At 41.0% G+C, this 57,671-nt stretch carries 60 protein-coding genes, 7 tRNA genes, 1 pseudogene, 1 riboswitch and 1 other annotated feature (1 of these 70 running past the window's edge); of the genes and pseudogenes, 47 read left to right on the forward strand and 21 right to left on the reverse strand.

All coding sequences use genetic code 11. The features are described from left to right. Positions 1-60 precede the first annotated feature (60 nt). From AMR95_RS00005 to AMR95_RS00020, 4 genes are all read left to right on the forward strand, one after another. Positions 61-135 (forward strand) — tRNA-Asn (locus tag AMR95_RS00005). A gap of 1 nt (position 136) precedes the next feature. Next, positions 137-209: transfer RNA gene (locus tag AMR95_RS00010), tRNA-Thr, on the forward strand. Between the two features lie 346 nt (positions 210-555). Next, complete coding sequence (locus tag AMR95_RS00015) at positions 556-1,995, forward strand: SulP family inorganic anion transporter (RefSeq protein WP_058837191.1); 1,440 nt, start codon at positions 556-558, stop codon at positions 1,993-1,995. Between the two features lie 61 nt (positions 1,996-2,056). Then, positions 2,057-3,022, forward strand: a complete 966-nt coding sequence (locus tag AMR95_RS00020) for a bile acid:sodium symporter family protein (RefSeq protein WP_058837192.1) — start codon at positions 2,057-2,059, stop codon at positions 3,020-3,022. A 41-nt stretch (positions 3,023-3,063) separates the two neighbouring features. Here the strand turns inward: AMR95_RS00020 and AMR95_RS00025 are convergent, their stop codons facing one another. The 6 genes from AMR95_RS00025 to murQ are packed head-to-tail and all read right to left on the reverse strand — an operon-like array spanning position 3,064 to position 10,796. Then, entirely contained in the window at positions 3,064-4,272 is a 1,209-nt protein-coding gene (locus tag AMR95_RS00025; protein WP_410170437.1) for an exo-beta-N-acetylmuramidase NamZ family protein, read from the reverse strand. 50 nt (positions 4,273-4,322) lie between these two features. Continuing rightward, complete coding sequence (locus AMR95_RS00030) at positions 4,323-6,242, reverse strand: glycoside hydrolase family 3 protein (RefSeq protein ID WP_058837194.1); 1,920 nt, start codon at positions 6,240-6,242, stop codon at positions 4,323-4,325. A 13-nt stretch (positions 6,243-6,255) separates the two neighbouring features. Further along, positions 6,256-7,611 (reverse strand): penicillin binding protein PBP4B, encoded by a 1,356-nt coding sequence (gene pbp4b, locus AMR95_RS00035; RefSeq protein ID WP_058837195.1) that lies wholly within the window; start codon positions 7,609-7,611, stop codon positions 6,256-6,258. A gap of 13 nt (positions 7,612-7,624) precedes the next feature. Beyond that, on the reverse strand, positions 7,625-9,004 hold the full coding sequence (locus AMR95_RS00040) for a PTS transporter subunit EIIC (protein WP_039176036.1): 1,380 nt from the start codon (positions 9,002-9,004) through the stop codon (positions 7,625-7,627). Next, positions 9,001-9,870 carry a MurR/RpiR family transcriptional regulator gene (locus AMR95_RS00045; RefSeq protein ID WP_058837196.1) on the reverse strand — a complete coding sequence of 290 codons (870 nt, stop codon included), beginning with the start codon at positions 9,868-9,870 and terminating at the stop codon, positions 9,001-9,003. Before AMR95_RS00045 ends, AMR95_RS00040 begins: the two co-directional genes overlap by 4 nt. Positions 9,871-9,884: 14 nt before the next feature. After that, positions 9,885-10,796 (reverse strand): N-acetylmuramic acid 6-phosphate etherase, encoded by a 912-nt coding sequence (murQ, locus tag AMR95_RS00050; RefSeq protein WP_058837197.1) that lies wholly within the window; start codon positions 10,794-10,796, stop codon positions 9,885-9,887. A gap of 220 nt (positions 10,797-11,016) precedes the next feature. Between murQ and AMR95_RS00055 the strand changes: the two genes are divergently transcribed. The 33 genes from AMR95_RS00055 to AMR95_RS00215 all read left to right on the forward strand — a co-directional run bounded on the left by AMR95_RS00055 (position 11,017) and on the right by AMR95_RS00215 (position 36,001). Further along, positions 11,017-11,091: transfer RNA gene (locus tag AMR95_RS00055), tRNA-Glu, on the forward strand. A gap of 6 nt (positions 11,092-11,097) precedes the next feature. Next, positions 11,098-11,173 (forward strand) — tRNA-Val (locus tag AMR95_RS00060). A 3-nt stretch (positions 11,174-11,176) separates the two neighbouring features. Next, a tRNA-Thr gene (locus tag AMR95_RS00065) sits at positions 11,177-11,249 on the forward strand. A gap of 28 nt (positions 11,250-11,277) precedes the next feature. Beyond that, positions 11,278-11,362, forward strand: a tRNA-Tyr gene (locus AMR95_RS00070). Between the two features lie 4 nt (positions 11,363-11,366). Next, positions 11,367-11,438: transfer RNA gene (locus AMR95_RS00075), tRNA-Gln, on the forward strand. 136 nt (positions 11,439-11,574) lie between these two features. Beyond that, positions 11,575-12,486, forward strand: a complete 912-nt coding sequence (gene rocF / locus AMR95_RS00080; RefSeq protein WP_058837425.1) for an arginase — start codon at positions 11,575-11,577, stop codon at positions 12,484-12,486. A 185-nt stretch (positions 12,487-12,671) separates the two neighbouring features. Next, the gene (gene sigW, locus AMR95_RS00085; RefSeq protein WP_024424449.1) at positions 12,672-13,235 is read left to right on the forward strand and encodes an RNA polymerase sigma factor SigW; all 564 of its coding nucleotides are present in this window, start codon (positions 12,672-12,674) and stop codon (positions 13,233-13,235) included. A 14-nt stretch (positions 13,236-13,249) separates the two neighbouring features. Next, a complete protein-coding gene (gene rsiW / locus AMR95_RS00090) occupies positions 13,250-13,876 on the forward strand; it encodes an anti-sigma-W factor RsiW (RefSeq protein ID WP_058837198.1) in 627 nt (208 codons plus the stop codon). A gap of 217 nt (positions 13,877-14,093) precedes the next feature. Then, a complete protein-coding gene (gene cdaA, locus AMR95_RS00095; protein ID WP_008344027.1) occupies positions 14,094-14,915 on the forward strand; it encodes a diadenylate cyclase CdaA in 822 nt (273 codons plus the stop codon). Continuing rightward, positions 14,908-16,344, forward strand: a complete 1,437-nt coding sequence (locus AMR95_RS00100; protein WP_058837199.1) for a CdaR family protein — start codon at positions 14,908-14,910, stop codon at positions 16,342-16,344. Before cdaA ends, AMR95_RS00100 begins: the two co-directional genes overlap by 8 nt. Positions 16,345-16,367: 23 nt before the next feature. Continuing rightward, on the forward strand, positions 16,368-17,714 hold the full coding sequence (gene glmM / locus AMR95_RS00105) for a phosphoglucosamine mutase (RefSeq protein WP_058837200.1): 1,347 nt from the start codon (positions 16,368-16,370) through the stop codon (positions 17,712-17,714). Between the two features lie 577 nt (positions 17,715-18,291). Then, the gene (gene glmS / locus AMR95_RS00110) at positions 18,292-20,094 is read left to right on the forward strand and encodes a glutamine--fructose-6-phosphate transaminase (isomerizing) (RefSeq protein WP_003216893.1); all 1,803 of its coding nucleotides are present in this window, start codon (positions 18,292-18,294) and stop codon (positions 20,092-20,094) included. 545 nt (positions 20,095-20,639) lie between these two features. Continuing rightward, complete coding sequence (locus AMR95_RS00115; protein ID WP_058837201.1) at positions 20,640-20,996, forward strand: DUF2200 domain-containing protein; 357 nt, start codon at positions 20,640-20,642, stop codon at positions 20,994-20,996. Between the two features lie 162 nt (positions 20,997-21,158). Then, positions 21,159-21,350, forward strand: a complete 192-nt coding sequence (locus AMR95_RS00120) for a PLD nuclease N-terminal domain-containing protein (protein WP_039176060.1) — start codon at positions 21,159-21,161, stop codon at positions 21,348-21,350. A 20-nt stretch (positions 21,351-21,370) separates the two neighbouring features. After that, positions 21,371-22,282, forward strand: coding sequence for an ABC transporter ATP-binding protein (locus AMR95_RS00125; RefSeq protein WP_058837202.1), 912 nt, complete (start codon positions 21,371-21,373; stop codon positions 22,280-22,282). Next, positions 22,279-23,043 carry an ABC transporter permease gene (locus AMR95_RS00130; protein ID WP_058837203.1) on the forward strand — a complete coding sequence of 255 codons (765 nt, stop codon included), beginning with the start codon at positions 22,279-22,281 and terminating at the stop codon, positions 23,041-23,043. The genes AMR95_RS00125 and AMR95_RS00130 overlap by 4 nt, the downstream gene beginning before the upstream one ends. A gap of 114 nt (positions 23,044-23,157) precedes the next feature. Continuing rightward, complete coding sequence (locus AMR95_RS00135; protein ID WP_058837204.1) at positions 23,158-23,559, forward strand: RidA family protein; 402 nt, start codon at positions 23,158-23,160, stop codon at positions 23,557-23,559. Positions 23,560-23,757: 198 nt separating this feature from the next. After that, positions 23,758-24,480, forward strand: a complete 723-nt coding sequence (locus AMR95_RS00140; RefSeq protein WP_058837205.1) for an ABC transporter ATP-binding protein — start codon at positions 23,758-23,760, stop codon at positions 24,478-24,480. Then, on the forward strand, positions 24,473-25,894 hold the full coding sequence (gene skfF / locus AMR95_RS00145; RefSeq protein WP_058837206.1) for a sporulation killing factor system integral membrane protein: 1,422 nt from the start codon (positions 24,473-24,475) through the stop codon (positions 25,892-25,894). Before AMR95_RS00140 ends, skfF begins: the two co-directional genes overlap by 8 nt. A 19-nt stretch (positions 25,895-25,913) precedes the next feature. Further along, complete coding sequence (locus AMR95_RS00150; protein ID WP_058837207.1) at positions 25,914-26,429, forward strand: HEAT repeat domain-containing protein; 516 nt, start codon at positions 25,914-25,916, stop codon at positions 26,427-26,429. Continuing rightward, a complete protein-coding gene (locus AMR95_RS00155) occupies positions 26,429-26,854 on the forward strand; it encodes a TlpA family protein disulfide reductase (RefSeq protein ID WP_058837208.1) in 426 nt (141 codons plus the stop codon). Before AMR95_RS00150 ends, AMR95_RS00155 begins: the two co-directional genes overlap by 1 nt. A 15-nt stretch (positions 26,855-26,869) precedes the next feature. After that, positions 26,870-27,070, forward strand: coding sequence for a hypothetical protein (locus AMR95_RS00160; protein ID WP_058837209.1), 201 nt, complete (start codon positions 26,870-26,872; stop codon positions 27,068-27,070). Positions 27,071-27,210: 140 nt separating this feature from the next. Further along, entirely contained in the window at positions 27,211-28,338 is a 1,128-nt protein-coding gene (locus tag AMR95_RS00165) for a DUF418 domain-containing protein (protein ID WP_058837210.1), read from the forward strand. A 167-nt stretch (positions 28,339-28,505) separates the two neighbouring features. Next, entirely contained in the window at positions 28,506-28,877 is a 372-nt protein-coding gene (locus AMR95_RS00170) for a GntR family transcriptional regulator (protein WP_039176077.1), read from the forward strand. Positions 28,878-28,882: 5 nt separating this feature from the next. Next, entirely contained in the window at positions 28,883-29,758 is an 876-nt protein-coding gene (locus AMR95_RS00175) for an ABC transporter ATP-binding protein (protein WP_039176080.1), read from the forward strand. Next, positions 29,742-30,347 (forward strand): ABC-2 transporter permease, encoded by a 606-nt coding sequence (locus AMR95_RS00180; RefSeq protein ID WP_058837211.1) that lies wholly within the window; start codon positions 29,742-29,744, stop codon positions 30,345-30,347. The genes AMR95_RS00175 and AMR95_RS00180 overlap by 17 nt, the downstream gene beginning before the upstream one ends. Before the next feature lie 188 nt (positions 30,348-30,535). Continuing rightward, a complete protein-coding gene (locus tag AMR95_RS00185; RefSeq protein WP_039176085.1) occupies positions 30,536-30,751 on the forward strand; it encodes a helix-turn-helix transcriptional regulator in 216 nt (71 codons plus the stop codon). Further along, positions 30,748-31,047, forward strand: coding sequence for a hypothetical protein (locus AMR95_RS00190; RefSeq protein ID WP_039176087.1), 300 nt, complete (start codon positions 30,748-30,750; stop codon positions 31,045-31,047). The genes AMR95_RS00185 and AMR95_RS00190 overlap by 4 nt, the downstream gene beginning before the upstream one ends. A gap of 54 nt (positions 31,048-31,101) precedes the next feature. Next, positions 31,102-32,046, forward strand: coding sequence for an alpha/beta fold hydrolase (locus AMR95_RS00195; RefSeq protein WP_058837426.1), 945 nt, complete (start codon positions 31,102-31,104; stop codon positions 32,044-32,046). Between the two features lie 196 nt (positions 32,047-32,242). Continuing rightward, a complete protein-coding gene (locus tag AMR95_RS00200; RefSeq protein ID WP_082672188.1) occupies positions 32,243-32,875 on the forward strand; it encodes a TetR/AcrR family transcriptional regulator in 633 nt (210 codons plus the stop codon). Positions 32,876-32,925: 50 nt separating this feature from the next. Further along, complete coding sequence (locus AMR95_RS00205; RefSeq protein WP_058837213.1) at positions 32,926-33,609, forward strand: hypothetical protein; 684 nt, start codon at positions 32,926-32,928, stop codon at positions 33,607-33,609. Between the two features lie 26 nt (positions 33,610-33,635). After that, complete coding sequence (locus tag AMR95_RS00210) at positions 33,636-34,394, forward strand: DUF4097 family beta strand repeat-containing protein (RefSeq protein ID WP_058837214.1); 759 nt, start codon at positions 33,636-33,638, stop codon at positions 34,392-34,394. A 218-nt stretch (positions 34,395-34,612) separates the two neighbouring features. Then, positions 34,613-36,001: an amino acid permease gene (locus AMR95_RS00215; protein ID WP_058837215.1), complete on the forward strand. Its 1,389-nt coding sequence runs from the start codon at positions 34,613-34,615 to the stop codon at positions 35,999-36,001. A gap of 39 nt (positions 36,002-36,040) precedes the next feature. Here AMR95_RS00215 and AMR95_RS00220 read toward each other — a convergent pair whose 3' ends face one another. From AMR95_RS00220 to fabF, 5 genes are all read right to left on the reverse strand, one after another. Beyond that, positions 36,041-36,922 carry a glycerophosphodiester phosphodiesterase gene (locus tag AMR95_RS00220; RefSeq protein WP_058837216.1) on the reverse strand — a complete coding sequence of 294 codons (882 nt, stop codon included), beginning with the start codon at positions 36,920-36,922 and terminating at the stop codon, positions 36,041-36,043. A 92-nt stretch (positions 36,923-37,014) separates the two neighbouring features. Beyond that, positions 37,015-38,349, reverse strand: a complete 1,335-nt coding sequence (gene glpT / locus AMR95_RS00225) for a glycerol-3-phosphate transporter (protein WP_041088787.1) — start codon at positions 38,347-38,349, stop codon at positions 37,015-37,017. Between the two features lie 224 nt (positions 38,350-38,573). Then, a complete protein-coding gene (locus tag AMR95_RS00230; RefSeq protein ID WP_058837217.1) occupies positions 38,574-39,344 on the reverse strand; it encodes a SurA N-terminal domain-containing protein in 771 nt (256 codons plus the stop codon). Between the two features lie 152 nt (positions 39,345-39,496). Next, positions 39,497-41,560 (reverse strand): thioredoxin domain-containing protein, encoded by a 2,064-nt coding sequence (locus AMR95_RS19550; protein ID WP_058837218.1) that lies wholly within the window; start codon positions 41,558-41,560, stop codon positions 39,497-39,499. Between the two features lie 140 nt (positions 41,561-41,700). Continuing rightward, positions 41,701-42,933 (reverse strand): beta-ketoacyl-ACP synthase II, encoded by a 1,233-nt coding sequence (fabF, locus tag AMR95_RS00240; RefSeq protein ID WP_058837219.1) that lies wholly within the window; start codon positions 42,931-42,933, stop codon positions 41,701-41,703. 103 nt (positions 42,934-43,036) lie between these two features. Between fabF and AMR95_RS00245 the strand changes: the two genes are divergently transcribed. Continuing rightward, positions 43,037-43,873, forward strand: a complete 837-nt coding sequence (locus AMR95_RS00245) for a helix-turn-helix transcriptional regulator (protein WP_047204154.1) — start codon at positions 43,037-43,039, stop codon at positions 43,871-43,873. A 171-nt stretch (positions 43,874-44,044) separates the two neighbouring features. Here AMR95_RS00245 and AMR95_RS19355 read toward each other — a convergent pair. The 7 genes and pseudogenes from AMR95_RS19355 to AMR95_RS00275 all read right to left on the reverse strand — a co-directional run. Then, a pseudogene (locus AMR95_RS19355) lies at positions 44,045-44,161 on the reverse strand (DUF255 domain-containing protein); the annotation flags it as partial. A gap of 171 nt (positions 44,162-44,332) precedes the next feature. Then, a complete protein-coding gene (locus AMR95_RS00250; RefSeq protein WP_058837220.1) occupies positions 44,333-44,842 on the reverse strand; it encodes a hypothetical protein in 510 nt (169 codons plus the stop codon). Further along, positions 44,839-45,507 (reverse strand): ATP-binding cassette domain-containing protein, encoded by a 669-nt coding sequence (locus tag AMR95_RS00255; RefSeq protein ID WP_058837427.1) that lies wholly within the window; start codon positions 45,505-45,507, stop codon positions 44,839-44,841. Before AMR95_RS00255 ends, AMR95_RS00250 begins: the two co-directional genes overlap by 4 nt. 13 nt (positions 45,508-45,520) lie before the next feature. After that, on the reverse strand, positions 45,521-46,333 hold the full coding sequence (locus tag AMR95_RS00260; RefSeq protein WP_058837221.1) for a hypothetical protein: 813 nt from the start codon (positions 46,331-46,333) through the stop codon (positions 45,521-45,523). Then, positions 46,320-47,126 carry a hypothetical protein gene (locus tag AMR95_RS00265; RefSeq protein ID WP_058837222.1) on the reverse strand — a complete coding sequence of 269 codons (807 nt, stop codon included), beginning with the start codon at positions 47,124-47,126 and terminating at the stop codon, positions 46,320-46,322. The genes AMR95_RS00260 and AMR95_RS00265 overlap by 14 nt, the downstream gene beginning before the upstream one ends. Positions 47,127-47,232: 106 nt before the next feature. Continuing rightward, positions 47,233-47,670 (reverse strand): hypothetical protein, encoded by a 438-nt coding sequence (locus AMR95_RS00270; protein WP_058837223.1) that lies wholly within the window; start codon positions 47,668-47,670, stop codon positions 47,233-47,235. Between the two features lie 11 nt (positions 47,671-47,681). Next, positions 47,682-48,257, reverse strand: a complete 576-nt coding sequence (locus AMR95_RS00275) for a hypothetical protein (protein ID WP_082672189.1) — start codon at positions 48,255-48,257, stop codon at positions 47,682-47,684. 146 nt (positions 48,258-48,403) lie between these two features. On the opposite strand from AMR95_RS00275, the gene AMR95_RS00280 reads away from it, so the two are divergent. The 8 genes from AMR95_RS00280 to AMR95_RS00315 all read left to right on the forward strand — a co-directional run bounded on the left by AMR95_RS00280 (position 48,404) and on the right by AMR95_RS00315 (position 53,525). Continuing rightward, entirely contained in the window at positions 48,404-49,237 is an 834-nt protein-coding gene (locus AMR95_RS00280; protein WP_058837225.1) for a hypothetical protein, read from the forward strand. A gap of 203 nt (positions 49,238-49,440) precedes the next feature. After that, the gene (locus AMR95_RS00285) at positions 49,441-49,701 is read left to right on the forward strand and encodes a metal-sensitive transcriptional regulator (RefSeq protein ID WP_003217059.1); all 261 of its coding nucleotides are present in this window, start codon (positions 49,441-49,443) and stop codon (positions 49,699-49,701) included. Positions 49,702-49,825: 124 nt separating this feature from the next. Then, a complete protein-coding gene (locus AMR95_RS00290; protein ID WP_058837226.1) occupies positions 49,826-50,308 on the forward strand; it encodes a DsrE/DsrF/DrsH-like family protein in 483 nt (160 codons plus the stop codon). Positions 50,309-50,322: 14 nt separating this feature from the next. After that, complete coding sequence (locus tag AMR95_RS00295; RefSeq protein ID WP_058837227.1) at positions 50,323-50,676, forward strand: rhodanese-like domain-containing protein; 354 nt, start codon at positions 50,323-50,325, stop codon at positions 50,674-50,676. A gap of 46 nt (positions 50,677-50,722) precedes the next feature. After that, entirely contained in the window at positions 50,723-51,283 is a 561-nt protein-coding gene (locus tag AMR95_RS00300) for a sulfurtransferase TusA family protein (protein WP_058837228.1), read from the forward strand. A gap of 15 nt (positions 51,284-51,298) precedes the next feature. Continuing rightward, positions 51,299-52,426 carry an MBL fold metallo-hydrolase gene (locus tag AMR95_RS00305; protein ID WP_058837229.1) on the forward strand — a complete coding sequence of 376 codons (1,128 nt, stop codon included), beginning with the start codon at positions 51,299-51,301 and terminating at the stop codon, positions 52,424-52,426. A 33-nt stretch (positions 52,427-52,459) separates the two neighbouring features. Then, positions 52,460-52,690 (forward strand): sulfurtransferase TusA family protein, encoded by a 231-nt coding sequence (locus AMR95_RS00310; protein WP_024427452.1) that lies wholly within the window; start codon positions 52,460-52,462, stop codon positions 52,688-52,690. Positions 52,691-52,748: 58 nt separating this feature from the next. Continuing rightward, a complete protein-coding gene (locus tag AMR95_RS00315) occupies positions 52,749-53,525 on the forward strand; it encodes a sulfite exporter TauE/SafE family protein (RefSeq protein ID WP_058837230.1) in 777 nt (258 codons plus the stop codon). 35 nt (positions 53,526-53,560) lie between these two features. On the opposite strand, the gene AMR95_RS19170 is transcribed toward AMR95_RS00315, so the two are convergent. Both AMR95_RS19170 and proS read right to left on the reverse strand, forming a co-directional pair. Then, the gene (locus tag AMR95_RS19170) at positions 53,561-53,737 is read right to left on the reverse strand and encodes a hypothetical protein (RefSeq protein WP_164512187.1); all 177 of its coding nucleotides are present in this window, start codon (positions 53,735-53,737) and stop codon (positions 53,561-53,563) included. Between the two features lie 133 nt (positions 53,738-53,870). Then, a complete protein-coding gene (gene proS, locus AMR95_RS00320; protein WP_058837231.1) occupies positions 53,871-55,304 on the reverse strand; it encodes a proline--tRNA ligase in 1,434 nt (477 codons plus the stop codon). 43 nt (positions 55,305-55,347) lie between these two features. Next, positions 55,348-55,544 (reverse strand) — a binding site (T-box leader). Between the two features lie 149 nt (positions 55,545-55,693). After that, a riboswitch (purine riboswitch) is annotated at positions 55,694-55,793 on the forward strand. A gap of 77 nt (positions 55,794-55,870) precedes the next feature. Between proS and AMR95_RS00325 the strand changes: the two genes are divergently transcribed. Then, on the forward strand, positions 55,871-57,043 hold the full coding sequence (locus AMR95_RS00325; protein WP_058837232.1) for an MFS transporter: 1,173 nt from the start codon (positions 55,871-55,873) through the stop codon (positions 57,041-57,043). A 106-nt stretch (positions 57,044-57,149) separates the two neighbouring features. Here the strand turns inward: AMR95_RS00325 and AMR95_RS00330 are convergent, their stop codons facing one another. After that, on the reverse strand, positions 57,150-57,671 hold the 3' portion of the coding sequence (locus tag AMR95_RS00330; protein WP_058837233.1) for a GNAT family N-acetyltransferase. It continues 246 nt past the right edge of the window; only the last 522 of its 768 coding nucleotides appear in the window; its start codon lies off the right edge, out of view; the stop codon is at positions 57,150-57,152.

Consider the following 57,671-nt stretch of genomic DNA (forward strand, 5'->3'; position numbering starts at 1 on the left):
AGTAGGACGCCGCCAAGCTTTTTGTTTATATCCTTCCAATGGAAGAAGTTACTTTATCATTCCGCAGTAGCTCAGTGGTAGAGCTATCGGCTGTTAACCGATCGGTCGTAGGTTCGAGTCCTACCTGCGGAGCCATGCTTCCATAGCTCAGTAGGTAGAGCACTTCCATGGTAAGGAAGAGGTCAGCGGTTCGAGCCCGCTTGGAAGCTTTCCTCTATATGTTGATATGACAAGGTTTCTCGATGATGAGAAGGCTTTTTTTGTTTGTTTACATATATACTGAATTGCTCAATGATCAGTAGACTGATGACATTAGGAAAGCGAATAAAACGGCTTGCACAGTATTGTTGCATCGCCTTTTCCTTCTTTTTGTTCTTGATTCTTTATTCTCTTTCTTTTATTCTTACTAAAGTGATATCCTCTATATCAAAAGACTCTGTACGTTCCTCTTTTCCCCCGAAAGTGAAGTATCGTTTGTTTTCCCTTTCTTTATCTCCAGGTATAGTTGATCTTCTTTTTCCATGTACGGTATGTATATAAAAAGGAGTAGATGGTTTGAAAGATTTATTTGTAAAGCAAGAATGGTTTGGACATGTACGTCAGGACGTGCTTGCGGGTATATTAGTCGCACTGGCTTTAATTCCTGAGGCAATTGCGTTTTCGATTATTGCGGGCGTTGATCCGAAGGTCGGCTTGTATGCATCATTTTGTATCGCGATTGTGATTTCGTTTGTTGGTGGACGCCCAGGCATGATTTCGGCTGCAACAGGGGCTATGGCTCTCGTCATGGTTAACTTGGTCGCTGATTATGGGTTGCAATATTTGTTTGCAGCTACGATTTTGACGGGTTTGATTCAAATTGTGTTTGGATTGTGCCGAGTGTCTCGTTTGATGAAATTTATTCCGAGGTCCGTCATGGTTGGTTTTGTTAATGCGTTGGCTATTATGATCTTCATGGCTCAGCTTCCACATTTCGTTGGGGAATCAATGGCTATGTATATGATGACAGGGGGCGCCTTGCTGATCATTTATTTATTGCCTATGGTGATAAAAGTGATACCTTCCCCACTCATTGCCATTATTGTAATGACGATATTGGCTGTATTTGGACATATTGATGTTAGAACAGTTGGAGATATGGGAGAGCTTCCTAGTTCTTTGCCTGTTTTTCTGATACCTCAAGTTCCGTTTAACTGGGAAACACTTGCTATCATTTTTCCTTATTCTTTAGCACTTGCGATGGTTGGTTTACTTGAGTCTCTTTTAACCGCACAGATTGTCGATGATATGACAGAGACGTCTAGTAATAAGAACAAGGAAGCGAGAGGTCAAGGGATTGCCAATGTGGTTGCGGGATTCTTTGGTGGTATGGCTGGCTGTGCGATGATTGGCCAATCTGTGATTAATACGAAGGCAGGAGGACGAGGCCGGCTTTCTACCTTTGTAGCGGGTGCTTTTTTAATGGTGTTGATTTTTGTACTAGGTGATGTCGTGGTTCAAATTCCGATGGCTGCTCTAGTAGCTGTGATGTTCATGGTTTCCATTGGCACATTTGATTGGAGTTCCTTTCAGCAGCTAAAAAAGAATCCGAAAACAGATTCTATTGTGATGGTTGTCACGGTCATGACGGTGGTGTTGACTCATGATTTATCAAAAGGTGTTTTTGCAGGTGTACTGCTTAGTGCGATATTCTTTGTCGCAAAGATATCGAAGCTCCATATTACGTCTAAAGAAAGCCAGGCAGGTACTTGGGTATATCGAGTTAAAGGGCAAATTTTCTTTGCTTCTGTCACTGACTTGATCCAAGCTTTCCATCAGGGGAAAGAACTCCAATCTGTTGTAATTGATTTGTCTGAAGCTCGTATATGGGATGAATCAGGCGTAGCAGCGATAGAACGTATAAAGGAAAGGTATCAAGCAAATGGCGTCCAGGTGGACGTAGTTGGAATGGATACATCAAGTCGAAAGCTTGTGAAACAAGTGAATGGTTCTTAAAAAGGCTTTTCTGTCTGTTACAATAGAAAAGGTAAGAAAGTGAAGGATGGAGGTGGCCGGCATGCTTGTGCGTTTGAATCAAGTGCTCGGCCGGATGATGCCGCTCATTACACCTTTTAGTGTGTTACTCGGTGTTTTATTGGCGGCCTATTTAAAGGATTTCACGTTTTTGGTGCCATGGGTATTTGCTGTGATGACCTTTGCAGGGAGTTTGTCTTCTACTTTTTCGGCTTTAAAGCATACGGTGATGCACCCATTGCCTTTGATTTTATCGTTTATGATTTTGCATGTGTTGATGCCTCTTTATGCTTGGTCAGCGGGACATCTCATATTTGCAGGTGATGCCATGACGATTACTGGTTTGATCCTTGCAATGGTGATTCCCACAGGAGTTTCTAGTTTAATATGGGCGGCAATGTATAAAGGGAATGTTGGATTAACGTTATCCATTATTTTAATTGATACAATGCTTTCGCCATTAATTGTGCCAGCCAGTTTGTCACTTTTGGCCGGTACACAAGTTCATATGGACATGGTGGCGATCATGAAAGGGCTGTTTGGGATGGTGGTGCTTCCATCTATTTTAGGTATGCTTGTTCGTCACTATGCAAAGCCTGATGTGACGAAAAAGATCAGTCAGACACTGTCACCTTTTTCAAAAATAGGCTTGTTTGTAGTGGTGTCGATCAACAGTTCTGTTGTTGCGCCTTACTTACGTGAACTGGATGCCGCATTTTTTAGCAAAGCAGCAACGGTGTTTCTCATTGCGATGAGCGGATATGTGTTTGCATGGTTGATTGGGAAGGCGATGAAATGTACTCAAGGAGAGATTGTGGCCATCGTGTATACGGGCGGTATGAGAAACATTAGTGCGGGGGCTGTGCTTGCCATTAGCTTTTTCCCGCCTGCTGTCGCTGTTCCGGTGGTGATTGGCATGCTGTTTCAGCAAGTGCTTGCTGCCTTGTTTGGCTTCTTACTCAATCGTTTTGAGCTGAAAGCACCTGCTGTGACCAAATCTTTCTCATGAAAAACCCTCCATCTATCAAAGGATGGAGGGTTTTTTGTGATTTAATAGATGAGATATTTTTTTCGCTTCTTTTCGAATGTTTTGAGGTCATGATGATAACGTTTCATAATGTGTTTGACGGAAGTTCCTTTTTTGATTTCTTCTTTCATCCAGCCATTCCCGATGAGTTTGTCAAAGCTGCCTGTTTGAAGGAACTGAAAGTCGTTCGGATATAAATCATGTATTGCTTTGATGATGGATAACCCCGTTTTCACCGCTTCGAAGGATGAGCGGTCTGTGACGTATAACTGCACACCGTGAGATAGTGTACCGGCATGTTTAGAAAATGTGGGGGTGAATGACACAGGTCTAAATTGAACGCCTTTTAGTTTTAGCTGATTTAAATGATCTGCCAGCTCGCTGCTATTGATATATGGTGCACCAATGAGCTCGAATGGTTTTGTCGTTCCTCTGCCTTCAGAGACATTTGTGCCTTCAATTAATCCTGTGGCAGGATATACAAAGGTACTATCCACTGTTGGCATGTTAGGGGAAGGAAGGACGAACGGCAGCTTCGTGTCATCAAATGTCATGGACCGCTTCCAATTTTTCATTTTGATGACTGTTACATCAGCATTGATATGAAACTCTTTGTTAAACAGTTTTGCAAGCTCACCAGTAGTCATTCCATGTCTTAGCGGGATTGGATAGAGCCCTACAAATGAGGCGTGTTCAGGCTCTAAAACAGGTCCTTCTACTTTTAGTCCGCCAATGGGATTTGGACGGTCTAGAACAACAAAGGGAATGTTGTTTTCTTTAGCGGCTTCCATCGCATAGGCCATTGTGTAAATATAGGTGTAATAACGAGTACCAACGTCTTGAATATCAAAAAGCAGGACATCTACATTTTTCAGCATTTCAGGAGTTGGTTTTCTTGTTTTGCCATAAAGAGAGTAAACAGGAAGACCTGTTTTTTCATCGGTATAGGATTCGACGCCTTCTCCTGCTTGTGCATCGCCGCGCACGCCGTGTTCAGGCCCATATAAAGCAGTGAGCTTGATATTTGGATGTTCAAATAGGAGGTCGACACTGCTTTTCATATTTGCATCAATGCCAGTCGGGTTGGTAATGAGACCAACCCTTTTCCCTTTTAGCCATGAAAGATTGCTTGAGAGTAGTGTTTCGATCCCTGTTTTGACTGCTGCTTTTTTTCCTTTTGTGTCTGTTCGTTCTTGATCTGCGGGAGAGGCGGCGGTCAATGTGCTCATCATAAGAATGCTTGCGAGTATGAAACTTGCTGTTTTCTTCAAGAGAATCCCTCCTATTTGATCTGTTTCCCTTTCAAATTGAGTCCATAGCCGAATGGGTAAAGGGTTTGATTTGGATGAGTGACAGATGGGATATCAACTGGCAGTTTCCCTTTAGGTGATGCAGCTCCAAATATCACTTCTAGTCCAGCAGGAATATTTGGCTGATTGAATTGTCCGTTTGAGTAGCCTTTAAAACCGTACACAGCTAGTAAGGCATCAGCTTCTTCAAAATTTGCCGCATCATAAGGGTTTCTAAGACTCATGATGACCATTTTTTTATTTTGTGCTCCTGCTTCTTTCATGACAGCACGAGGGAAGGCAGTTGCCCATTTTTTTGGGTCCTGGACATTGTCATCAATTACGCCATCATTCACAGCTGGATCATTTTGGACAACGTAAGAGCCAGTGATGACATAGTCAGCTTCTTGAATTAGTTTGGCCGAGTCTTTGGTGAACGTTTTATCCGCAAAAGCATATGACTGGATGCGTACAGGCTTGATCTTTTTTTGTTTTATGAGAGATTCGACTGTGACAGACATTGCTTTTGTCTGATCTTCGTAAGGTGCCATGACCACGATTTTGTCATTCTTTTTAGGCTTGAAAGGTAAGGTTTTTTTGTTGTTTTTAAGCAGGGTGATTCCTTCACGTGCCATTTTTTGTTCTGCTTGACGGTGCGATTTTTTCCCGACGACTTGAGTGGCTTTTTTGATTTTTTTCTCAAGACTGATTGGTTTTTTGGAGGAAATAATGCCGCGTTTGATTTTCAATTGAAGAATTTTTTCGACGGATTCGTTAATCTGCGACATCGGAATTTCTTTCTTTAAAATCGCTTGTTTGACCGCATTAAATACATTCTCCAGGTTTTTCTCTGTTTTTAATGAGGTAACTGGTGCTGGCATGAGAGCGATGTCGACGCCTGCTTTAATGGCCATCACTACGGCTTCTTCCTGTCCGAAATTATCTGCAATCGCTTTCATGTTTAGGGCGTCTGTCACAACAACACCTTGAAAGCCCATCTCTTCTTTTAATAAGTGTGTGATGACTTTTTTTGATAAGGTTGCTGGAACCATGATGTCCTCGCCATCTTTCTTGCTTCGATACGTTGTGTCATCAATGGCAGGAAATTGCACATGAGCGGTCATGACCATATCTGCACCAGCATTGATCGCTTGTTGGAACGGATACAGCTCAACCTTTTTTAAACGATCTAGGTCATGCTCTACGAGCGGCAAGCCATAGTGACTGTCGACCGCTGTATCACCATGTCCCGGGAAATGTTTTAGTGTGGAAATGGTCTTTTCCTTTTGAAGTCCTTTCATGGTTTGAAGGCCAAGTCTAGAGACAAGAGCAGGATCAGAGCTAAAGGAACGGACACCAATGACGGGGTTGTTTGGGTTGTTATTCACATCAAGCACAGGAGAGAAGTTTGTATTAATCCCCAAGGCGTTTAATTCTTTTCCGATGATTTTTCCTGTGTCATATGCATTTTTTTTGCTTCTAGAGGCACCAATCGACATATTTCCTGGGAAATGTGTTCCCTTTTGTAACCTTGTGACGATTCCGCCTTCTTGATCAATAGAAATGAGTAAAGGAATGTTTGGTGATGCTTTTTGAAATTCGTGGGTGAGTTTCACGGTTTGTTCCGTATCAACGACATTCTCCGCAAATAAGATGACACCACCTAGATGATATTTTTCTACAAGGTGAGATACTTCGTTATTCATCTTTGTGAAGCCTGTAGGTGCGGATTCATCTTTTGTTTGCCAATTGCGAAAGTCCGGCATGAGCATTTGACCTATCTTTTCATCCAGTGACATGTGTTGAACCATTTGTTTAGCGGTTGGCAGAGAGGCAGAGCTAACTTTTTCCGTTGGAATGGAAGAGGTTAGCAGGGCTAAAACTAGTGCAGCGGGAAAGAGAGCTTTCAACATCGAATTCCTCCTTTTACTTAAAAGATTCGTAGATTGCGGTCATGATGCTTCCATAAGTACCAGTCGGGAACAGGTCACCTTCAAATTGATTAGGATTGGTTTCTGGTGAAACAACGGGTGAATGTTTCTTATTCGTCAGCAAGACGACACCTAAATTGTGTTTAGGATCAATCAACGTCATTGTGCCGGTCCAGCCAGTATGTCCATAGGCTTCGTTACTTGCATATTTTCCAAACATCCATTCCATGTCAGTATGACCGTTTTTTCGCCAGCCTAGCCCGTAAGTTGGGTTCGTATCAGAGGAGGCTGTAAAGAGATCGATGGAAGCTTGATCAAAGATGGTTGTTTTTCCATAGCCTCCTTTGTTAAGCATCAGCTGAAGCAGCACGGCCATATCTGAGGTATTCGAGAAAAGTCCAGCGTGGCCGGAGATACCTGCCATTGAGTAATATGCTTTCTCGTCGTGTACTTCACCTAGCAGGGTGTACCGTCGGATGTTTTCAAAATCGATTACACCGTCTCGTGAATTGCCTAAACGTTCTGTTGCTGCAAAATGCTTCGGCTTGAACCCCTTTTGCAGCGGATTGAACATTGTGTGTTTGAGACCTAGCGGCCGATAAATTGTTGACTCGACATATTGATCAAGAGGCATGCCTGTTTTCTTCTCGATGATCATGCCCAGCAGCATGTAATCAATATCACTATAAATGTGCTGGGTACCTGGCTTGTATTGCAGCGGTACTTTTGGCAGCCATTTCATCGTTGTTTTTCTATCTTGAGAATAAAAAGAGCCAGCTGATTCTTTGCTATAAAATAAGACACTGGAAGGGAGACCGGCCGAATGGGTGAGAAGATCCTTTATCCGAAGCTGGTCTTTACCAGTTACCTTTGCACCAGGTTCATCCTGAAAATCTGGAAGGATGGTCTGTATTCTTTCGTTGACATCAATTTTTTTCTCGTAGACAAGCTTTTGCAGGGCATAGTTGGTCGCATACATTTTTGTATTGGATGCCAAATCGAATAGTGTATCCTTTTTCATTTTTTTATATGATTTGAGCTCTGTTGTGCCATCGTATTTTTGCCGGTAGCCATAGGCTTTTTGATGGACGATCTTTCCGTCCTTGATAATGATGAGAGCGGCTCCTGGAAATCCTGCTTTGATGTCATTTTGAATCATTTGATCAACCTTCCTCAGCTGCCTGGAAGAAAAACCTACTTGTTCCGGTCGTTTTGCTTTTTTTAAGACGGGATATTCTTCAGGTGCTGTTTTAGACAAAGACGATACAGGATGGGAGCTAGTTGCAAATGTTTGTACTGGAAACCCAAGGAGCATGAGCAGACATGTGATCAAGAGAAAACATTTCTTCAAGGTCTAGACCTCCTTATTGATTGTGATCCTCGAATTCAACAGCCATATCATCATGAAATCCAAATAAGTATGTGAAGAAAAATCCAGCAACATATGCGATAAATAGTCCAATTAAGTAAAGAAGCATTTGATGTGTGTGAACAATAAAGGTTAATGGAAGACCGGATACACCGATGGCTTTTGTCGCGATTTGGAAGTAGGCTTGAAATGCGCCGCCGATTCCTGCACCAAGACAAGCGGTGAGAAATGGTCGTCCTAGCGGGAGTGTGACACCGAAAATGAGTGGTTCACCAATGCCCAGCATCCCAGAAGGAAGTCCACCAGCAATGGCTCTTTTGAGCTTTTTCTTTTTTGTTTTCATATAAATGGCGAATGCAGCGCCTACCTGTCCTGCACCGCCCATAGCGAGAATTGGCAGAAGCGGGTCATCTCCAATTGAATTGATGAGTTCCATATGAATCGGTGTCAGCCCTTGATGAAGTCCTGTTACAACAAGTGGAAGGAAGGTCGCACCAAGAACAAATCCTGCGAAGATTCCGCCCATATTTAATAAGTAAGTCAGTCCTGAGGTGATGGCATCAGATATAAATCCGCCGACTGGCATGAAGACAACATACGTGAAAATGCCTGTAATGAGTAGTGTGATGGTAGGTGTGACGATGATATCAAGAGATTGCGGGACGAAGCGTCTAATTCGGGTTTCCACAAGTGCCATAAAGATGGCGGCTAGAAGAACACCGATGAGTCCGCCTCTGCCTGGTAGAATATTTGTGCCAAATAACATAATGTCTGCGGAGGCTGGGTTAATAATGAGAATACCAGCTAATGCGCCTAATGCAGGAGAGCCTCCAAATTCCTTTGCGGCGTTTGTTCCGACTAATATCCCTAGGTAGGCGAAAAGGCCAGAACCTATAACTGTTAAAATAACTGCGGCTTGAGATTTTTCGTCAAGCCAGCCTGCTTGCACGATCGCTTTTGTAATCCCAGTAATAAGCCCTGAAGCAACAAGTGCCGGAATGATTGGAATGAAAATGCTGGCAATCCGCCGTAAGAACAGCTTGAACGGTGTGCGGTTTTTTTGTGAAATGGCTTGCTTGTTTTTTTGTGCTTCGTTGTTTAAATCATAAGAGTCAGACGCATTTAGAAGCTGTTCAAACGCACTTGATACTTGGTTGACAACACCGGTGCCTAAAATGATTTGAAGCGTTTCTGCTTCGACGACGCCAATGACGCCATCGAGTTCTTTGATTGCTGTGATGTGAACTTTTTCATTATCGATCGGTGTAATTCGAAGACGTGTCATACAATGTGTATGGGAAGAGATATTTTCAGAACCACCACAGAGTGAAAGAATGTCTTTCGCCAACTGCTGATATTTCTTTTGATGACTCATGTTGAATCCCCCTTTGTTTTTCGTTTCATGGAGCGGATGGCATGCCTTGTCTTGTCAATATATTGCGCTGTCTCTTCATATTGACGAGAAGCTAAACTGAGGAACAAGACATCAATTAAGTAGAGCTGTGCCATTCTAGAGGAAGTGGCAGCACTGCGAAAAGGTGCTTCATTGGAACCGGACGTCGATAGGTGAACATCACATAAAGCAGAAACGCTTGTATGACCTGGATGTGTTAAAGCAATGGTTTTCACTTGGTTGTCTTTTGCGAGCTGAAGGGCTTGAATGATGTCTAACGTTTCTCCTGAAAAGGAGATACCAAACACAATGTCATTCTCTCCCGCATTTGCGATGACCGTAGATGCAATGTGCATGTCAGTGAAGGCTGTCGCTGCATAGTTAATTCTGAGAAATTTCTGCTGGGCATCAGCTGCGACGATGCCAGATGCACCAACACCGATAAAATGAATTTGGTTTGCATTCAGCAGTAATTGAACAGCCTTTTCTAAAGCATCTGCATTTAAAATAGAAGCGGTGTCCTTAATCGATTGAATCGAGTTTCCTGCTGTTTTTTGAATAATGGATTGAAGCGGTTCATCTTGTTCGATATCTCTGTAGCCTTGTTTATCGTCATGCATCAAGTCTCCAGCGATCCGCATTTTTAAATCTTGATAGCCATCCAGCCCGAGAGATTTACAAAGACGGATGACTGCAGAGCTGCTTGCGCCGGCTGCCTGACTGATTTCGTGTACTGTACTTTTAATGACTTTGTCAGGATGGGCAAGGATATAGTCTGCAATGATTTTTTCAGATTGGGGAAGCTTTGATTTGATTGTGTGTAGTAGGGTAAGTCCGCCTGCTGACATGAGCTCTGCCTCCTTTAGGATTGATAACGTGAGATCGCTTTGTCGATATGACCATTCGTTTTGCTCAGTAAATCTTTGGCTGTTTTCTTGTCTGTGTTTGTTTGGAGCATGACGATGGCGGTTTTGACTTCTAAGTCTGCTGCTTCGAGAGTCTTCACGGCTTGTTCGTAGGAAGCATTTGTCACATGTTGAATGATGGTGATGGCGCGTTCTTTTAATTTATGATTGCTGACTTTTACATCAACCATCAAGTTTTCATATACTTTGCCTTGTCTGACCATGACTGAGGTGGAAAGCATATTTAAAATCATTTTATGAGCGGATGCTGCTTTCATTCTTGTTGACCCAGTGATGGCTTCTGGTCCTACAATGACCTCAATGGCGCAATCTGCAAGCTCGCTAATTTCTGCTTGTTCATTGCAGCTGAGTGCTACTGTTTTAGCACCAATTGACTTTGCATAGTTTAAAGCCCCAATGATATAAGGTGTCCTACCGCTTGCAGCAATTCCAACGACTGTATCTTTTGATGTCAGGTGGATGTGTACTAAATCCTGTTTGCCGGCTTCTTCACTGTCTTCCACATCTTCGGCAGCTTGAGAAAAAGCTGAATCTCCGCCTGCCATGATGCCTACAATGACATCAGGTGAGACGCTATAGGTTGGGGGACATTCGACAGCATCCATTACGCCAATTCTGCCGCTTGTTCCGGCGCCTAAATAAACGAGTCTGCCTCCATTTGAGATGGATTCATAGGCAAAGTCACTTGCTGTTTTGACATGGGGAAGTACAAGGTTGACTGCTTGAGCGACCTTCATATCTTCTTTATTAATCATCTGGAGTATTTCAAGCGTATCTGCTTGAGAAATTCCCATTGTGTTGGGGTTTCTTGATTCTGTTGTCAAAGAACGCAGTTGAGATGGCTGCATGTGACATACCTCCTTATTTCTTCATTTTCAGTATATTGAGTATGATATGAAATTTCAATATTATATTTGAATATTGAAATTATATTTCAGTAGAAATGTTGAATAAATAGGGAGCAAATAGTTAGAAAATAAAAAAAATAAAAATCCCCTTTACAAAAGGGGGACAACCTGTATATAATAACTTTTGTCAGCTTCACGGAAACAACAAACTTGACAAACTGGCCCGTTGGTCAAGCGGTTAAGACACCGCCCTTTCACGGCGGTAACACGGGTTCGAATCCCGTACGGGTCACCATGATGTGGAGGATTAGCTCAGCTGGGAGAGCATCTGCCTTACAAGCAGAGGGTCGGCGGTTCGAGCCCGTCATCCTCCACCATATGCCGGTGTAGCTCAACTGGTAGAGCAACTGACTTGTAATCAGTAGGTTGGGGGTTCAAGTCCTCTTGCCGGCACTGTTTTTTCTTTATCAATTCCATATGTGGAGGGGTAGCGAAGTGGCTAAACGCGGCGGACTGTAAATCCGCTCCCTCCGGGTTCGGCGGTTCGAATCCGTCCCCCTCCACCATTTTTGGGCTATAGCCAAGCGGTAAGGCAACGGACTTTGACTCCGTCATGCGTTGGTTCGAATCCAGCTAGCCCAGTTAAGACACCTTTTTCAAAAAGGTGTCTTTTTTTATGTTGGCAGAGGGACTGTATAACTATTCAAAATGTTGTCGAGTTGAGTCAGAAGGCATCAAGAAAGTAAAATATAAGCATGAACGGAAAGGGGATGTACATATGGGAGAGCAAAAGAAGGTCACGATTGTTGGAGTTCCGATGGACTTGGGTCAAACGAGAAGGGGCGTCGATATGGGGCCGAGTGCGATTCGTTGTGCAGGCGTAAAAGAAAAATTGGAAACGCTCTCATTTGATGTGGAGGATCTCGGAGATATTCCAGTTGAACAAAGAGATGATGAGAAAGGTTTATATACAAGTGAAAAGCTAAAAAATTTGACGGAGAATGCTGGTGCGAATCAGCTACTTGCTGAGAGGGTTGACAGTATTGTGCAATCAGGTTCGTTTCCACTCATTTTAGGTGGTGATCACAGCATTGCGATTGGCACGCTTGCTGGGGTAGCCAAGCATTATGAAAACTTAGGAGTCATTTGGTATGATGCACACGGTGATTTGAATACGGAGGAAACCTCTCCTTCTGGAAATATTCATGGCATGCCGCTTGCTGTCAGTCTCGGTCTTGGGCATGCTGATTTAACAAACATCGGCGGTTATTCTCCTAAATTGAAGCCTGAAAATGTCGTTATAATTGGTGCTCGATCCTTAGATGAAGGAGAGCGGGCATTGATTCGAGAGAAAGGCATTAAAGTCTATACGATGCATGAAATTGATCGTTTAGGGATGACAAGGGTGATGGAGGAAGCTATTGCGTATCTAAAGGAAAGAACAGATGGTGTCCATCTCTCGCTTGATTTAGACGGGCTAGACCCAGCGGAATGCCCTGGTGTAGGCACTCCGGTAGCAGGCGGCATTAGTTACCGGGAGAGTCATCTTGCAATGGAGCTTTTAGAGGAGGCGGGTATTTTAACGTCTGCTGAATTTGTTGAAGTAAATCCGGTTTTAGATGAGAAAAACAAAACAGCAGAAGCGGCTGTGGCATTAATTGGATCGTTAATGGGTGAAAAGCTATTGTAGAGCGGGACTTTTGTTCCCGTTCTTTTTTGTTTTGGGAAAATTTAAGGATATGTTAAGGTTTTTACCGGTTGATAAGCGTAACACACTGTCAAAAATTTGTTACACTATTTTTTAGAGGAGAATGAAACCTTTTGGAAAGAGGTTCGTATACATAAAGACCGGTGAAGGCAGAGGTTGAATATACTATGGACACAATGATTAAAAAGAGAATTAAGCAAGTGAAAAAAGGCGACCAGAACGCATTTGCAGACATCGTAGACCTGTATAAAGACAAAATTTATCAGCTGTGCTACCGTATGCTTGGGAATGCACATGAAGCGGAGGATATTGCGCAGGAGGCGTTTATTCGTGCTTATGTGAATATCGAAAGCTTTGATGTGAATCGTAAGTTTTCCACGTGGCTGTACCGCATTGCAACCAACCTGACCATCGACCGTATTCGCAAAAAAAAGCCGGATTACTATTTAGATGCAGAGGTGGCAGGAACAGAAGGATTAAATATGTATTCTCAAATTGCTGCTGATGGCATTTTGCCAGAGGATGAGGTGGTGTCTCTTGAATTATCGAGTACCATTCAGCAAAAAATTCTAAGATTACCCGACAAATATCGTTCGGTCATCGTATTAAAGTATATTGATGAACTCTCGTTAAAAGAGATTAGTGAGATTCTGAATATACCAGTTGGTACGGTGAAAACGAGAATACACAGGGGTAGAGAGGCTCTCCGGAAACAGTTGAGAGACCTTTGAGTGAGGTGATTTTGATGAGCTGTCAGGATAGAATCGTCCAGCTTATGCATCAGTATTTAGACGGGGACATTGAGCCCCAAGACGAAAAAGAATTAAAAAGCCATCTGCAATCGTGTGAGGAGTGCCGTACTCATTTTCAACAAATTGAGAAATCCATCGCGCTAGTGCAGAGTACATCTCATATAGAAGCACCATCTGATTTCACTGCAAAGGTGATGGCAGGTCTTCCAAAGGAGAAAAAGCGTGTGTCGGTTCAAAGATGGATCAAAGCTCACCCGCTGGTGGTAGCCGCTGCCCTCTTTCTCATTTTAATGGGAGGCAGTCTGTTCACGAGCTGGAATACCGATCATAATTTCAGTGTGTCAAAGCAGCCGAACCTCGTCGTTGAAAATGATACAGTGACCGTACCTAAAGGGGAAACCGTAAAGGGAGATGTCACTGTCAAAAATGGCAAGCTGATTGTAGAAGGCAAGGTTGATGGAAATGTCACCGTCGTCAATGGGGAACAGTTGACTGCTTCTGCCGGACAAGTCACTGGTCAAATTAATGAAATTAATGAAGTGTTTGATTGGATCTGGTACAAAATGAAATCAACAGCACAAAACGTAATGCGGGTCATTGGGCCAGAGGAGCAAAAGTAACTCAATCGGCTTAAAGAGCAGTCTCTAAGGGGGCTGCTCTTTTTCTATACATTGGTGGGATTCACGCATACTAGCAAGTCAGCCAGATATGGCAACTATTTTCCTTGCTGAAACAAAATGTGGTATAATAGCCACGCTATGTATTGATACATAGGCTCTTTTTATATTAAAAAATGCATCAAACGAAGAATAACTGAAAATTCTGGAGGACGAGGAAATGGCTTTAGGGGATATTCCTTTTTTGCAGTACCTCGGTAATGCTGTTGATATTCTCGTTGTTTGGTATGTGATATATAAATTAATGATGGTCATCCGCGGAACAAAAGCGGTTCAGCTTTTAAAGGGAATTGTGGTCATTGTTCTCGTCAGGATGGGAAGTGCGTATCTCGGTCTTAACACACTTCAATGGCTGATGGATCAAGCGATTACGTGGGGATTCCTTGCGATCATTATTATTTTTCAGCCAGAGCTAAGGAGAGCGCTTGAGCAGCTTGGGCGCGGCCGTTTCTTCTCAAGAAGCGGGACACCTGTAGAGGAACAGCAGCAGAAAACGATCGAGGCAATTACAAAAGCAATTAACTATATGGCGAAACGCAGAATCGGCGCGCTGCTGACAATTGAGCGCGATACCGGAATGAATGATTACATAGAGACAGGAATTCCTTTGAATGCAAAGGTGAGTTCAGAGCTGCTCATTAATATTTTCATTCCGAATACACCGCTTCATGACGGTGCTGTCATTATGAAGCGGGATGAGATTGCAGCTGCAGCTTGCTATTTACCGCTGTCAGAAAGCCCTTTTATCTCTAAGGAGCTTGGGACGCGTCATAGGGCGGCAGTCGGAATTAGTGAAGTGACAGACAGCTTAACTGTCATCGTTTCTGAGGAAACTGGCGGCATTTCTGTCGCAAGGAATGGTGATCTTCACCGAGAATTGACAGAAGAAGCGCTTGAAGAAATGCTGATTGCTGAATTTAGTAAGAACAGCAAAGATGCTTCCTCGACCAAATGGTATTGGAGGGGCAAGAAAAATGGATAAGATTTTGAATAATCGCTGGGCCGTTAAGCTTCTTGCATTGGTCTTCGCTTTATTGCTGTATGGTGCAGTCAATTCAGCGCAAGCGCCCACGCCGAAAAAAATCGGTGAATCCTTTTTCCCAACATCGACGACAGATGAAGCAACTTTAACCGACATTCCTGTTAAAGCGTATTATGATGATGAGAAATACGTTGTCACCGGTGTGCCGCAGACAGTCAATGTCACGATTAAAGGATCAACAAGTGCTGTGAAAACAGCAAGGCAAACAAAGAATTTTGAAATTTACGCAGACATGCAGAACTTATCGACAGGTACACATAAAGTGGAGCTGAAGGCAAGAGATGTATCGAAGGGGCTCACACTATCGATTAATCCATCTGTGACGACTGTGACGATACAAGAAAAAACGACAGCTGAATTTCCTGTTGAAACCGAATTTTATAATCAAAATAAAATCAAAGACGGCTATTCACCTGAACAGCCTATTGTGAATCCGAAAAAGGTCACAGTCACTGGATCAAAGGACGTCATTGACAAAATTTCTGTCATTAAAGCGTTTGTAAACTTAGAGGATGTCGATCAGCAAATTGAAAAAGAAGCGAAGCTCACTGTGTATGATAGCAGCGGGAATGAGCTGCCAGTCGAAGTAAGTCCGTCCGTGGTGGATATTACGGTTCCAATCTCGAGTCCGAGCAAAAAGGTTCCGTTTAAACTTGAGCGGACGGGCAGCTTGCCAGAAGGGATCAGCATCTCAAGCATTGAGACAAGCCCGAGTGAGGTCACAGTGTACGGCTCTCAAAAGGCACTGGATGCACTTGATTTTATTGATGGCGTCAAGCTGGACCTAAGTAAGATCAAAGATGATACGGAGATTGATGCCGATATTCCGCTGCCAGATGGTGTGAAAAAGGTATCACCCGAAACTGTTAAGATCAAAGTGAAGGTTGCAACAGCTGAAGAAAAAAAGATCGATAATGTACCGATTTCTGTCGTGGGTTTGAGCAAGGATCTCACATCTGATTTTGTGAGCCCATCTTCTGGACGGATCACGTTAACAGCAAAGGGATCAAAGAGTGCGATTGATAAACTAAAGGCTTCAGATGTTGAAGCCTATATCAATGCAGGGGACTTGAACGAAGGAACCCATGAGGTCAAAGTTCAAGTGAACGGTCCTCAAAATGTGACATGGACATTATCAAGATCAAAGGTCAAAGTGAAACTCACTTCTACTGATACAGAGGATCAGCCGGCGTCGACGAATGATCGAAAGGATCAAAAAGATCAAAAAGATCAAAAAGATCAATCAACTGATGATGATGATCAGAGTGAGAAGAGTAAAGAAGAATCCACACAAGATAAAGCAAAGAAAGAATCAAGTCAAAGACAGCCGGTCAAAGAAGATAAAAAAGAGGACGAAGCGTCCTCTTGAATGGAAAAAGGAGCGATTGAAACATGGGCAAGTACTTTGGAACTGATGGTGTAAGGGGTGTAGCAAATAGCGAATTAACACCAGAGCTCGCATTTAAAGTTGGGAGATTTGGCGGCTATGTGCTCACAAAGGATAAAGAACGTCCAAAGGTACTCGTTGGACGAGACACACGTGTATCCGGTCATATGCTGGAAGGAGCACTCGTTGCCGGCTTACTTTCAATTGGAGCTGAAGTGATGCGTCTAGGTGTGATCTCAACACCTGGTGTGTCTTATTTAACGAAGGCAATGGATGCTGAAGCGGGTGTCATGATTTCTGCTTCACACAATCCAGTTCAAGACAACGGCATTAAATTCTTCGGCGGTGACGGCTTTAAGCTGTCAGATGAACAGGAGAATGAAATTGAGCAGCTGATGGATCAGCCAGTCGATCAATTGCCACGCCCGGTTGGAGCCGATCTTGGAACGGTCAATGACTATTTTGAAGGCGGTCAGAAATACTTGCAATTCTTGAAGCAGACAGCGGATGAGGATTTCACAGGTATTCACGTGGCGCTTGACTGTGCACACGGTGCAACCTCTTCTCTAGCGACACATTTATTTGCAGATTTAGATGCTGATGTGTCTACAATGGGAACATCACCAAATGGACTGAATATCAATGATGGTGTAGGCTCAACTCATCCAGAGGCACTTTCTGCATTTGTGAAGGAGAAGGGTGCAGATATTGGTCTTGCGTTTGATGGTGACGGTGACCGTTTAATTGCAGTCGATGAAAAAGGTGATATCGTAGACGGCGATCAAATTATGTACATATGTGCACGTTATTTGAAGGATGAAGGCCGATTAAAGGATGACACCGTCGTGTCAACGGTCATGAGCAACCTTGGTTTTTATAAAGCGCTTGAGAAGCAAGGCATTAAGAGCATTCAAACTGCTGTTGGTGACCGCTATGTGGTCGAAGCGATGAAAAATGATGGCTATAATGTCGGCGGTGAGCAATCAGGCCATTTGATTTTCCTTGATTACAATACGACAGGTGATGGCATGCTTTCTGCGATCATGCTTGTGAATACGCTCAAAGCGACAGGAAAAACATTATCAGAGCTTGCAGCGGAAATGGAAAAGTTCCCGCAGCTTTTAGTGAATGTGAAAGTGTCTGATAAATATAAAGTAGAAGAAAATGAAAAAGTAAAAGCAGTGATCCAAGAGGTCGAAAAAGAGATGAATGGTGACGGCCGTATCCTTGTTCGACCATCTGGAACAGAACCGCTTGTACGTGTCATGGCTGAGGCAAAAACAAAAGAGCTGTGTGATGAATATGTAGCTCGAATTACGGCTGTTGTGAAAGAAGAAATGGGTATTGAGTAATAGATGAAAGCAAATCGCTAGCAGCGGTTTGCTTTTTTTTTTGAATAAACGACATAATTGGATGGATCTGTACGAATCATATAAGTGAGGGCAACTTGAAGCTGCCTTCATACATAGGAGAGCACATCAAAGGTAGAACGTGACAAGCCTCATCGCATATAGTGTAGGGAGGTCTCACTTTCTCAAATGAAGGCAATCACCTGCTAAATTGTGATTGACGGAGGTCAGACCTTATAGTACAATCATCCTTGTGTTACTGGATTTTTATTCTATCAGGAAAGGCAGGGTAGATGTTCAGAAACTCTCTTATAATTATAGCGCCCGAACTAAGCGATCGGACGAAAGATGCTTAGTTGACGAGGATGGAGGTTATCGAATTTTCGGCGGATGCCTCCCGGCTGATCAAAAAAAGAGATCACAGCCGTAAGTGTTTCTTTAAACCAAAGAGGTGACTCTTTGTACAAAGGGAATACACATGATCTCCCAAAATAAACATGTAGAGAGGGACGAAGAAATGTCCCTTCTATTTTAGTAGGCTTTCTTTGTCCCTTTCACATGATCGGGAGGAAGAATATTTATGTGTGGAATCGTAGGTTATATTGGTCAGAATGATGCGAAGGAAATCTTATTAAAAGGTTTAGAGAAGCTTGAGTACCGCGGGTATGATTCAGCAGGTATCGCTGTGGCAAACGAAGAAGGCGTGCATGTGTTCAAAGAAAAAGGACGTATCGCTGAGCTTCGCGAAGTCGTTGATGCAAACGTGGCATCTTCAGCAGGAATTGGACATACACGCTGGGCAACTCACGGTGTACCAAGCCATCTAAATGCGCATCCGCATCAAAGTGCTTCTGGCCGTTTTACGCTTGTTCATAACGGTGTCATTGAGAACTATGTACAATTGACACGCGAATATTTACAAGACGTCACACTAAAAAGCGACACAGATACAGAGGTTGTTGTTCAAGTCATCGAACAATTTGTCAGCAGAGGTCTTGATACAGAGGAAGCTTTCCGTCAAACGCTTCTTCAACTAAAAGGCTCTTACGCAATTGCCCTTTTCGATAACGAAAACAAAGAAACAATCTATGTGGCGAAAAACAAAAGCCCATTATTGGTTGGTTTCGGCGAAGATTTCAACGTTGTGGCTTCTGACGCAATGGCGATGCTTCAAGTAACAAACGAATATGCGGAATTAATGGATAAAGAAATGGTCATTGTCACAAAAGACGAGGTTATTATTAAAAACCTTGACGGTGATATCATGACACGTCCTTCTTATATCGCTGAGCTTGATGCAAGCGACATTGAGAAAGGCACATATCCTCACTACATGTTAAAAGAAACGGATGAACAGCCGCTTGTTATGCGTAAAATCATCCAAGAATATCAAGACGAAAACGGCAAGTTGTCAGTCGCTGGCGATATCGCCAGCGCAGTAGCAGAAGCAGACCGCATCTACATCGTGGCTTGCGGAACAAGCTACCATGCTGGACTTGTCGGTAAACAATACATTGAAGACTGGGCGAAAGTACCTGTAGAAGTCCATGTAGCTAGTGAATTCTCTTACAACATGCCGCTTCTATCGAAAAAACCGTTGTTCATCTTCCTTTCTCAATCTGGGGAGACTGCGGACAGCCGTGCTGTACTTGTTCAAGTTAAAGAGCTTGGTCATAAAGCATTAACGATCACAAACGTACCAGGATCTACGCTTTCTCGTGAAGCGGACTTCACATTGCTTCTTCATGCAGGGCCAGAAATTGCAGTGGCTTCAACAAAAGCCTACACAGCACAAATCGCTGTACTTGCAATCCTTGCATCCGTTGCAGCTGAATTAAACGGTCAATCTCTTGACTTTGATCTTGTGAAAGAGCTTGGTATTGTAGCAAACGCAATGGAAGCCCTTGTCGATCAAAAGGATGAAATGGAACAAATCGCTCGTGACTTCTTCACAGTGACCCGTAACGCATTCTTTATCGGAAGAGGACTTGACTACTATGTGTGCCTTGAAGGTTCACTAAAACTAAAAGAGATCTCTTACATCCAAGCAGAAGGCTTTGCTGGCGGAGAACTCAAACACGGCACAATTGCTTTAATTGAAGAAGGCACACCGGTCATTGCCCTTGCAACACAAGAGCACGTGAACCTCAGCATTCGCGGTAACGTCAAAGAAGTCGTTGCACGCGGAGCAAACCCATGTGTCATCTCACTAAAAGGCCTAGAAGACGAAGGCGACCGTTTCGTCCTTCCAGCTGTACACCCAGCACTTGCACCACTTGCATCTGTTGTTCCATTACAGCTAATCGCTTACTACGCAGCCCTTCACCGCGGGTGTGATGTGGATAAACCACGTAACCTTGCGAAGAGTGTGACGGTGGAGTAGGGATTAAATAAAATCGGATTTTTGATACCCCTTTAGATATCGTTTTCTAAAGGGGTATTTTTATGTTAAAAGAACTAGTATTATAAAGATTTAAGCTGAACTTTGATTAATGGACAATATCTCCACTTGCTGTCATCATAAATATAGATACGTATTTTAAGGGGGAAATATTATTTTTATTCGATACGTAAAAAAAGAAAAATGGGGAATTGTTTTTTCATAATTGGTTATATTGCATTGTTTATCATTTCTTATTGTTTAATTGGTGGTCCTGTCTCAAGTGGAGGACCAATAGGTGTATTCCTTGGATTTTGTATTGTTCAATTTCTTAAATATAGAGTTTTCAAAAAAGATGAAAGAAATAATAAAGGCATATATCATCGTTTATAAGTTGTATTTTATAGCACATTTTCATTTAGATGGACATGTATACTAAGTGCATTAAATAGAGAGGTTTGAACATAAAAAAAATAGGCATAATGAGAGAGCGGCCCCTTGAGAAAGCATTACAAGTTAAATATTTAACGAAGAAAGAGAGCAGACACATGACCAAACATAAAGTTTACACAATGAGCTTTGCAAAAGTCTATCCTCTCTATATCGCAAAGGCAGAGAGAAAGGGACGAACGAAGGCCGAAGTCGATACGATTATTTGTTGGTTAACAGGGTACAGTCCAGAAAAGCTGCAGGAACAGATAGATAAACAGATAGACATTGAAACCTTTTTTGCTGAGGCTCCTGAGCTTCATCCTTCCCGCAGTTTAATCAAAGGCGTCATTTGTGGTGTTCGAGTAGAGGACATTGAGGAAGAAACTATGAAAAACATTCGGTATATGGACAAGCTGATTGATGAGTTAGCGAAAGGAAAGAAGATGGAAAAGATTTTGCGAGGTTCATCATGAGAATAACAAGCAAGCCCAGTGAACTAACCTTCACTGGGCTTTTTTATATCTTGTAGATCATTCGATCAATAAAAATAAAATCCATTTGAACGAATTCACTCTTCAGGTCGTCAAAAGAAGTAATACCAAAACAAATTGGCGTCTGAAAAGGGAGTGGCGTGGATGGATATGAAGATGATATTACCTCTTATTTTGCTGCAAGCGATTTTGATGGTGATTGGTTTGTTTGATTTGCTTAAAAGAGATCCATCGAGGATCAGAGGAGAAGTGAAGTGGGTTTGGGCTTTGGTGATTGTGTTTGTGGCGAGTGCCGGTCCTATTGTGTATTTCATTTTTGGTCGTAAACAATCTTAATAGGGGGGATTCGCTTAAATATGCTGGAGTGTCACGGGCTGACGAAATCGTATGGCCCGAATGAAGTTTTAAAAAATGTTTCGTTTTCTGTTGAGGAGGTTGGATGTGTTGGCTTTTTAGGAGCCAATGGAGCGGGCAAGACAACGACGATCCGGATTTTGACGGGGCTTGCTCGTCCTACTTCTGGAGTCGTGAAGGTGGCTGGTTTGGATGTCACAAAGGACATGGATCAAATCAGTCATGTGATTGGGTATTGTCCACAGCATCCTGCATTTTATCAGGATATGACGGGGCAGGAGTGGATGCATTGGGTTAGCGGGTTATTTCATTTAGAGAAAAACATCATTCGCTCCAAAACAGAGGAGCTGTTGAAGCTTTGTGGTGTGTATGAGGCGAAGGATCGTGCCATTGGCAGCTATAGTGGAGGGATGAAGCAAAGGCTTGCCATTGCGCAGGCACTGATCAACAGCCCGAAGGTTCTGATCTTAGATGAGCCTGTGTCCGCACTTGATCCAATGGGAAGAAAAGACGTCTTGACGTTGATTGAGTGTCTAAAGCATGAAATACTGATCTTTATGTCGACCCATATTTTAGATGACATTGAACGAGTGGCGGATCATATTATCATGATCAACAGCGGCAAAATTGAGATGTCCTCTTCGATAAAACAAATCAAAGAAGACTATATTCAGCCAGTGATTGAATTTCAATTAGAACAACAGAATACGACATTAGTGGCTTTGCTAAAAGAGCGGCATTGGGTGGAGGAATGCATTGAGACAGAAAACGCTTATCAGGTGCGAGTCAAAGATCAACAAACGGCATTGAAGGAGCTGCCTCGTCTCATCATTGAATCTGGCAGTGTTCTCCTCCATTATCGACTATCTAAGCTGACGCTTGAAGATGTTTTCATGAAGGTTGTGAATGCATGATGATGTTGAAAAAGGAATTTAGGGAGTTATTCACTAGCTATAAAATCTTATTTGTTCCTATTATTTTTACGATTTTAATGATCACACAGCCTATTACGCTTAAAATGCTTCCGGATCTTCTATCGAAATCAGCTAATTTACCTGAAGGGTCAACATTTTATATACCAGAGCCAAGTGCAGGAGAGGCTTTGGCGAGTGCATTGAGTAAATTTGATTCGCTAGGTGTGTTTATCCTGATTATGATCGTGATGGGGACGATCGCTGGAGAGCGTGCCTCTGGAGTGACCGCGATGATTATGGTGAAACCGATCAGTCGAACGAGTTACTATGTCTCGAAAATATGTGCCTATGCCTGTTTGACTTTGTTTAGTTTGGTGGTGGCAGTGCTTGCCTCTGTTTATTATGTGGACATTCAATTTGGGCATGTGGATTGGATGAATGTGTTAAAAGGAACACTTCTTTATTATCCAAATTTATTGCTGATTGTGGTATCGACCATTTGTGCTTCGGCGTTCTTTCAACGTTCTGTCACAGCTGGCGGTGTGTCGCTTTTGATCAACCTTATTCTGTTTACCGTTCCTTCATTTTATGAAGAGACATTAGGGAAGTTTGCGCCTAAAGGCGTGACAAGTGCAGCCGAAGAGATGATTCATAAGGGGACTTATTCGGATCAGGCACTTACAAGTTTTCTAGGTGTATCGGTATTGATTGTTTTCTTTTTTCTTATCGGATGGTTTCTTTTTAGAAGACAAGAATTATAGCAGGCTGTTGCGATTGTTGCTTAAGTTTACTCTGAGCATAAAAATCTGAATACGGTTGAAAATTTGATATGATGATAAAAATTGACTGTATTTTCAGAAAAGGGGTTTTTATCAATGAGAACATTACGTAATCCTGAGACCATTCACCCGCCAGTTGCCCCATATACCCATCAAATAGAAACAACAGGACCACAGCGATGGTTAACCTTATCAGGTCAAGTTGGGATGGAGGCGGATGGAACAATTCCCGAGAGCCCGTTGGAGCAGCTAGAGCTAGCGTTAGAGAATGTGAAACGAAACGTAGAAGCGGCAGATATGGCCGTGGAAGATATAACGAAACTAGTATTTTATCTCGTAGGAGAGTTCGATGCTGAGAGCAGGAAACAAATCATGGGGCAGTTTTTGGGCGATCATCTGCCTTGTATGACGATGATTTATGTGGTGGCATTGGCTTCACCTGCTTTAAAGGTAGAGGTGGATGCTTGGGCGTGTCAGGAGATGGTTTTGGGTGAATAGATAAAAGATTGGGATGCTGCAACCCAATCTTTTTTATTTTTCCGTTGTATATAGAATAGATTACCTCATTTCTATTACCTTGTTATTCTTCATATGGTAATATTAGGGTTAATAATTAGTGGGTCTAATGACATTCGTTTTTGATTTTTAACACACCATAGATAAGCATACATCACTCTAATAAAAGGGAGAGATTTGATGCCATTCATGGAGGTTCAGAATGTAAGCAAACGATATAGAAATGGTGATGGGATAGAGGATCTGTCATTTTCCATCGAACCAGGGGAGGTTGTGGCGCTGCTTGGGCCTAATGGTGCCGGGAAGACGACAACGATTCGGTGTTTAACAGGTCTATATAAACCAGATGGAGGGGAAATTCTCATAGAGGGTTTCCCGCCTGGTCATTCCCATGTCCAAAAACAAGTAGCTCTTATTCCTGATCAGCCGTATTTGTATCCAGACTTAACGGCTGCTGAACATGTTCAATTCCGGGCACGTGGATATCATAAAGGCTTAAAACAGATCAAGGAAAAGGTACATGAAGCGTTGAAAGAAGTACATATGGAAAAGAAGATGAATGAACTGTGTGGAAGGCTTTCAAGAGGCCAAAAGCAGCGTGTCGTCTTAGCAGGAGCCATTGTTCAAGATGCTTCCCTTTTTATATTAGATGAACCGACTGTCGGGTTAGATATTCCATCAAAACAGTGGCTGTCGGATTGGCTGAGACAAAAAAGTAGTCAAGGTGGGTCGATCTTCGTGTCGACTCATAGTCTGGAGTTTGTCCTTGATACGGCTAGCAGGGTTGTATTGATTCGAGACGGTGCCATCATGAAGAGTATGGATGTTCCTCAATTAAAGGAAGAACAGGTTGAGTGGAGGGCAGAAGTTATTCAACTTTTGGGGGAGTGGTCAAGTGAATAACACACTCTCTCTTTTATGGATGAAATCTCAAAGGCGCTTGATCAGTAAAAATCAAGAAAAGAAAATGCCTTTTCTGATCTTACTTCTTTTCATAGCGGCAATTGGTTTTCAGCTAAGTGCAGTTTCAAGTATGGGTGATTGGAATATGGGTACAGCTGGATGGATCATTATCTGTTTGTTTGTTCTTTATACGGGGGTTGGTTTGTTTACGAACCGGCTGCCTAGCCAAATGAACGATATCATTTGGTTATATGGAAATGGCGTTTCTTTATGGACGGTTGTTATCAGTGTGTGGATGTATCACATTTTCTGGAGAGGGGCTCTTCTCATTTTCTCTGCTGTAGCTGCCGATCTACTCCTGTTTTTTATAACGCAGCAGTACCCGTTTCTGCTTGGCAAATCATTCATTCTGACAGGGCTGTTATGTTTGGTCGAAACTTGGATGATTGCGGTTTCTTGTGCTAGAACCATTCGAGTATACAAGCGTTTGCTCTTACTCGGTTTTGTCTTGATGTTTTTCACCTTTGCACTGCTTGTTTTGAATCAATTGGTGATGAAACAGCCTTCATTGATGAACATTGCTGATTCTTTGATGTTTCAAGCTGGACGTATGATCGAAGAGTTCTCCATTATTTCTGTCGTCATTTTTATTGGAGTGATGTTTCTATCTTTCATTATGATGTACAAGGCTAGTCATCGTTTAGAAATGAAGGAGTCTTTAGTCAAGGAGGCAGTATTTTGGGAGGAATTTGAGGGGAAACATATTCAATCAAGTCCAATCGTTCAAAAAAAGAGCAGGACATGGTGGGGACTTCCAGCATTAACGGGCGTTTGGGCTTTTCTTTGGATTGAATTATTGCTGATAAAAAAGTATATGATTTTCCATGTACTATCTACTATGCTGTTAATTGGTACTTACTATGTTGTCTTTACTTATTTTTCAGATTGGCTGAATCTATTCTTGATCGTCATCGCGGTATCTGTTCTTTTTAGTTCATATTATGCAGGGATTGTAAGACATGCGCAAACAGGAGCGCTTTACCTTTTTCCAGGCGTTTTATATCAAAAAATCATTCTGTTAGAGGTGTTTCAAACCTTTTGGCTGTATGCTTTCTACTTGATTTCTCTTTATTTGGTCGAGATTCAGGATGTTTTGTATTGGACCTTATTTGGTGGAGGAGTTTATATATGGTTTTTAGCCATACGGTTCTTTGCCTTTATGCAACCTTTTAGACGAGAAAGGAGTTTTGCTTTGACCGCCTATTATCGATCATTGGTATTTGCGTCTGTGATCAGTGCTATGGTCATAATTAGCATTCATCTCATCACTGATGGCTTGTTGACTACAATTGTATCCCTAGTGGCTGGAGCTGGATTTTATGTGCTTTGTTATCGATACCGTGCGGTTCATTAAAAAGAGGAGTTGATTGTAAATGAAACCAGAAAATAAGCTGTCTCAATCCGTTCAACAATTGGCCAATACAAATGAAGTAACGATCGTTCAAGCAATGGGGGAGTTGAGAAAATCAGGAAAAGATGCAGTGCCCGTGCTTGTTGAAGCTTTAAAAGAAAAGGGGTCTCTGCGAAATATTGCAGCAGCTGTACTGGGTGAATTTGGAGTGGATGCAGAGGATGCAGCTGAGTCCTTAGCTCATCTCTTAGAGAGTGACGAAGAGGAGACAAGAATGGCAGCTGCTATCTCACTCATGAGGATTGGCCAGTCCAGCTTGCCATTCCTTCTACCATTAGCGAAACGTTATGAGGGACCTACATGTTTTTGGGCATCATGGTGTATCTCTTGGATTGATCCATCAAAAATAGAAAAAAACATGTACGAGTGCTTAAAACAAGAACAAGAAAATCCTTCAGGAAACGTTGCGCCTTTTGCTGCAGAGGAAGCTTTAGGGAAAATTATCGCTTTTCAGCTAAAGGAAAAGGGTGATGAATAGTGGGAACGCAGAAACTCAACTGGCCCGAGCATCTTCCTTGGATTTACCCTTCAGATCAAAGGAGTGTACCTAAGGGACAGCATCAGCTTCTTTATTTTTGGTCAGTCAACTGTCCTCATTGTGAAGAATTAACCAATCCTATCCTACAACGTGTGAATGAGCTGGGTATTCATTTAACCTGTGTCCATGTTCCATATACAGAAGAGGAAAAATCGGCAGATGTTGTTTCAGAGTATGCAGAGGAAAAGAATATGACCGCTCCTATTGTATTGGATCAGGATTATGAGATTGTTGCAAAGTATAAGATTCAAGGATTACCTAGCTTTTGTCTCATAGATCAACAGGGGCAGTTAATAGATCGGAAAATGGGAGATACCGGCTGGGAAAGAATTTTGAAAAAGTTAGAAAAACATTCAATTGGATAAGTGGAGGAGAGAGTGTTGTTTCAATCAAACAAAGAATTAAAAAGAAACGTCATTTTTTTCGCAGGTGTTGGAGCGGTTTTGCTGATTTTAATAATGCTGAAAAGGTTGCCGATTTCTGCAGACTGGGAAATGGCGTTGATTTTATTCGGTTTGGGAATGTTGTTTTATTTGAAGCGAATGCTGCGGAAAGAAGAAAGTCATAATTATTCAGTATGATACCTAGAATGTATATTCTAGGTTTTTTTATTAAATTTACCTTAAAACACACCTTTTCACATGGGGATATGAACCAATTTTTTAAAAGTGTGGTAGGATAAATATGCTTTATCTTTATATTGTCCGAAGGAGCTGTCGAGTTGAAGGGATCTAGGGTTGAGTTTATTGATAGTTTACGTGGTTTTAGTTTATTAGGTATTTTGATCGTGAATATGCTTAATTTTCAATATGATTATGATTTTGAGAAAATGTTTGATTCGAGTTTTTGGGGGCAGGAATTCGGTGTATATGTGACGGAAATTTTGTTCCAGGGGTCTTTTTATCCGATCTTTTCCTTTTTGTTTGGGTATTCTTTTATCAAGCTGATTGAATCGACGAAGGCCAAGGGGCTAAATACGAATGCTATTGTCGTTCGCCGTGGTTTTGGTCTGATTGTGCTTGGAATGCTGCATTTAATCTTCATTTGGAGTGGCGACATTCTTCTCTATTATGGAGCTTGTACGTTTTTCCTAATGATGTTTATAAACAGCCGAATCAAAACAGTGTTTATATGGTCGGGTATTTTAGGTGCCTTATCTTTAGTGATTTATCCATCTCTAATGAATTTTATTTACGGAAATCCTGATTTATTAACGAATGTATATGGGACTGGTACATATGGCGATATTGTATTGAGCCGGATTACAATTGAAGATGATATGGTAATCGTCTCCATCATTATGGCAATTGTAACACTTACTATGACACCAATTTTAAGTCTTCTCTATGCTCCTATCATGATCGGTCCATTTGCACTGCTTGGCATGGCGATCGGGAAAAAAGGTCATTTGACAGAAGAAGATCGAGGCATGGCTTATCGTAAAGGCTGGATTTGGATGATTATCATCGGGCTTGCTTTAAAATGTGCGACGTTTATTGATGCTCCTTGGAGTGAAATGGTGTTGACGTTAGGAGCCTATGTCCTGACGATCGGTTATATTCAAGCCTTTATTGTTTTTTACTATTCAAAGGCTGCACAAGGGTTGAAACGTCTGTTTGCAGGGCTTGGCCGTTTATCTCTATCAAACTATTTGGCACAGTCGATTATTTGTACAACGATTTTCTATTCTTATGGACTTGGTCTATTTGGACAATTGGGGTCAATGTTTGGGCTGCTTCTTGCTGTCGGACTGTACACAGCACAGCTGTTCATCAGCTATCTCTATTTGAAAAAATGGAGAAGAGGTCCTGTGGAGTGGCTTATGGGAAAATGGGTATATTGGAAATAAAGCATTTTGTTAAAGAACCGTATGGCTTCAGGCTGTGCGGTTTTTATTTTAAAAAAATGAGGAGAACATTTTTTAAAATGGTTGAATATTCTTTTAGTGTGTATATAATGTATATATAGTGTATATACAATATTTTGTTCCAACTATCTGAAAAAAGAGGTTTTTATATGCAAATTACGATTTCAAACCATTCTAAGGAGCCCATCTATGAGCAAATTACGAATCAAATCAAATCGATGATTTTAACGGGTGAGCTTGCAGAAGGCGCAGCACTGCCGTCTATTCGAAAGCTGGCGAAGGATCTACAAATTAGCGTGATTACAACAAAGCGAGCGTATGAAGAGTTAGAGAAGGCGGGATTTATTTATTCAATTGTAGGCAAGGGATCATTTGTTGCGGAACAAAACGTAGAAGTGATGAGAGAGAAGAAATTGAAGGTGATCGAGGAACAGCTTGGAGCGGTTGTCACAAACGGGAAAGAATTAGGCTTATCTTTTGATGAATTGCAGCAGTTATTAAAGTTCTTATATGAGGAGTGAGATGAGTGGAGCATGTGATTGAATTCAAAGGAGTTTCGAAACGATTCAAGGATTTTTCAGTTCAGAATCTCGATTTACAAGTTAAGAAAGGATTTGTTACAGGGTTTATTGGAGAGAATGGAGCGGGTAAGTCGACCACCATTAAAATGATCATGAATTTGTTAAAACCCGATTCAGGTGACATCAAGGTTTTTGGATTGGATTATCATACTCATGAAAAAGAGATTAAGGAACGAATCGGCTTTGTTTACGATGCTAACGTTTTTTTCCCAGGATTGAATTTAAAGGACATCAAACGAATTGTAGCACCTGCCTATAAACGCTGGGATGACCGGCTTTTTGAGCAATATATTGAGCAGTTTGGTCTGCCGCTGAATAAAGCGATCAAAACATTCTCAAAAGGGATGCAGATGAAGGCGTCGCTTGCGATTGCGCTGTCGCATCATGCAGAGCTGATTATCATGGATGAACCAACTGCTGGTTTAGATCCGGTTTTTAGAAGAGAGCTGCTTAGCACGTTACAAGAATTGATGATTGATGGAAATCGGACGATCTTTTTCTCGACGCATGTGACGACTGATTTAGACCGTATTGCGGATTATATTGCGTTTATACAAAATGGAAGATTGGTGTTTCAACAGTCGATTCATGAAGTGGCAGAAAGTTATGCGCTTGTGAAAGGAAGCCTGGAGTTATTGGATCGAGACACAGAAAAGGCCTTTGTCCATATCCAGCGTACAGCAGCCGGGTTTGAAGCATTAACGGATCGGATTGATGAAGTAAAACTTATTTTTGGGGATGCTGTTGTGATTGAACCGGCGTCGCTTGAGGATATCATGTTTTATTTGAAAGGCGGGGTTGCGCATGTTTCATTTAATTAAGCGTGATGTGATTTTGCAAAAGAAGCAGTTACTTATTTTTATTCCGTTTATCTTATTTTTTATTTTCATGGATGTCCATCCAGTATTGACGTTTCTAGTTGCTAGTGTCTTCATTCCATTTAACACATATGCATATGATGAAAAGGCAGAAACGAATATTCTATTAAACTCCTTGCCCTATACACGTAAAGAAATTATCGCATCACGTTATCTTGGCGCCATTTTCTATATGAGTATTGCGATCGTGCTGACAAGTGCTGCATTATTTGTTTTTGGGAAGCTGTTTTCGCTGTCAGATATTGCGATTGGCAGCGGGTTGTTTTTATTGTTCGCGGCGTGTACGTTTCCATTGTTTTATATCTTAAAGCCCGGTTATATCACAACGGCAGTGATCATTGGCTTTATCGTATTATCTGCTATGGGACCGCCTGTTGTTCTCTATTTAGCAGAGCAATTTAGTGGGATCACTGATTTTATTATGAATTTGTCGATCCCTATTTTATATACGGGGTCAGCTGTGCTGATTATGCTTTTCTACCTGCTGTCTTGGGGGCTTTCTACTGCGATTTATCAGAGGAAAGTGTTTTAATTCAGATGATCATATCATTTATCGAGAATCATTCATTTTGAGGCAGGACTTTCAAAATGGATGATTCTTCTTTTTTTGAATCAAGGGAAATTGACATACATTTGAAAAAAGGTTATGATTACTTAACATAATGTTAATTATTTTTAACATTATGTTAAGTAAAGTATCCTTCAAGAAAGGAATCTGAAATGGAGATAAAAAATAGAATCAAGGTATTACGCGCTGAAAAAGACTGGACACAAAAGGATTTGGCAGAGAAGTTAGGTGTGACTCGTCAAACGGTGGCAGCGATTGAAAATGGTAAATATTCTTTGTCTTTAAAACTAGCATTTCAAATTGCTAGAACATTTGAAGTTGATTTGTATGATGTATTTCAAGAGGTCGACAAGGAGGAACAACAATGATGACGACGATCATTCTTTATTCTTTGATTATCCTTTCTGTTATAAGCACGGCCTTTCAATTTAAGAAAAGTCGTGAATATAAACATGATGAACGAGGTCAATTTATTTTAGCGAAAGCAGGAAGTTTTTCTATTATAGGTATTGCCATAGCCTATATATTGGTTGCTGTTATCCAAGCTTCGGTCCATCAATTCTCATCTCCAAGAGAATGGTTTTATATAGCGATTACGTTTATGTATGTATCAAGTGTTTGCGCAAATACAATCGGTATCATCTATTGTGAAAGGAAATATTAATTCATCGCTGGATGTAAGCTAGAGTTCTTCATCATGAAGGGAAGAGAAAAACCAATGAAAAAAATATTGAGAATCATGTTGATATCTATATGTACTCTTATCACGGTCATGGTTGTTTTTCTAGCTACTGTTTACTTTGTAAACCTCATTAGTAATGAAAGGGAGAAGGGGAAAATAGAAGATTATGGGCAAAAGGTTTTGGTGGACGGGAAGCAGATGAATGTGCTTATTCAAGGTGATGGGAAAGAAACGATTGTACTTCTCCCGGGCTATGGAACTGCTTCACCCGTGCTGGATTTTATGCCGCTAGTAAATGAATTATCACCATATTATAGAGTCGTAGTGATTGAACCATTTGGATATGGTTTAAGTGACGATACAGATAAAGTACGCACAAGTCAAAACATTGTAGATGAGATTCATGAATGTTTGCAGAAGCTCAACATTAAAAAGTATACGTTGATGGGGCATTCGATTTTTGGCATTTATGGACTAGAATATGTAAATCAATATGAAAAAGAAGTGAAAGCATTTGTTGGAATTGATAATAGTGTTCCGAAGCAGGAAACGGATGAATTGCCGGTTTCCAGCTTGCAGCTGCTTCATCAATCCGGTTTTTACAGATTGATAGTGAAAATGAATCCAGATCAACTGGTGATGCCTAACGTGGATGATCAAACGAAAGATCAGATTAAAATGCTGACCTTCCGAAATTTCTTGGATGAAAGCCAAGCTAGCGAGGCAGAAAACATCACGAATAATTTTAAAAACGCTCAACGCTTACATTTACCTAAGAATCTCCCCGTTGTTTTCTACCTAGCGAATGAAACGGAGGAAGAAACACCAAGCTGGAAACCAATGCATGAAGATCTTCTGAAAAATGTAGATCACGGAAAAGTTGTTACTTTCGAAGGCGGCCATTATTTGCATCATACGAAATCTAAGGAAATAGCAGCTGATTTTAGAGAATTTCTATCTATCAACGAGAGTCACCGATAGTGAGGGATTCTGGTGGGGCTTCGGCATTGCCGATGTTCAGTTTGAACTCGAGAAGACCGTGTGAGCGGTCTTTTTTTATTTTATATAAAGAACCGATATTGACAGTTTATCATGTAGTGGATTAAAATACATACCAACGGTCGGTATGTAAAAGGAGGCGTTTTAATTGGCCAGAAATAAATATCCAGAAAAGACGATTCAGCAAATTTTAGATGTGTCGACGAAGCTGTTTCAGGAAAAAGGATTCGAAAAGACAAGTTTGCAGGATATCATACATGAATTGAATATGTCTAAAGGGGCTATTTATCATCATTTCAAATCGAAGGAAGAAATATTACGTGCCGTGATGGAGAGGCAATTTCGCCATGCGACTGAGAAGCTTGAAGATTTGATTGAGCATACAGAGGCATCGCATGCGAAAGAGAAGCTGCAGCGTATTTTAGAGCAGCTGGTGGCAGATCCGCAATCTCATTCGATTGATGGGATCTTGGTTGATCAGATCAAAAACCCGCAATTTGTGGTGGAGGGAATGAAGGCAGGCGTAAATGAGGATGCGCTTAAAATCAAACAGCTGATTCTTGAAGGGATTGAGGATGGTTCGTTAACGACTGCTTTTCCTGGTGAAGTGGCAGAAGTGTTTATGCTTCTCGTGAATATATGGCTGAACCCAACACTATTTGCTCGTGATCAACAGGAAACTAGTCAGCGTTTGTTTTTTTTACAACAGATGATGAGAGGGCTTGGAGTGGATGTGGTGAGTGATCTATTCATTCAAAAGGTCACAGCGCATTATGCTGGGATTGGTGGATATGATCAGCCTGAAATCTAACTGGTCAAATAAGAGACAAAAAGAGAATTCATTTCATAGGAGGATGCCTTATGCTTCACTTCATAAAACTAGAGCTAAGAAAAAATCATATGAAAAATTACATTCAAGCTAGTATGATCGCAAGCATTGTACTGCTGGTGTTTATCTATTTTGCCGCATTTGCTGCACGGGTTGAACAGGAAATAGGTTTTCAGCAGTATCCGAATATCTATTTGTTGACCAGTATAGTATGGATGATCTTTTTTTCGATCGTCACAGCATGGATGTATTGTCGAGTAGTGGTGAATACATTGAAAGACTATGAAGCTCATTCACCAAGTTTGAAAGCATCACTCCTTCCGAGAATGGTCTGGATGCTGTGTTTTTCTACGATTGCTATGCTGTGTAGCATCATTCCTTCATTTGTTGTGTTTAGTGTTACTGAAACGTTCTTCCCTATTGTTCAGGATGCGCTGACTGCTGATGTGATGTTCAATGTGATCAAAACGTACCTAGTGTTTACTTGCTGTATCAATGGTATTGGCATGATTGCAATGAGAGTGGGATTAATGAAGAAATCTACCTTCATGACGATCATGACTGCGATTGTTCTATGTGCTGTTTTAGGAAACGTATGTATCGCAGTTGATGGAAATGATCAAATGAATGTCATTTTGTCAGGAGTCATGGTCGCAGCTGTTCTGATTGTAATGTTGGAATTGTGGGTCAGTATCACCCGGCTTCAAGCGAAATAAGCCACGATGAAAAAGGAGGGAGACATGTGGAGCATACGGTTCAAATTGAAGAATTGGTCGTAGAATTATCGCTTGATTGGCTGCTCGGAGAGGTGCGTATCCATCACCATGATCATCCTTATCTCATCATTCGTCAAACGACCAATCAAGTCTTTCCAAAGCGCTATTTGCTGCATCATCAGGTAAAAGGTGGGCGGCTGGTCATTCAAGATAGACGAAAAAGAATATTCAGCTTAGGACTGCACCTTTATCAAACAGATCTCACTATTTATCTTCCGAAAAATCAAATACAGTCTATGTCCATTCGTTGTAAAGGAGCAAATCTTCAGGCAGAAGAACTGAATGTGGAAAATGCCTATGTTCATTTAACTTCTGGAAAGACGTTGCTAGCAGGTGAAATCAAGCGTCTCCATTTGGAGACAGTTGGTGGACTTATTTCTAGCCGGCAGCTGGCCGCGCAGACATTGTCATTGCACGCCACATCGTCAAAAGGTGAGTTGACGGGTGCTTTCTCAGATGTTGATCTGCATGTAACAGGTAGAAGGATACAAATTCATTCTACAAGCATGCTACATTCACTTAAGTCTATTTCAACTGGAGCATATGTCAAAGTGGCGATTCCGGAAAATGATGGGTTTACTTGTTATGTAAAGAAAAGATCTGGCGCTTTTCGAAATGACTTTTCTTGTCACCGAGAGAAGGAGAACATGGTGCATAAGGATGGAAAACGATCCTTTGAGGTTGATATAAGAGGTGGTCAGTTTCTATTAAGTCATCAGCATTGAAGTAACTTTCTTCCCTTGATTCAATATATCAATATAAAACAATTTGAAACTCTTTTTATGTCAGAATATTTTGTTAATAGTGTTTTCCTCAAAAAAACAATTGTTTTTTAAGGGTAGATTTATTATGATAATATACATCGAAAGATTGATGTTTCTCAATCAGAATGAAAATTCTGATTTTTATTTTTTATGTTGTTTGTTGATGAGGGGGAAGAAAAGTGGCTCAAAAGGAATTAAAGAGAGGGTTAAGTGCCCGCCATATTCAAATGATTGCTCTTGGCGGCACAATCGGTGTTGGCTTATTTATGGGGTCAGCGAAGGCCATTCAATGGACAGGTCCATCGGTTCTTCTAGCGTACGCAGTGTGTGGTATTTTTATCTTTTTTATTATGCGAGCGATGGGAGAAATGTTATATCTTGAGCCGAGTACAGGGTCGTTTGCTACATTCGGGCATCAATATATTCATCCGCTTGCAGGGTATATGACGGCTTGGAGTAACTGGTTCCAGTGGGTCATTGTCGGAATGTCTGAAATTATTGCTGTTGGGGCTTATATGAAATATTGGTTCCCAGAGCTGCCTGCGTGGATTCCAGGGTTAATTGCGATGATCATTTTAGGAGCGGCCAACTTGATTTCGGTTAAGTCGTTCGGTGAATTTGAATTTTGGTTTGCGATGATCAAAATTGTGACGATTATCTTGATGATTGTTGCAGGTCTAGGCATTATTTTCTTCGGATTTGGAAATGGCGGGACGCCTATTGGCTTGTCTAATCTGTGGGCGCACGGCGGGTTCTTTACAGGTGGATTTACCGGGTTCTTGTTTGCATTGTCGCTCGTCATTGCTGCCTACCAGGGTGTTGAGCTGATTGGGATTACAGCAGGTGAAGCACAAAATCCAGAAAAGACGCTGACCAATGCCATCAAAAGTATCATCTGGCGTATTTTGATTTTCTATATCGGTGCGATCTTTGTCATTGTGACTGTGTATCCGTGGGATCAGCTGAATACGCTTGGCAGTCCATTTGTGGCGACGTTTGCGAAGATCGGAATTACAGCAGCGGCTGGTATTATTAACTTTGTTGTGATTACAGCAGCGATGTCAGGCTGTAATAGTGGTATTTTCAGTGCGGGCCGTATGCTTTATACATTAGGTGTAAATGGTCAGGCGCCTGCTTTCTTTACAAAAATTTCGAAAAATGGTGTACCGTATTTTGGGACATTCGCTGTGCTGATTGGTTTAGCGATAGGAGTTGTTCTGAATTATGTTTCTCCGCCAAACATTTTCGTCTATGTGTATAGTGCGAGTGTTCTTCCTGGGATGGTGCCTTGGTTTGTCATTTTGATTAGTCATATTGGCTTCAGAAAGGCGAAAGGGGCAGCGCTTGAAAAGCATCCGTTCAAGATGCCGTTAGCACCGTTTTCTAACTATCTTACAATTGGATTCTTAGTAATGGTACTTGTGTTTATGCTCATTAATCAGGATACGCGTATTTCTCTTATTGTAGCAATTGGGTTCTTGATTTTAGTGGCGCTTAGCTTTTTTGTATTTGGAATTGGGAAACGAAAACCGATTGAAACAGCTTCTTCTGATCAAACGATGAAATAATCAAAAGCCTTGCGGAGTGGACCGCGAGGCTTTTGTCGTTTACAGAGAAGCTTTGACACGCTGAAAGACATCTGGATAGTTGGTGAAAAGACCGGTGACGCCGTATTGCAGAAGACGTGTCATGTCTGCTTCGCTGTTGACCGTATATGGATGAAGGAGGAGTCTGTGGCTTCTGACCTGCTGGACGTTTTCAGGTGTTAAAGCTCTAAAATTCGGTCCGACTCCCACGGCGTACGTTTTAATAAAGTCGAGCTGATCGTCTGTGATGGATGTCATTTGGGCTCTGTCTAATAGCTGTACTTTTGGCAGGCGTGGAGCTAATTTCTGCAGCTTTAGCAGGCTGTCTTGACTAAAGGATTGTATGATAACCTGCCCTTTTCTTGTGTGTTTTCCAAGAAGATGATGTTTCTTTAAGGCGGCCAATAGTTTTTCTTCCATTTGCGGATAAAGGTCTGGTTTTTTTGTTTCAATATAATAATTCTCTCGTTTTCCGAAATAGCGCAGCACCTCATCTAATGTAAGGACTCTCTGTCCGATATAGTTGGCATTTTGTCTGTCGGGATTGGCTTCGTTAAACCACGTCCCGGCATCAAGCTGTTTGATTTCGGCAAGTGTGAGGTCTTTGACCCAGCCTGTTCCGTTTGTGGTCCGGTCAACGGTTTCGTCGTGCATCACGATGAGATGTCCATCCTTTGTCATTTGAAGATCGAGTTCGAGGTAATCTGCATTCATCTTTGTGGCGAGTTTGTAGGAAGCCAGGGTATGCTCTGGTGCATACCCTGATGCTCCGCGGTGTGCAACGGTTAAGATGCGATCTGGAGATAAAAGATGTTCATGAGCCGATATGGTGGCCGGCACCCACGCAAAAGACAGTAAAGCAAAAGAGAGCAACACGAAAGCAAGTAATCTACTTTTCTTCATATTTTAACCTCCTTTTACGGTAACTGCCTTCATCATAAGAAATAGATGTAAAGAGCATGTTGGGCGGATATGAATCTTTTATGTGATTTTCATTAAGCTTGCTCTACGCGTTTTCCTGTATTCCATGTCATCGCGAGGAAAACAATCGCAAGCACACAAGAACCAACCAGTAAAATGAAGCCTCCTGTCCAGTCATAGTGATCGACGACGACACCCATCATGGCATTGGCAAAGGCAGAGCCGCCAATGTAGCCGAAGAAGCCTGTCAGTCCGGCAGCAGTGCCAGCTGCTTTTTTCGGAGCGAGATCAATGGCTTGAAGTCCAATGAGCATGACCGGTCCGTAAATCAAAAAGCCGATGCTGATGAGGGCAATGTTATCGACCATTGGATTGCCAGCAGGATTTAGCCAGTAAACGAGAACGGCAATTAACACCCCGACCATAAAGATGACGCCAGCTGGTGCGCGGCGGCTTCTAAAGAAGCGGTCACTAATCCATCCGCACAATAATGTACCGGGGATGCCTGCATATTCATAAAGAAAATAAGACCAGCGTGAATGCTCTGGTGAAAAGCCCTTCGCTTCTGTTAAGTAGGTCGGCGCCCAGTCAACAACACCGTAACGGACGAAGTACACAAACACGTTGGCAATGGCGATATACCATAGGAATTTATTGTTGAGTACATATTTAAATAAAATCTCTTTCACTGTTAATTCTTTTTCTTGATCCTCATATTTTTGTGCCGGATAGTCATTTCGATATTCCTCGATTGGCGGAAGACCAGTGGATTGCGGGGTATCCCGTACGAGAAGAATGATCACGAAGGAGACGATAATGGCAATGATGGCAGGGAAGAAAAAGATACTTTTCCACGTCGCAAACAGCACAATTCCTAATGTGATAAGCGGTGCAAGAATCCCCCCGCCGATATTGTGAGCGACATTCCAAATGGACATTTTCGTACCACGTTCACTAACCGAAAACCAGTGTGCCATCGTACGTCCGCATGGCGGCCACCCCATGCCTTGAAACCAGCCATTTAAGAACATGAACAAAAACATGATCCATACACTGGATGTGACCCACGGAAATGAGACAAATAGGATATTGATAAGAGCTGATAAAAAGAGTCCGGCAGCTAAAAAGTATCTGGGGTTACAGCGGTCTGAGATCATCCCCATGATGAATTTACTAAAGCCATAAGCAATGGATACGGCTGCGAGTACAAAGCCTAATTCACTTTTCGTGAACCCCTCTTCCTGTAGATATGGAATGGCAAAAGCGAAATTTTTGCGCAGCAAATAGTAGCCCGCATACCCGATAAAGATGCCTAGAAAGACTTGCAGCCGCAGCCGCTTATACGTCTCGTCTGTTTTGGCATCATCAAGCCTGTCGATATGCGGAGCAGGTTTAAACCATTTGAACATAAAGATCCTCCTTTTGTAGATGTCCGATTGACTGAAGCAAAAGTACGAGAATGGCTTTTGATCCTGTACCTTTTCAGAGACAAAAGAATTGTTAGCGCTTTCTTTTGTACTCCCATCATATCGGATGAAAGAGACGTTTATGATGAGGCTTTTGTCATAAATTTGGAAAAATGGTTCGTGAAGTAACAAAAAAATCCGCACAATGGCGGATTTTTTCTTAGCTGTTACAGAGACACATTAATTTTCGCAGATTTCTTTAGCTTTTCAATTTCTTTTTGTACTTCTTTCTGCTTTTCTTGAGATTCTAGCTGTTTTTTAATTTGTGATTTAACCTCTTTGTATTCTGGTGCTTTTTGCTTTTGTTTTTTCATTTGGTCTGCGTATTGGTCATAGTACGCTTTGACGTCTTTCTCAGAGACGGAGGCTGATTTGATTTGTTTGTCGACATATTGGCTGTACTTGATGCTGTCGGCAATGTCACTTTTCAGCTGATCCAATGTAAGTCCGCTCTTTTTCAGTGCTTCTTCGAATTGAGCGTTGTCTTTAAACTGTTTCTTTTCTTCCTTTAGCTGCTTATCTACTTCTTTGTCAGAGGCTTTGAAGCCCTTCTTCTCAGCATCTTGCAGGATGAGCTCTTGGCCTACGAGCGCATCAATGGTTTGTTTCTTGACTGCTTTCTCGCCTTCTTTAGAAGTTGGGTCTTGCCCGGACTGCTGAAGCTGGCCTTGGATGGTAGATAAGGCGCTATTGTATTCACTGCCTGTGATTTTGTCTTTGTTGACGGTCGCAACGACCTTTTGATCATCGATTTTTTGTGCGTCTAATTTCTTTTGCATTTCTTCCATTTGCTTTTGCTGCTCTTTTTGATCAGCCTGTGTTGTTTCCTTGTTTTTGGCTGCATCGTTTTGCTTATCTTGTTTGGCATCGTTAGACGAGCAGGCTGCAAGCCCAACAGATAACAGACAAGCGATGAGTGTATATGATACCTTTTTCATCATTTTCTCTCCTTTCGGTATGAGAACGTCTAGTGCGCATTCTAACCGTTTTTTAGGAAAAATAAAACCGTACAGACAATTTGTTAGCGGATTGACATGTTTTTTATCTGTTTGTCCTCATTTTGTCTTCTGATAGTCATCATATGACAAACTTAATCGTGGAATAACTGTTCCATCACTTCGTCGATTTGGGTGATCGGCTGGCGGCAGCTGTAGTTTTCACAAATATACACGGTGGTGCTGCCGTCGATTGTTTTGTAATCTTTTGCAAATGGTGCGAGCTTGGCTAAGTCATTTCCTGTTTCGGCTGTCAAAATGATATCAAATGGCATAAATCGTTTCCGAAGCGCCTGTAAAAACCGTTCTTTTTCCGGATCTCCGTTTTTCCCAAGAATGATGATTTCTCTTTTTGCCGCATATTGACTCAAGAGCCCTTGCAGAAACGCTGTGTGTCCGCTTGGGTAGGAAGAGACATCGACATAAAAGGCTTTGAACATCTGTTCTAATGTTTTCAGCCAGTCTTGACGTCCAGTCATTCTGCTTAGCTTCAGAAGCTGGTGGAGTGCGGTGCTGTTACCAGAAGGCATGGCACCGTCGTACACTTCTTTTTCTCGAACGAGGAGCGCTTCCGCATCTGAACCTGAGAAGAAAAAGCCCCCTTTTTCCTTGTCCCAAAACAGCTCAAACATGTTCTCCGCAATGGCTGTGGCTTTTTCCAGCCAATCTAATTCAAAGGTCGCTTCATATAAAGACATATACGTTTTTAGCATATGCGCATAATCCTCTATAAAGCCGAGATGCTTCACGTCACCTTCTCTGTAGCGGACCATAAGCCGCTCATGTTGAACAAGATGTGTTTCTAGAAAAGACATTGCCTGCTGCGCCATAAGGATCGTTTCCTCTGCATCAAAGACCCTTCCTGCTTTGGCGAGAGCTGCGATCATCAGCGCATTCCAAGATGTGAGCACTTTGTCATCTACAAGCGGCGCGGGTCGCTGCTGTCTGACTGATTGTAAAATGTGTCGGGCTTCTTGCAGCTTAGAGTGAAGTGTATGGTCATCAATTGAAAAAGAGGTTTTGATGTCCTCAAAAGAGGTGGAAATGGTATGAGGGATGTTCTCCCCTTCAAAATTCCCCTCTTCTGTGATGTGATAGACTTCGCAAAATAAAGCGCCAAGCTCCTCTCCTAAATGAGTGATAATTTCATCCTTTGACCAGACGTAATATTGTCCTTCTTTCCCTTCAGAATCTGCATCTATCGCTGAATAAAAGGAGCCTCCTGGATTCATCATATCTTGTTTAATAAATTGAATCAGACGTCGGACAAGCTTTTCATACTCAGGTTTTGAGGTGAGCTGATACGCTTCTGTGTAAGCTTCCAGCAGCAAGGCGTTATCATACAGCATCTTTTCAAAATGAGGCACCAGCCATTTTTCATCCGTCGAATAACGAGAAAAGCCCGACCCAATATGGTCGTATATACCGCCATTTGCCATGCCGTCTAACGTTTTCGTGACTGCATATAATGCGTTCTCCTGCCCTGTCCATTCGTAATAGCGCATCAGAAATGACAGCATATGAGGTGCAGGAAATTTCGGCGCGGAGCCGAAGCCGCCATACAGCGTATCAAAGCTGCTCATGAGCTGATAATAGGCTTTGTGAATTGCCTCTTGAGACAGCGTATTTTCTGTCTGCCCGGCTGCTTTGATCCGCAGGTTATTTGTTGCCTTCTCTGCCAATGATTCAATATGATCTCGGTCGTTATGATACGCATCCAGCAATTGTGTCAGTGCCTCGATAAAGCCAGGACGTCCGTATGCACTTCTTTTTGGAAAATATGTCCCCGCATAAAAAGGCTTTTGATCCGGCGTGATAAACACGTTGAGCGGCCAGCCGCCTTGCCCCGTCATCATCTGACAAACCGACATATACATAGAGTCGATATCTGGACGCTCCTCACGATCGACTTTGATTGAAATGAAATGCTCGTTTAAGATATCAGCGACTTGTTGATCTTCAAAGCTTTCGTGTGCCATGACGTGGCACCAGTGACAAGTGGCATAACCGATGCTGACAAGCACAGGTTTATTTTCACGCTTGGCTTTGTCAAAGGCTTCTTGCCCCCACGGGTACCAATGAACTGGGTTGTGGGCGTGCTGAAGGAGATACGGTGATTTTTCATGGATGAGTGGGTTGGGTGTTTGGTTGTTTGGCATGGAATCACCTTCCTTTCTAAATGTTTTTAGTATTTTCTTTTCTCTATTTAATATATCAGATTGCTGTTGACCGTCATCATTTGTCTGTGAGGTATTCCAAAAATGAAAAAATCAAGGGCTATAAACCCTTGATAGCTACATCAATCGTAATGTTTTAATAAGATGGCTGAATTATGTCCTCCAAAACCAAAAGAATTGGATAGCCCATATTTCAATGGAAGCTCCCTCGCTTCTAATACAACATCTAAATTGCAGTCTGGATCTTGATTCTCTACATTAATAGTTGGCGGAATCATTCCTCGTCTCAAACTTTCCACTAAAGCAATGGCTTCTACTCCGCCGGCAGCACCAAACATGTGCCCAGTCATTGACTTGTTTGCCGTTGTTGGAATTTCACCTGAACGATCACCAAATAATTTTTTAATCGCTAGAACTTCTGAACGATCACCTACTTGTGTACTTGTTGCATGAGCACTAATAACATCAATTTCATCTGTTGATATGTTTGCACTTCTCAATGCTTTTTTCATGGCTAAGTAGGCACCCTTACCTTCTGGGTGTGATGCTACCATATGATGAGCGTCTGAACTAGCTCCGTATCCCACTACTTCACATAATATCGGTGCATCTCTAAGAATTGCGTTTTCTAATGATTCTAATACTAAGATACCTGCCCCTTCACTCATCACAAAACCATCTCTATCTGTATCGAATGGACGGCTGGCTCGACTTGGGTCTTGGTTTCTAGTAGATAGTGCATGTGCGTTTCCAAAACTGGCCAAAGATATTTGTGAGACGGCAGCTTCTGCTCCACCGGCAAATATAATATCTGCATCATCATTTCGGATCGCATTGAAAGCTTCACCAATAGAGGTGTTCCCAATAGAACAAGCTGTGACTGGTGACAATGATGGCCCTTGTGCCCCTAATCTTATGCTGATTTGGGCCGCAGCCGCATTTGAAATCATCATGGGGACAAGGCTGGGGCTTACTCTTGAGGGACCTCGTTTATCTAATACATTTACTTGATCAACAAGCGATTGGATTCCCCCGATCCCTGAACCAACATATACGCCTAAACGTTCAAGATCAACTTGATCTAACTGTAATTGTGAATTTTCTAATGCTTGTTCGGCTGCTGCTAAGGCAAACTGACTAAAGCGATCTAAACGTTTTGCTTCTTTTCTTCCCAATATTTTATCTGCATCGAAATCACGAACGATTCCAGCTATTTTTGTTTTATAATCAGTTGTATCAAAAGAATCAATGAGAGATATTCCCGATTGTCCTTTGATTAGTTGATTCCAAAAGCTATTTACATCATTTCCAAGTGGAGAAATAATTCCCATTCCAGTAATGACAACTCTTTTCATGATCATTCCCTCCTTGTTTTTATTAACTTTAGCCATTGTGTTATCCTATTACAAGTTGTTGTTTATCCTAGTATAATTAATAATATTTTAAAGGGAGATCTTTATGAAACCTGAAACTAGACTTCAAGCTTTATCTGAATTTCTAAAGAACCAACGTTCGAAAATTACGCCCCAAATGGTTGGTTTACCTGTAGGAACCCGTAGAAGAACACCAGGATTAAGAAGAGAAGAAGTGGCTCAACTAGCCGGTGTGAGTCTTACTTGGTATACATGGTTAGAGCAAGGCAGAGATATAAAAGTATCTACTTCGGTATTAGATGCGATTTCTCGAGCATTACAATTAAATAACGATGAAAGGAGATATTTGTACGCTTTAGCGTTAGAGGAAGGAGTGAAACAATCCTTTATTATTGAGAATGAGAAGGAAATCAGTCCGGCTTTAGTGAAAATGTTGCAGGAGCTTCGTTATTGCCCAACGATAATATCAGATAGAAGAAGTCAAATTGTTGGGTGGAATCAAGCAGCAGCTAATGTGTTTTTGGATTTTGAACAAATCATTCCGGCAGAAAGGAATATCATACGCTTACTATTCGCAAGAAAGGAATTTAAAAGTCTGGCCGTGAATTGGGAGCATTTTGTTAGAGGATATATCGCCATATTTAGAACGTATTATGGACAGTATGTAGCTGATGACTGGTATGAGCAATTTATAGAAGAAATGGAGCAGGCATATCCTGAGTTCCGTAAAATTTGGAATGAAAATGAGATCAGCTATGCGCCTGAAGTATTAATTGAATTTCGTCATGCTAAGGCAGGTAAAATGTTGTTTAACCTCACTTCATTACAAGTGTATGGGGATACTGATTTAAGATGCAGTGTCTATACTCCAGTTGAGGATACTGATACGGAGCTTAAGTTAAAGCGATTAATTGAAGGATAGGTTTCGCTTGGAGAGTGGAATTGATACGAGGAATACTTCTTTAAATTTGGGTAGACATAAAAACAACTCGTATAGCTCCGATTCGTTATTTGTATTTGGATGTAGTTACTGTGTGCATCTAATATAAAATAGATCCTATACCATCAATGGCAAGTTCCTTTGGTTATCCCCATACTCAACCGATACAAAAACTGGTTTGTTTTCGCGTTTCGCTTTCTTGAATGCTTCGTCTGACCATGTGTACCAGTTGACCGGATTATAGGTTTGTTGGAGAAGATATGGAGACTTTCAGTGATTAATCGGTTGAGCATTTTTTGTTTGTCATGAGTTCACCTGCTTTCATATATTAATTTCCTGCGTACTTTAACTTTAGTGAGACTTCGTCTTTTTAAATAAAAAAATCCTCTAAAAATAGAAGAGGATAATAGGATGTATTTCTTTTAATATGAATAGTATATGTTACTTGAAGTAATCAATTTCCACAATGAATTTTTCAACTGATATTCCATCGCTCCCAATCATATGGAGTTTAGGAGTTTTTAAATTTTTCTCACCATTATTTCCAAATGTAAAGGTGACTGTACCATTTAAATATTGATGAGGATTTATATCTTTAATTCTTTTCCCTGTCTTATTATTAATAAAGTCTATGGTCTGGGTTTCTTCCTCTCCCCTCATCATTCTATAAAATTCAGGATGTAGGGGGAGTTTATCGTTTGTTTTATTTTTTAATGTAAATGGTATGCGGTATTCAGTTACTTTATTTCTCATTTCATCAATGGTATTAATTTTCTTAGCTTTTTTAAACGTATGACTTATTTTTAGAAATTCAAATGTTTCATTTGTCGTCAGGTTTTTTTCTGTTACTTTATAGTTGGAGTATTCACTATTCACTTGTTGATAGCGGAACATGCTGATTAAGATAAAAATTATAGTTATCACTGAAATTACTATTACTTTTTTTCTCATTTTTCTTTATCCCTATCAATAATCGTTTCCTTTATAATTTCACCAGATTCAATATCATAAATCGTATCTGAAACCTTTTGAAGAGTTTCTTTATCATGGCTAGCAATTAAAATTGTTTTACCTTCATTTTTTAATGCTACGAGTAATTGATGTACTATTTCGACTGCTTTCTCATCTAAAGCATTAGTAGGTTCATCTAAAATGAGCAAATCCGGTTTTTCCATAATTGCTTGAGCTATTCCCAAACGTTGTTTCATCCCAAGAGAATACTTTTTAAACTTTCTTTTGTCATTTGGATCAAGCCCTACACGAGAAATCACAGCAGAAATTTCGTTATCGTTAATTTTATTCTGAATCATAGAGAGCAATTTTAGATTAGCAAAACCAGTATATTCTGGTATAAAACCAGGATACTCTATTAATATTCCAACATTTTCGGGAAATGAGATGTCTCTGTGTAATTGTTTCCCACCTACAGTGACTTTTCCATCACTTGGTTTTACTAATCCGGATAAGACACGAAACAACATTGTTTTTCCGGATCCATTAGGTCCACGAAAACCATAAATATTCCCTTTTTTTAATGATAAGTTAATATTCTTAAGGACGTGGTTTTTTTTTATAAATTTGTTTAATGCCTCAACTTTAATATATTCTTCTGACATAGTTTCACCTCTATTAACATTCTTTTTCATGATCATTGCCGTATTCATTTAAAAAATCTTGTTTGATAAAAATTTTATATGCAAGAAAAGTAAAAAGTAATCCAAAACCACTAAATAAATAAATCATTCTAGAAAATAAACCTGGTATAAGCCAAGATGTCATTTCTAATGACAGTGAGTCATTAATGAAAGAAAAACCAAAATAAATATTAAGCATTTTATCAAGAATGACAGTAGATGAAATGATAATAAAGCTGTATATATAATTTTTACTTAACAAATAGCAAACCACAACAAATAGTCCGATCAGATAGAATGCCAATAAACTTGTAATCAGATATCTAATTAACATGATATTAGATGAAAAGTATTTATCTAAAGGTAGTTGATCGCCATATGTTAAGTATGGAGCTCCTTTTGTAGATAGCCAAACGTTGTCCCACCTTCCTGACAGGAACCCACCCAAAAGGAAACCACTGATTAGATATATAAGAGTGAATATTAGACAGATCCAAAAGACACGTAATAATAACGATAAAAATACTCTTTCTCTTTTTTGATAACGAACAAAACGAGAAGAGTCAAAAAAAGGTACGAATCCAAATGAAAAAAACATTAGAAAAAGGGGTAATACGGGAAAAACAAATGTATAGGAAGAGAAAAATAAATTTAAAGATTGTGGTATTCCCATTATTCCTTGTTCCGGTATACTTTCTTTGACTAAATATAAAATACAAAGCAAATAACAAAAAAACCAGATGAATAATCGCACTTTATAACGGTAGATGTCGAGTAAAACGATATGGAGTTCTTTAACGAATAACATTCTTTTTAACCCCTAGAATGTATAATGAAATACTTAACATAAATCCGATAAACAAGTGTAAAACAAGACTTGCTAGACTCACACCATCTGTAGCCTGTTGTTGCAAGAAGCTTGTTGATATCATTTCCTGATGCCCTAGTGTTGAAAGTACCATGTTTATGACATATAAACTTGCAAAAGGTGTAATTAGAACAACAAATGATTTTTTAATAAACATTCCAAATCCCAAAGCTATACTTGCGAACATACCAGAGAAAATACCAATTAATATTACATATAAAAGCATATGAACAAAGGGATGTGTATAATATAGATCTGGTAAGAAAGTATTATCAGAGTCTAAAGGCATCTCATTGTTAATCGCTCTATCAGGTTTTATATTTGGAAGTCTCATGAAAGACAAATAAATATTTAATAATAGAGGAAAGACAGCTGTGAGCATACCTGCTAAAAAGTTTATAAGAAACAAACTAAAGAAATATTGTTTTTGTTTTCCTCTAATAATTAAAAAGCGAATAAAACCAGTTGATCGATCTCTTGAGTACAGGTCTGAAAATGGAAGTGTTGCTAAAATTGGTAATAAGAACATGTAAAGTGCTGGATAATCTGATATTCCACCAATCCCCATCCATTTTGTATAAGGGGTAAAAGAAATTCCTCCAGTAAGTTCTAAATGTTCTTTTAGTGGCATTTCTTCTGTCCAAAAATATGCAATTGCTAGAATTGCACCAATGGCTAATGATATGTAAAAAGATGGGCGTTTTATTAATCGTAATATAAGCAAATAAAACATGTATCTCTCCATTTCGTTTATTTAAAAATAAATGTAGAAGCGACTCAGTTCATTCTGAGTCGCTGTGTCATATAGTTCTCTTTTGAATTTAAAGAGCCTAATAGAATCAAGGGCTTTTTTTATCGTAATCGGGACTCCATACGCCATTAGCATAACCAGCTGCATTCTTTTTAGCACCTATCGTAACAGGCGGATATCCTATTCCCAAGAATGTTTTTTCAACTGCCAAATTGTATAGGAGTTGTTCTCCTTTATAATTTTTCTTAATTGTATAATAGTGGCCACCTGAAACATCTTTTCCTTTAGATCTGGCCCAGGCTACATAAGAAGTATTATTCTTTTCACTGTTCATATAATACCAGGATTTTGTAAATTTTGTTCTAGATGTTGTCTCATCATATGGATTTCCTTTTAGAAATCTAAAATTATAATTAGTATCTTTATAGTTGCCAGTTGGTTCTCCTGCATAGACATGCACAATTCCTATAGTAGAAAAGGTTACTCCTAGAATTAAAGTTAGGGTAATGATTATTTTATTTTTCAACGGTCTTCTCCTCACTGTTTACTTACAACAAAATATTTATCTGCGACACCTATGCAATCATTATCTTTATTTAACCAAATCATTCTTAATGCTATTTCTGCTTTCTGACCTTTGAATGTTGGTAAATTGATTAAAAAATCGTGATCAGCATCTGGGATATCATAAGATTGCTCCCATTGATGAGTCACTCCCCTATCATCTTTCAATTTTCCTAAGATTTTTGTTGGGGGAGGTTCTTTTTGACTAAAGGTCATCGCTAATTCATAATTTTTAGGAAGTGGTCCAACTTCGAGGTCCTCTCCTTTGAAAACATTCTCAATTGCGACATCATTATTCTTAATCTGACCTTGATAATAACGATCCTCTTTCAGCTTTTCCCAAAATATAACTTTGAAAAGACTTTGCTTTTGTTCAGTATCAAAATAGAATAGTTTTGGTTCATCCTTTGTACTATTATCCAAATCTTTTATACTTATAGAGGGATCTGGAGCTTTGTCTTTTATTGTGTTATTGAACTTACTAGTTTGACAAGCGCTAATCAAAGATATCATTATTAAAATTAAAAAAAATGTAAATAACTTTTTCACTATTTTCCCCACTAAAACCATAATTTGTACCGGTACATAAAAATTATACAATAAAATAAAGAAAAATACACCTTTTTTTGCATTTTTTTAACTTAAAAGTTATGTTATGCTATGTTCTAGTTAGTTGATAAGAGAGGATTCTACACATGATTGGTTTATTATTACTTTTTAAAAGAGATATGATTCTTGGGTTCCATAGAACTGCAAAGATCTTTATCATTATATTTATTCTAGGCTTATTTAATTTTCTATACTACCTTTACTTTCTACATATTAGTTTATCCAAAAGTACTGTTGCGTTTTGGGATGTTATTGGCAAAACCTTTGCGGGTGTTCCCTTTGAACTTGTCGAACAACAAATAATTGAATTTCCTTTTGGATGGATTATATTTCAATTAAGTGGTGCAATATTGGTCAATACTTTTATAAAAGAAGATCTATTTGCACATAGTGCGTTTATTAGAGTTAGAACCAAGTCAATATTTAAATTGTGGATAAGCAAACTCTTATTTTGTTGTACCGCAATATTGATCTTTTACATATTAATATTGTCCTTAACTTGGTTTGTATGGAAGTTGAGTGGGGGTACAGTAAATAATTTGACAGATTACGGCGAAAGTATTTTAAGATATTCCTCTTTTCAATTCTCTTATAGTCAAATTATTGTTTATTCAATTCTTTTAAATATAGCTGGGACATTTCTTTTTACTTTTATTTTTGCTTTATTATCATTAATTTTTAAAACAATTTATAGTTTCATAGTTTGTATCTGTATTTTATTTCTTTCCATTTTCTCAGACAACCCAATGCTACTTGGAAATGCATTTATGCTGATTAGGCATCCTATGTTTGGTTTATCTCCAGTTGTCTCTATTAGTATTACACTAATAGTAGTACCTATTCTTTGTACTATTATCTTGATAATTGGAGGAATATATCTATCTAAGTATGATTTAATAAGTAATATGGAAACGGAATGATTTTGTAAATGTGTATATTATCCTGTAGGTTTGAAATCTACACATTTATCCGCTCTAAGAAAGGAAACAAGTTTAAAAATGAGAAGCTGCTGTGACATTTCATCTCAGCAGTTTTTCTTTTTTACTGAATCATCATGATTGACTAAATACCTCTAAGGGTATACTATCTTTCAGAGGAATCCAATAGAAAGGAGTGCTTGTTCATGGAATATAATCAGCAGATGAAGAATCGTCTTCGCCGGATTGAGGGGCAGATTAAAGGGGTTCTTGCGATGATGGAGCAGGGAAAGGATTGCCGCGAGGTGGTGACGCAGCTGTCTGCATCACGCAATGCCATTGATCGTGCAATGGGTGTGATTGTGAGTACAAATCTTGAGCAATGTGTCCGTGAAAGTCTTGAACAAGGCAAGGATACGGAGGGTCTTGTGAAAGAAGCGGTTGAGCTATTGGTGAAAAGCCGGTAAGAAATTCTTCAGCCTTTGGAGGTTGACGAATTTTTTTACTTGTTATAATATACCCTTACCGGTATATGTATATATTTTTTGTTTTATATATACCCCCAAGGGTAATTGAAAAAGGAGGAGCAGAATGGAAGAACAGAAAAAACGAACGACGATTGTGCTATTTAGTGGAGACTATGATAAAGCGATGGCGGCTTACATTATTGCCAATGGTGCAGCAGCCTATGATCATGAGGTGACAATTTTTCATACGTTTTGGGGGCTGAATGCCTTGCGCAAGGATGAGATGGTGCCAATGAAAAAAGGTTTTTTAGAAAAAATGTTTGGCAAGATGATGCCGCGCGGGGCTGATCGAATGGGCATTTCAAAGATGAATTTTGCTGGAATGGGCCCAAAGATGATTAAGCACGTGATCAAAAAGCACAATGCCATGACTTTGCCGCAGCTTATTGATATGGCGAAGGAACAGGAGATTAACCTCGTGGTATGTACAATGACGATGGATCTTTTAGGGCTGCAGGAGAAAGAATTATTAGATGATATTCAATATGCTGGTGTGGCGGCGTATTTAGCAGAGGCTGAAATTGGGAATGTGAATTTATTTATCTAGTGAGGTGTTAACACATGATTCAAACACTTTTGATCATCATCGTCATTGGTTTGCTGGTGAGCCGTTTTCTTCCTGTAAAGGGTGTAAAACAAATGGATGCAGCCGATATGAAACCTCAATTGCGTAGGCAGCATCAACAACTGATTGACGTTCGGTCTCCTGTAGAATTTCAAACAAACCATATTAAAGGATTTCGCAACATCCCATTACCTCAGCTAAAAGAACGAGCTAATCAACTTGTGAAAGACAAAGAGGTCTATGTGATATGCCAAAGCGGGATGAGAAGTATGCAGGCAGCTAAAATATTAAAGAAGCAAGGATTTACACAAATTACGAATATCAAGGGTGGCATGAATGCTTGGCATTAAGTATGTATGAAATATACCCCCACCCCTATATAAAGGAGGACATCACGTGCAGCAACCAACTGTCATTTTAGATGCAAAAGGATTGGCATGTCCGATGCCGATTGTGAAAACAAAAAAACAAATGAATGAGCTATTACCAGGAGATGTGCTTGAGGTGCAAGCTACCGATAAAGGATCAGCAGCGGATCTAGCGGCATGGTCAAAAAGTGCGGGCCACGAATTTTTAGGAACAAAAGTAGAAGGACAGGTGCTTCATCATTTGATACGTAAGGGTGGAGTGCAAGAGAAAGAAGGGGAGTCAATGATTTCGGAAATGTCTTTGAATACGTTCCAACAGAAGGTAAAAGAAGATCAATCTTTGTTTATTTTAGATGTACGGGAACTGGATGAATACGAGGCGGGTCATATTCCAGGAGCTGTTCACATCCCTCTTGGAGAAGTCGAACACCGTGCAGAAGAATTGAGCCAGGATACGCTTATTTACCTCATCTGTCATTCAGGCAGAAGAAGTGAATTAGCCGCGCAAAAGTTAAAAGAAAAAGGATTTCAACAATTAGTGAATATAGTGCCAGGCATGAACAGCTGGACAGGAGAGATTGAAAAATAGGAGCTGAATAAAACGATGTCTGTAAAAGCAATGACAGCAGAACAGTTAACAAAAAAGATTATCAACAAAGAGCCCATCTTTTTGTTAGATGTACGAAACGAATCAGATGTACAGGACTGGAAGATTGAAGGAAAAGCCGTTGATTATATCAATGTGCCTTACTTTGAGCTTCTTGATGGCGTAGAGGATATGGTCGAGAAAGTACCAACAGACCGAGAAGTGCTCGTTGTGTGTGCCAAAGAGGGCTCCTCTATTATGGTGGCGGAAATGCTGGCAGAGGCGGGCAGAACGGTCAGTTATTTACAAGGTGGTATGAAGGCATGGAGTGAGCATGTCGAGCCAGTGAAGATTGGTGATTTAAGCGGCGGTGGAGAGCTGTATCAATTTGTACGGATGGGCAAAGGGTGTCTGTCCTATATGATCATGTCCAATGGAGAAGCTGCGGTTGTGGATGCAGCTAGAATGACGGAGGTCTATATCGATTTTGCGAAAAAGCATGATGTTTCGGTGACGCATGTGTTGGATACTCACCTTCATGCGGATCATATTTCTGGTGGGAAAAAACTAGCTGATCAGACAGGAGCTACTTACTGGCTGCCGCCAAAAGATGCAGAAGAGGTAACCTTTGAATATGAACATCTTGAAGAAGGACAGCGGATAACGATTGGAACAGCTTCCATCGACATTCAACCCATTTATTCCCCGGGACATACGATCGGCTCAACATCTTTTATCGTAGACAATCAATTTCTTCTTTCAGGTGATATTTTGTTCGTTGATTCCATCGGAAGACCTGATCTCGCTGGACTGGCGGAGGACTGGGTAGGTGATTTGAGAGAAACACTTTATGACCGATATATGGCGCTTTCAAAAGAATTAATTGTTTTACCTGCGCATTTCATGGTCATGGAAGAAGTGAATGAAGACGGAAGCGTTTGGAAGGAACTTGGCGTTCTATTTGAAGAAAATCATGGACTGAACATTGAAGATGAAGATATATTTAGACAAATGGTCACGAAGAATCTTCCTGCACAGCCAAACGCCTATCAAGACATCCGGTATACCAACATGGGGAAATTGACTCCAGACGATGAAGAGCAGCGGGAAATGGAAATTGGTCCAAACCGTTGTGCGATTCGGTAATGTTCAATAAAATAAGAAAAGAGGAACGATCAAATGACATCTGATCAACTATTAGACGTAACAGGGCTTGCATGCCCAATGCCGATTATTCGAACGAAGAAAAAAATGAACGACTTGGCGGAAGGTCAAGTTTTAGAAATACATGCAACAGATAAAGGGGCTAAAGCTGACTTAGCTGCATGGGCGAAGTCAAGCGGACATGAATTGATCACGCAGACAGAAGAAGGTCACGTGCTGAAGTTCTGGATGAGAAAAGGGTCCTAAAGGATGTAGGGGTATCTGCTGAAGATCCCCTTTTCCTTTTGCAAAGGAGGAGACCAGCGTGGATTTTGCGTTTTTGATTACACTTTTTATCATCGGATGTATTGGTTCCTTCTTATCAGGAATGGTGGGGATCGGCGGATCTGTGATCAACTATCCCATGCTGCTTTATATCCCGCCTCTTCTCGGTGTGATGGCATTATCAGCACACGAGGTTTCAGGGATTGGCGCCATTCAAGTGCTTTTTTCGACGCTAGGTGGTGTACTGGCGTATCGGAAAAGCGGATATTTACATCGCTCGCTGATTTTATATATGGGAAGCAGTATATTGGCGGGCAGCTTATTAGGCAGTTATGTATCACATTTTATGCCAGAGAAAGGGATGAACCTCGTCTATGGGTTACTTGCCATTGTGGCGGTTATTCTCATGCTGATTCCGAAAAAAGGACAGCGTGCAGACGCAGAGGGTGAAGTCACTTTTCATAAAGGACTGGCATCAGGTATTGCCTTTGTAATTGGCAGTGTTTCCGGGGTATTAGGCGCAGGCGGTGCATTTATTTTAGTGCCGGTGATGCTGTCTATTTTAAAAATTCCTGTTCGAATGACAATTGCGTCATCACTTGCGATTACGTTTCTTTCTGCTATAGGCGCATCGACTGGAAAGGTATTGACGGGTCAAGTCATGCTTCTTCCTGCGATTGTGCTGATGGCGGCAAGTTTGGCAGCCGCTCCGCTTGGTGCTAAGGTCGGTCAGAAAATCAACGCCGTCTATTTGCAATGGGCACTTGCTATAATGATTACAGCGACAGCGGTCAAAATTTGGCTGGATATTTTATAAAAGAAAGACCAACAGAGCAAACGTGTTGGTCTTTTTTATTTGACGTCATCGTGCTCGATATACGTTTCTAGTGCGGGGTGGTACTCTTTTTGATAATGAAGGTTGGGACATGTTTTCACGACTTTGCCTTGCAGGGCATTGGACTTTGAGACTTCTAATGCTGTTCTACATTTAGGACAGCGTTCGGCAAAGAATGAGGGCCAGCGTTTCATATATCACCACTCCAGTTAAAGTCTTAAAAACCGATTATATTAATATGAATTATAGGGGATCGTGGAGGTGAGGTCAATGGGTGTTTGGGTCTTTTTAACAAAAAAAGAAGCATCCTGAGATGCTTCTTTATTCTTAATAGGCTTTCGCCCAGAACACCATATCAGATGCAGGCTTTCCGCAGCAGACACATGTGTCAGAAATGGTTTCCTGTTCAAATGGGATACAGCGTGAGGTCGCACCTGTTCTTTCTTTTATGTCGTTTTCACAGGCTTCGTCACCGCACCACATGGCTTTAATCAATCGGTTTTCTTCCGCAAGAATTTGCTCGATGTCTTCGATCGTGTGGGCTTGTGATGTTTTTTCATGTAATCGTTCTTTTGCCTTTTCGTACATGGCCTGCTGGATGTCTTCAAGCGTTGCTGTGATGGTTTGTTCAAGTGCATCTAACGTGACAGCTTGCTTTTCACCAGTGTCTCGTCGTGCGAGCATCACCTGTCCTTTTTCGATGTCCTTTGGTCCTACTTCTACACGAAGCGGAATACCCTGCATTTCACATTCGTTGAATTTCCAGCCAGGCTGTTTATCGCTTGCATCGATGTCAGCACGTGCGATGCGGGCGAGGCGATCCTTTAATTCATAGGCATGATCGAGTACACCTTCTTTATGAGAAGCGATTGGCACGATACGCACTTGGGTTGGCGCAATATTTGGTGGGAGGACAAGCCCTCTGTCGTCGCCATGCACCATAATCATGGCGCCGATGATTCTTGTTGTGAAGCCCCATGAAGTCTGCTGAACATGCTCTAGTTTTCCTTCACGGTTTAAGAATTCGATGCCAAATGCTTTGGCAAATCCGTTCCCGAAGAAATGAGAAGTGGCAGTTTGCAGTGCTTTTCCATCATGCATCAAGCTTTCGACTGTATAGGTGAAGCGGGCGCCGGCGAATTTTTCCTTCTCTGTTTTTCTCCCTTTAATGACAGGAATGGCAAGGAGATCTTCGCAAAGAGAAGCGTAAGTGTGAAGCATTCTTTCTGTTTCTTCAATCGCTTCTTGCTCAGTCTCATGGCACGTGTGTCCTTCCTGCCATAGGAATTCAAGGGTTCTAAGGAAGGGACGTGTTGTCTTTTCCCAGCGGACGACATTGGCCCATTGGTTATATAGCTTTGGTAAATCGCGGTAGGAATGAATAATGTTTTTGTAATGCTCAGCGAACAGCACTTCAGAGGTTGGTCTGACGCAGAGCCTTTCTTGTAATTCGGATTCACCGCCATGTGTGACCCACGCCACTTCAGGAGCAAAGCCTTCGATGTGATCTTTTTCCTGCTGCAGCAGGCTCTCTGGGATAAAGAGCGGCATATAGACATTCTCATGACCCGTTTCTTTAATCTGGCGATCAAGTTCGTCGCGAATATTCTCCCAGATTTTAAAGCCGTACGGCTGAATGATCATACTGCCTCTCACGCTTGAATAATCGACGAGCCGCGCCTTTGTGACAACATCTGTATACCATTGGGCAAAGTCGTCTTCCATGCTTGTAATTTTCTCAACAAATTGTTTCTTTGACATTGCAGGTTCCTCCTTTTTAAAAAACAAAAAAGCTGTACTTTAAGTTAGGGACCATTCCTGGTGGTACCACCCTAATTTAAAGCACAGCTTTACACTCAATTCATGATAACGGTATGAACCGCTGTATGAAACAGAACTAAATCGGCAGGTTCACTTGAAGATGTCAGTAGGAACTTCTCAGCACCGTTCCCTCTCTGTTAAAGATCGATTCAAGCTACTATTCCAGATCTACGTTGATCCTTGTTCGTTGATTTTTCATCAGTTTACCTGTAAATGAAGGAGAAAGCAAGTTGTTCTGATTCCCTTTTTGACGCCTTTTGCTTAGGGATTGGAATGGCAGTATTTTTCTATTTTTACAGCTTGCGAGTTATGAAAGGCTATGCTAATATATTTGAAGAAAAAAATAGACTTGTATAACCTCAATAATATGGTTTGAGGGTTTCTACCAGGATCCGATAAATCCTGATTACAAAAGCGCGCTTTCCTTTTTTGTAATCAGGGTTTTTTTGTTTGTCTGCACCCTGTATCAAAAGTGAAAGCGATGATATAGAGAAGGGATGTTAGACATGAACTGGAGAGTATATTTATTAGCCGTTTCTACTTTTGCGGTTGGATTAGTTGAGCTTGTGGTCGGGGGCATTCTGCCAAGCCTTGCAGAGGATTTGAATGTGTCTCTGGCAACAGCGGGGCAGCTCATTACGGTATTTGCGATTGTGTATGCCATTTCAGCACCCGTGCTGCTGACCGCCACAGCCAAAATCGAACGAAAGCGTCTTTATTTAATCGCGTTATTGGTGTTTACATTAGGAAATGTGTTCACTTATTTTAGTTCGACCTTTGCCCTTGTGATGATCTCACGGGTATTGATCGCAATGAGCACAGCGCTTGTGGTGGTGTTATCTTTGACGATCACTGCCAAATTAGTGGAACCAGCGCATCGCGCGAAGGCTTTAGGGCTGATTTTTATAGGAATTAGTTCTTCACTTGTTCTCGGTGTACCGATCGGTATTTTTATTACAGAGAGCTTTGGCTGGAGAGTGATGTTTTTAGGAATCAGTATTCTTTCTGCCATATCGATGGTGCTGATCTATTTTCTATTGGAAAAAATGCCTGTTGAAAAAGTGACGCCTCTTAGAGAGCAGATTCGCTCTTTAGGGCATCCGAAAATTTTTAGTGCACACCTGATTAGTTTGTTTATGCTTGCAGGACATTATATGCTTTATTCTTATTTCACGCCATTTCTGATGGAAGTTCTGCATATGACCCCGTTTTGGATTAGTATTTGTTATTTGGTCTTCGGGCTTGCGTCTATAGGCGGGAATGGGTTTGGCGGCTGGCTGAGTGACAGACTGGGTTCAGGGAAAGCCATTTTGCTTGTGACAAAAGCGTTTGCGGTTGTCATGTTTACCATTCCTTATACAGCGGGTGTGTTCGCGCTCTTTATGGTGATGGTTGTCCTTTGGGGTGCGCTCAGCTGGGCATTGACGCCTGCTTTGCAGAGCTATTTGATTCAAACAGATCCGGTCACGTCGGATATTCAGCAGAGCTTAAATACATCGGCCTTGCAAATCGGCATTTCGATTGGATCAGCGGTTGGCGGAGTCATGTTTACGATGACAGGTTCATCTGTTGATCTGGCTAAATTCGGTGCTGTGTTTGTACTGATTGCCTTTAGCTGTGCGGTGATTTCGCTTAAGAGACCGCCGCTTTATATGGATCGTCAGCATCATGCTGAATAGAAGACAAAGGGCTAAAATCAAGATCATTTTAGCCCTTTGTCAACAATCTAAAGCTGCCTAAAGATAGGCAGCTTTTTTATGTTCATTTCAAATTCAAAATACCATTCTATTCAAAAACGGCCATTTCGCTGATTGGTTGGAAGCCGGCACGTTGGTAAATATTTTTGCCGTCCGCTGATGCTTGTAAGATGACACACTTTTGTTTATTCTCTGTCTGGGTTAGAAGGTAATGAAACATGTCACTGCCAAGTCCTTTTCCGCGGTGTTCTGCCCTTGTTATGACATCATAAATACCGTAGCTGTCGTTTGTCTCGAATAATAAGCCTGTTGTGACCGGCTTATGGTGTTCATATCCCACGAACATGCGGGCTTTTGAGTGTAATGCTTCAATCGAAAAACGCTGGAAATAAACTTCTAAGGCGGCGGCCTCAGTCGACCCTTTGAATAGTTCAATAAAGATATGTTTGTAATCAAAGAGTGTCTGCTCATCAAGTACTTCCTTGATTGTAAGTGATGAGGGTGTGACTGGATCAATATCACCTGTATGCTCAAGCATCATGATGGTATTGCGTTCGACATCTTGAAGCTCATATTCCTTCAATAAGTCAGCCCAATCAGGATGGAGTAA

Source organism: Bacillus sp. G1(2015b), assembly GCF_001482475.1.
Taxonomy (GTDB): Bacteria; Bacillota; Bacilli; order Bacillales; family Bacillaceae; genus Bacillus; species Bacillus safensis.

What these genes read in the sequence shown, in the direction of transcription:
- AMR95_RS00305 (WP_058837229.1), top strand. Translation starts at nt 51,299, where the DNA reads ATGTCTGTAAAAGCAATGACAGCAGAACAGTTAACAAAAAAGATTATC.
- AMR95_RS00190 (WP_039176087.1), top strand. Translation starts at nt 30,748, where the DNA reads ATGATGACGACGATCATTCTTTATTCTTTGATTATCCTTTCTGTTATA.
- rsiW (WP_058837198.1), top strand. Translation starts at nt 13,250, where the DNA reads ATGAGCTGTCAGGATAGAATCGTCCAGCTTATGCATCAGTATTTAGAC.
- AMR95_RS00130 (WP_058837203.1), top strand. Translation starts at nt 22,279, where the DNA reads ATGATGATGTTGAAAAAGGAATTTAGGGAGTTATTCACTAGCTATAAA.
- cdaA (WP_008344027.1), top strand. Translation starts at nt 14,094, where the DNA reads ATGGCTTTAGGGGATATTCCTTTTTTGCAGTACCTCGGTAATGCTGTT.
- AMR95_RS00040 (WP_039176036.1), bottom strand. Translation starts at nt 9,004, where the DNA reads ATGAGTCATCAAAAGAAATATCAGCAGTTGGCGAAAGACATTCTTTCA.
- sigW (WP_024424449.1), top strand. Translation starts at nt 12,672, where the DNA reads ATGGACACAATGATTAAAAAGAGAATTAAGCAAGTGAAAAAAGGCGAC.
- AMR95_RS00260 (WP_058837221.1), bottom strand. Translation starts at nt 46,333, where the DNA reads ATGTTATTCGTTAAAGAACTCCATATCGTTTTACTCGACATCTACCGT.
- AMR95_RS00185 (WP_039176085.1), top strand. Translation starts at nt 30,536, where the DNA reads ATGGAGATAAAAAATAGAATCAAGGTATTACGCGCTGAAAAAGACTGG.
- AMR95_RS00195 (WP_058837426.1), top strand. Translation starts at nt 31,102, where the DNA reads ATGAAAAAAATATTGAGAATCATGTTGATATCTATATGTACTCTTATC.
- AMR95_RS19550 (WP_058837218.1), bottom strand. Translation starts at nt 41,560, where the DNA reads ATGCCAAACAACCAAACACCCAACCCACTCATCCATGAAAAATCACCG.
- AMR95_RS00170 (WP_039176077.1), top strand. Translation starts at nt 28,506, where the DNA reads ATGCAAATTACGATTTCAAACCATTCTAAGGAGCCCATCTATGAGCAA.
- rocF (WP_058837425.1), top strand. Translation starts at nt 11,575, where the DNA reads ATGGGAGAGCAAAAGAAGGTCACGATTGTTGGAGTTCCGATGGACTTG.
- AMR95_RS00310 (WP_024427452.1), top strand. Translation starts at nt 52,460, where the DNA reads ATGACATCTGATCAACTATTAGACGTAACAGGGCTTGCATGCCCAATG.
- AMR95_RS00280 (WP_058837225.1), top strand. Translation starts at nt 48,404, where the DNA reads ATGATTGGTTTATTATTACTTTTTAAAAGAGATATGATTCTTGGGTTC.
- AMR95_RS00265 (WP_058837222.1), bottom strand. Translation starts at nt 47,126, where the DNA reads ATGTTTTATTTGCTTATATTACGATTAATAAAACGCCCATCTTTTTAC.
- glpT (WP_041088787.1), bottom strand. Translation starts at nt 38,349, where the DNA reads ATGTTCAAATGGTTTAAACCTGCTCCGCATATCGACAGGCTTGATGAT.
- AMR95_RS00020 (WP_058837192.1), top strand. Translation starts at nt 2,057, where the DNA reads ATGCTTGTGCGTTTGAATCAAGTGCTCGGCCGGATGATGCCGCTCATT.
- AMR95_RS00150 (WP_058837207.1), top strand. Translation starts at nt 25,914, where the DNA reads ATGAAACCAGAAAATAAGCTGTCTCAATCCGTTCAACAATTGGCCAAT.
- AMR95_RS00115 (WP_058837201.1), top strand. Translation starts at nt 20,640, where the DNA reads ATGACCAAACATAAAGTTTACACAATGAGCTTTGCAAAAGTCTATCCT.
- AMR95_RS00205 (WP_058837213.1), top strand. Translation starts at nt 32,926, where the DNA reads ATGCTTCACTTCATAAAACTAGAGCTAAGAAAAAATCATATGAAAAAT.
- AMR95_RS00030 (WP_058837194.1), bottom strand. Translation starts at nt 6,242, where the DNA reads ATGTTGAAAGCTCTCTTTCCCGCTGCACTAGTTTTAGCCCTGCTAACC.
- AMR95_RS00025 (WP_410170437.1), bottom strand. Translation starts at nt 4,272, where the DNA reads ATGATGAGCACATTGACCGCCGCCTCTCCCGCAGATCAAGAACGAACA.
- AMR95_RS00220 (WP_058837216.1), bottom strand. Translation starts at nt 36,922, where the DNA reads ATGAAGAAAAGTAGATTACTTGCTTTCGTGTTGCTCTCTTTTGCTTTA.
- AMR95_RS19170 (WP_164512187.1), bottom strand. Translation starts at nt 53,737, where the DNA reads ATGAAACGCTGGCCCTCATTCTTTGCCGAACGCTGTCCTAAATGTAGA.
- AMR95_RS00230 (WP_058837217.1), bottom strand. Translation starts at nt 39,344, where the DNA reads ATGAAAAAGGTATCATATACACTCATCGCTTGTCTGTTATCTGTTGGG.
- AMR95_RS00125 (WP_058837202.1), top strand. Translation starts at nt 21,371, where the DNA reads ATGCTGGAGTGTCACGGGCTGACGAAATCGTATGGCCCGAATGAAGTT.
- AMR95_RS00140 (WP_058837205.1), top strand. Translation starts at nt 23,758, where the DNA reads ATGCCATTCATGGAGGTTCAGAATGTAAGCAAACGATATAGAAATGGT.
- glmM (WP_058837200.1), top strand. Translation starts at nt 16,368, where the DNA reads ATGGGCAAGTACTTTGGAACTGATGGTGTAAGGGGTGTAGCAAATAGC.
- AMR95_RS00285 (WP_003217059.1), top strand. Translation starts at nt 49,441, where the DNA reads ATGGAATATAATCAGCAGATGAAGAATCGTCTTCGCCGGATTGAGGGG.
- AMR95_RS00135 (WP_058837204.1), top strand. Translation starts at nt 23,158, where the DNA reads ATGAGAACATTACGTAATCCTGAGACCATTCACCCGCCAGTTGCCCCA.
- AMR95_RS00290 (WP_058837226.1), top strand. Translation starts at nt 49,826, where the DNA reads ATGGAAGAACAGAAAAAACGAACGACGATTGTGCTATTTAGTGGAGAC.
- proS (WP_058837231.1), bottom strand. Translation starts at nt 55,304, where the DNA reads ATGTCAAAGAAACAATTTGTTGAGAAAATTACAAGCATGGAAGACGAC.
- AMR95_RS00180 (WP_058837211.1), top strand. Translation starts at nt 29,742, where the DNA reads ATGTTTCATTTAATTAAGCGTGATGTGATTTTGCAAAAGAAGCAGTTA.
- AMR95_RS00295 (WP_058837227.1), top strand. Translation starts at nt 50,323, where the DNA reads ATGATTCAAACACTTTTGATCATCATCGTCATTGGTTTGCTGGTGAGC.
- AMR95_RS00100 (WP_058837199.1), top strand. Translation starts at nt 14,908, where the DNA reads ATGGATAAGATTTTGAATAATCGCTGGGCCGTTAAGCTTCTTGCATTG.
- AMR95_RS00120 (WP_039176060.1), top strand. Translation starts at nt 21,159, where the DNA reads ATGGATATGAAGATGATATTACCTCTTATTTTGCTGCAAGCGATTTTG.
- fabF (WP_058837219.1), bottom strand. Translation starts at nt 42,933, where the DNA reads ATGAAAAGAGTTGTCATTACTGGAATGGGAATTATTTCTCCACTTGGA.
- AMR95_RS00250 (WP_058837220.1), bottom strand. Translation starts at nt 44,842, where the DNA reads ATGAGAAAAAAAGTAATAGTAATTTCAGTGATAACTATAATTTTTATC.
- glmS (WP_003216893.1), top strand. Translation starts at nt 18,292, where the DNA reads ATGTGTGGAATCGTAGGTTATATTGGTCAGAATGATGCGAAGGAAATC.
- AMR95_RS00245 (WP_047204154.1), top strand. Translation starts at nt 43,037, where the DNA reads ATGAAACCTGAAACTAGACTTCAAGCTTTATCTGAATTTCTAAAGAAC.
- AMR95_RS00255 (WP_058837427.1), bottom strand. Translation starts at nt 45,507, where the DNA reads ATGTCAGAAGAATATATTAAAGTTGAGGCATTAAACAAATTTATAAAA.
- AMR95_RS00045 (WP_058837196.1), bottom strand. Translation starts at nt 9,870, where the DNA reads ATGTCAGCAGGCGGACTTACCCTACTACACACAATCAAATCAAAGCTT.
- murQ (WP_058837197.1), bottom strand. Translation starts at nt 10,796, where the DNA reads ATGCAGCCATCTCAACTGCGTTCTTTGACAACAGAATCAAGAAACCCC.
- AMR95_RS00325 (WP_058837232.1), top strand. Translation starts at nt 55,871, where the DNA reads ATGAACTGGAGAGTATATTTATTAGCCGTTTCTACTTTTGCGGTTGGA.